General features: G+C 59.3%; 50 protein-coding genes (1 of these 50 running past the window's edge). 16 read left to right on the forward strand and 34 right to left on the reverse strand.

Going from position 1 to position 57,671, the window contains the following annotated elements; all coding sequences use genetic code 11:
• Positions 1-48: 48 nt before the first annotated feature.
• From F8N12_RS20000 to F8N12_RS20020, 5 genes are all read right to left on the reverse strand, one after another.
• Complete coding sequence (locus F8N12_RS20000) at positions 49-507, reverse strand: REP-associated tyrosine transposase (protein WP_150581922.1); 459 nt, start codon at positions 505-507, stop codon at positions 49-51.
• 85 nt (positions 508-592) lie between these two features.
• A complete protein-coding gene (locus F8N12_RS20005) occupies positions 593-1,678 on the reverse strand; it encodes a polyamine ABC transporter substrate-binding protein (protein WP_150581923.1) in 1,086 nt (361 codons plus the stop codon).
• Between the two features lie 63 nt (positions 1,679-1,741).
• Positions 1,742-2,083: a cupin domain-containing protein gene (locus tag F8N12_RS20010; RefSeq protein WP_150581924.1), complete on the reverse strand. Its 342-nt coding sequence runs from the start codon at positions 2,081-2,083 to the stop codon at positions 1,742-1,744.
• A gap of 41 nt (positions 2,084-2,124) precedes the next feature.
• Entirely contained in the window at positions 2,125-3,531 is a 1,407-nt protein-coding gene (locus tag F8N12_RS20015; RefSeq protein WP_150581925.1) for an NAD(P)/FAD-dependent oxidoreductase, read from the reverse strand.
• 50 nt (positions 3,532-3,581) lie between these two features.
• Positions 3,582-4,397: an AraC family transcriptional regulator gene (locus tag F8N12_RS20020; protein ID WP_150581926.1), complete on the reverse strand. Its 816-nt coding sequence runs from the start codon at positions 4,395-4,397 to the stop codon at positions 3,582-3,584.
• Positions 4,398-4,657: 260 nt separating this feature from the next.
• On the opposite strand from F8N12_RS20020, the gene F8N12_RS20025 reads away from it, so the two are divergent.
• Entirely contained in the window at positions 4,658-4,933 is a 276-nt protein-coding gene (locus tag F8N12_RS20025) for a DUF1652 domain-containing protein (protein ID WP_150581927.1), read from the forward strand.
• Between the two features lie 284 nt (positions 4,934-5,217).
• On the opposite strand, the gene F8N12_RS20030 is transcribed toward F8N12_RS20025, so the two are convergent.
• Positions 5,218-7,680, reverse strand: a complete 2,463-nt coding sequence (locus F8N12_RS20030; RefSeq protein WP_150581928.1) for a UvrD-helicase domain-containing protein — start codon at positions 7,678-7,680, stop codon at positions 5,218-5,220.
• A 235-nt stretch (positions 7,681-7,915) separates the two neighbouring features.
• Between F8N12_RS20030 and F8N12_RS20035 the strand changes: the two genes are divergently transcribed.
• Positions 7,916-8,611 (forward strand): pirin family protein, encoded by a 696-nt coding sequence (locus tag F8N12_RS20035; protein ID WP_150581929.1) that lies wholly within the window; start codon positions 7,916-7,918, stop codon positions 8,609-8,611.
• Positions 8,612-8,700: 89 nt separating this feature from the next.
• Here the strand turns inward: F8N12_RS20035 and pgm are convergent, their stop codons facing one another.
• From pgm to F8N12_RS20055, 4 genes are all read right to left on the reverse strand, one after another.
• The gene (gene pgm, locus F8N12_RS20040) at positions 8,701-10,347 is read right to left on the reverse strand and encodes a phosphoglucomutase (alpha-D-glucose-1,6-bisphosphate-dependent) (protein ID WP_150581930.1); all 1,647 of its coding nucleotides are present in this window, start codon (positions 10,345-10,347) and stop codon (positions 8,701-8,703) included.
• Positions 10,348-10,459: 112 nt separating this feature from the next.
• A complete protein-coding gene (locus F8N12_RS20045) occupies positions 10,460-11,860 on the reverse strand; it encodes a PLP-dependent aminotransferase family protein (protein ID WP_150581931.1) in 1,401 nt (466 codons plus the stop codon).
• Positions 11,857-13,335: a hypothetical protein gene (locus F8N12_RS20050; RefSeq protein WP_150581932.1), complete on the reverse strand. Its 1,479-nt coding sequence runs from the start codon at positions 13,333-13,335 to the stop codon at positions 11,857-11,859. The genes F8N12_RS20045 and F8N12_RS20050 overlap by 4 nt, the downstream gene beginning before the upstream one ends.
• Positions 13,336-13,894: 559 nt before the next feature.
• Positions 13,895-14,917 (reverse strand): zinc-dependent alcohol dehydrogenase family protein, encoded by a 1,023-nt coding sequence (locus F8N12_RS20055; protein ID WP_150581933.1) that lies wholly within the window; start codon positions 14,915-14,917, stop codon positions 13,895-13,897.
• A gap of 268 nt (positions 14,918-15,185) precedes the next feature.
• Between F8N12_RS20055 and F8N12_RS20060 the strand changes: the two genes are divergently transcribed.
• Positions 15,186-16,100 (forward strand): LysR family transcriptional regulator, encoded by a 915-nt coding sequence (locus F8N12_RS20060; RefSeq protein WP_028624585.1) that lies wholly within the window; start codon positions 15,186-15,188, stop codon positions 16,098-16,100.
• 101 nt (positions 16,101-16,201) lie between these two features.
• Here the strand turns inward: F8N12_RS20060 and F8N12_RS20065 are convergent, their stop codons facing one another.
• Complete coding sequence (locus tag F8N12_RS20065; protein ID WP_150581934.1) at positions 16,202-16,612, reverse strand: VOC family protein; 411 nt, start codon at positions 16,610-16,612, stop codon at positions 16,202-16,204.
• Between the two features lie 80 nt (positions 16,613-16,692).
• A complete protein-coding gene (locus F8N12_RS20070; RefSeq protein ID WP_150581935.1) occupies positions 16,693-17,433 on the reverse strand; it encodes an SDR family NAD(P)-dependent oxidoreductase in 741 nt (246 codons plus the stop codon).
• 153 nt (positions 17,434-17,586) lie between these two features.
• Between F8N12_RS20070 and F8N12_RS28320 the strand changes: the two genes are divergently transcribed.
• Positions 17,587-18,246 carry a TetR/AcrR family transcriptional regulator gene (locus F8N12_RS28320; RefSeq protein WP_150581936.1) on the forward strand — a complete coding sequence of 220 codons (660 nt, stop codon included), beginning with the start codon at positions 17,587-17,589 and terminating at the stop codon, positions 18,244-18,246.
• Between the two features lie 108 nt (positions 18,247-18,354).
• Here F8N12_RS28320 and F8N12_RS20085 read toward each other — a convergent pair whose 3' ends face one another.
• Complete coding sequence (locus F8N12_RS20085; protein WP_150581937.1) at positions 18,355-19,104, reverse strand: glucose 1-dehydrogenase; 750 nt, start codon at positions 19,102-19,104, stop codon at positions 18,355-18,357.
• A 189-nt stretch (positions 19,105-19,293) separates the two neighbouring features.
• On the opposite strand from F8N12_RS20085, the gene F8N12_RS20090 reads away from it, so the two are divergent.
• Positions 19,294-20,187, forward strand: a complete 894-nt coding sequence (locus F8N12_RS20090; protein WP_150581938.1) for an AraC family transcriptional regulator — start codon at positions 19,294-19,296, stop codon at positions 20,185-20,187.
• Positions 20,188-20,203: 16 nt separating this feature from the next.
• Here the strand turns inward: F8N12_RS20090 and F8N12_RS20095 are convergent, their stop codons facing one another.
• Genes F8N12_RS20095 through F8N12_RS20105 form a run of 3 tightly spaced genes read right to left on the reverse strand, consistent with a single transcriptional unit; the run spans position 20,204 to position 22,338 of the window.
• Positions 20,204-21,178 (reverse strand): saccharopine dehydrogenase family protein, encoded by a 975-nt coding sequence (locus tag F8N12_RS20095; protein WP_150581939.1) that lies wholly within the window; start codon positions 21,176-21,178, stop codon positions 20,204-20,206.
• The gene (locus F8N12_RS20100; RefSeq protein WP_150581940.1) at positions 21,175-21,576 is read right to left on the reverse strand and encodes a VOC family protein; all 402 of its coding nucleotides are present in this window, start codon (positions 21,574-21,576) and stop codon (positions 21,175-21,177) included. Before F8N12_RS20100 ends, F8N12_RS20095 begins: the two co-directional genes overlap by 4 nt.
• 18 nt (positions 21,577-21,594) lie before the next feature.
• Positions 21,595-22,338 (reverse strand): SDR family NAD(P)-dependent oxidoreductase, encoded by a 744-nt coding sequence (locus tag F8N12_RS20105; protein WP_150581941.1) that lies wholly within the window; start codon positions 22,336-22,338, stop codon positions 21,595-21,597.
• Between the two features lie 138 nt (positions 22,339-22,476).
• Here F8N12_RS20105 and F8N12_RS20110 point away from each other — a divergent pair, with 138 nt between their 5' ends.
• Positions 22,477-23,361, forward strand: coding sequence for an AraC family transcriptional regulator (locus F8N12_RS20110; RefSeq protein ID WP_150581942.1), 885 nt, complete (start codon positions 22,477-22,479; stop codon positions 23,359-23,361).
• 73 nt (positions 23,362-23,434) lie between these two features.
• On the opposite strand, the gene F8N12_RS20115 is transcribed toward F8N12_RS20110, so the two are convergent.
• From F8N12_RS20115 to F8N12_RS20130, 4 genes are all read right to left on the reverse strand, one after another.
• A complete protein-coding gene (locus F8N12_RS20115) occupies positions 23,435-24,925 on the reverse strand; it encodes an aldehyde dehydrogenase (RefSeq protein WP_150581943.1) in 1,491 nt (496 codons plus the stop codon).
• A gap of 29 nt (positions 24,926-24,954) precedes the next feature.
• Positions 24,955-26,334 (reverse strand): APC family permease, encoded by a 1,380-nt coding sequence (locus F8N12_RS20120; protein WP_150581944.1) that lies wholly within the window; start codon positions 26,332-26,334, stop codon positions 24,955-24,957.
• Positions 26,335-26,486: 152 nt separating this feature from the next.
• Positions 26,487-27,869: an aspartate aminotransferase family protein gene (locus F8N12_RS20125; RefSeq protein WP_150581945.1), complete on the reverse strand. Its 1,383-nt coding sequence runs from the start codon at positions 27,867-27,869 to the stop codon at positions 26,487-26,489.
• 31 nt (positions 27,870-27,900) lie between these two features.
• Positions 27,901-28,698 (reverse strand): response regulator transcription factor, encoded by a 798-nt coding sequence (locus tag F8N12_RS20130; protein ID WP_150581946.1) that lies wholly within the window; start codon positions 28,696-28,698, stop codon positions 27,901-27,903.
• 195 nt (positions 28,699-28,893) lie between these two features.
• Here F8N12_RS20130 and F8N12_RS20135 point away from each other — a divergent pair, with 195 nt between their 5' ends.
• From F8N12_RS20135 to argE, 4 genes are read left to right on the forward strand one after another with little or no spacing between them, the layout of a single operon-like run.
• A complete protein-coding gene (locus tag F8N12_RS20135; RefSeq protein WP_191623191.1) occupies positions 28,894-30,225 on the forward strand; it encodes a flavin-containing monooxygenase in 1,332 nt (443 codons plus the stop codon).
• A gap of 23 nt (positions 30,226-30,248) precedes the next feature.
• Positions 30,249-30,659: a RidA family protein gene (locus F8N12_RS20140; protein ID WP_150581948.1), complete on the forward strand. Its 411-nt coding sequence runs from the start codon at positions 30,249-30,251 to the stop codon at positions 30,657-30,659.
• 10 nt (positions 30,660-30,669) lie between these two features.
• On the forward strand, positions 30,670-31,347 hold the full coding sequence (locus F8N12_RS20145; RefSeq protein ID WP_150581949.1) for a DUF1028 domain-containing protein: 678 nt from the start codon (positions 30,670-30,672) through the stop codon (positions 31,345-31,347).
• Positions 31,344-32,489: an acetylornithine deacetylase gene (gene argE, locus F8N12_RS20150; RefSeq protein ID WP_150581950.1), complete on the forward strand. Its 1,146-nt coding sequence runs from the start codon at positions 31,344-31,346 to the stop codon at positions 32,487-32,489. Before F8N12_RS20145 ends, argE begins: the two co-directional genes overlap by 4 nt.
• 160 nt (positions 32,490-32,649) lie before the next feature.
• Here the strand turns inward: argE and F8N12_RS20155 are convergent, their stop codons facing one another.
• Positions 32,650-33,561 carry a LysR family transcriptional regulator gene (locus F8N12_RS20155; RefSeq protein ID WP_150581951.1) on the reverse strand — a complete coding sequence of 304 codons (912 nt, stop codon included), beginning with the start codon at positions 33,559-33,561 and terminating at the stop codon, positions 32,650-32,652.
• A gap of 250 nt (positions 33,562-33,811) precedes the next feature.
• Here F8N12_RS20155 and F8N12_RS20160 point away from each other — a divergent pair, with 250 nt between their 5' ends.
• On the forward strand, positions 33,812-35,227 hold the full coding sequence (locus tag F8N12_RS20160; RefSeq protein ID WP_150581952.1) for a purine-cytosine permease family protein: 1,416 nt from the start codon (positions 33,812-33,814) through the stop codon (positions 35,225-35,227).
• A gap of 131 nt (positions 35,228-35,358) precedes the next feature.
• Here the strand turns inward: F8N12_RS20160 and F8N12_RS20165 are convergent, their stop codons facing one another.
• Both F8N12_RS20165 and F8N12_RS20170 read right to left on the reverse strand, forming a co-directional pair.
• The gene (locus tag F8N12_RS20165; RefSeq protein ID WP_150581953.1) at positions 35,359-36,618 is read right to left on the reverse strand and encodes a type II toxin-antitoxin system HipA family toxin; all 1,260 of its coding nucleotides are present in this window, start codon (positions 36,616-36,618) and stop codon (positions 35,359-35,361) included.
• Positions 36,611-36,928: a helix-turn-helix domain-containing protein gene (locus F8N12_RS20170; RefSeq protein ID WP_150581954.1), complete on the reverse strand. Its 318-nt coding sequence runs from the start codon at positions 36,926-36,928 to the stop codon at positions 36,611-36,613. Before F8N12_RS20170 ends, F8N12_RS20165 begins: the two co-directional genes overlap by 8 nt.
• Positions 36,929-37,254: 326 nt before the next feature.
• On the opposite strand from F8N12_RS20170, the gene mexE reads away from it, so the two are divergent.
• Genes mexE through F8N12_RS20185 form a run of 3 tightly spaced genes read left to right on the forward strand, consistent with a single transcriptional unit; the run spans position 37,255 to position 43,136 of the window.
• Complete coding sequence (mexE, locus tag F8N12_RS20175) at positions 37,255-38,508, forward strand: multidrug efflux RND transporter periplasmic adaptor subunit MexE (RefSeq protein WP_150581955.1); 1,254 nt, start codon at positions 37,255-37,257, stop codon at positions 38,506-38,508.
• A gap of 15 nt (positions 38,509-38,523) precedes the next feature.
• On the forward strand, positions 38,524-41,715 hold the full coding sequence (locus F8N12_RS20180; RefSeq protein WP_150581956.1) for an efflux RND transporter permease subunit: 3,192 nt from the start codon (positions 38,524-38,526) through the stop codon (positions 41,713-41,715).
• Positions 41,715-43,136 (forward strand): efflux transporter outer membrane subunit, encoded by a 1,422-nt coding sequence (locus tag F8N12_RS20185; RefSeq protein WP_150581957.1) that lies wholly within the window; start codon positions 41,715-41,717, stop codon positions 43,134-43,136. Before F8N12_RS20180 ends, F8N12_RS20185 begins: the two co-directional genes overlap by 1 nt.
• 111 nt (positions 43,137-43,247) lie before the next feature.
• On the opposite strand, the gene F8N12_RS20190 is transcribed toward F8N12_RS20185, so the two are convergent.
• Positions 43,248-44,357: a PilT/PilU family type 4a pilus ATPase gene (locus F8N12_RS20190; RefSeq protein ID WP_150581958.1), complete on the reverse strand. Its 1,110-nt coding sequence runs from the start codon at positions 44,355-44,357 to the stop codon at positions 43,248-43,250.
• A 115-nt stretch (positions 44,358-44,472) separates the two neighbouring features.
• On the opposite strand from F8N12_RS20190, the gene F8N12_RS20195 reads away from it, so the two are divergent.
• Positions 44,473-47,010, forward strand: coding sequence for a PAS domain-containing protein (locus tag F8N12_RS20195; RefSeq protein ID WP_150581959.1), 2,538 nt, complete (start codon positions 44,473-44,475; stop codon positions 47,008-47,010).
• A gap of 54 nt (positions 47,011-47,064) precedes the next feature.
• Positions 47,065-47,340, forward strand: a complete 276-nt coding sequence (locus tag F8N12_RS20200; protein WP_150581960.1) for a peptidylprolyl isomerase — start codon at positions 47,065-47,067, stop codon at positions 47,338-47,340.
• Positions 47,341-47,501: 161 nt separating this feature from the next.
• Here F8N12_RS20200 and F8N12_RS20205 read toward each other — a convergent pair whose 3' ends face one another.
• The 10 genes from F8N12_RS20205 to F8N12_RS20250 all read right to left on the reverse strand — a co-directional run.
• Complete coding sequence (locus tag F8N12_RS20205; protein ID WP_150581961.1) at positions 47,502-48,419, reverse strand: sugar kinase; 918 nt, start codon at positions 48,417-48,419, stop codon at positions 47,502-47,504.
• Positions 48,420-48,547: 128 nt separating this feature from the next.
• Positions 48,548-49,765, reverse strand: a complete 1,218-nt coding sequence (locus F8N12_RS20210) for an amino acid deaminase (protein ID WP_150581962.1) — start codon at positions 49,763-49,765, stop codon at positions 48,548-48,550.
• Between the two features lie 39 nt (positions 49,766-49,804).
• Positions 49,805-50,569, reverse strand: a complete 765-nt coding sequence (locus tag F8N12_RS20215) for an IclR family transcriptional regulator (RefSeq protein WP_150581963.1) — start codon at positions 50,567-50,569, stop codon at positions 49,805-49,807.
• Positions 50,570-50,714: 145 nt separating this feature from the next.
• Positions 50,715-51,104: a RidA family protein gene (locus F8N12_RS20220; protein ID WP_150581964.1), complete on the reverse strand. Its 390-nt coding sequence runs from the start codon at positions 51,102-51,104 to the stop codon at positions 50,715-50,717.
• 39 nt (positions 51,105-51,143) lie between these two features.
• On the reverse strand, positions 51,144-51,935 hold the full coding sequence (locus tag F8N12_RS20225) for an amino acid ABC transporter ATP-binding protein (protein ID WP_150581965.1): 792 nt from the start codon (positions 51,933-51,935) through the stop codon (positions 51,144-51,146).
• Positions 51,932-52,594 carry an amino acid ABC transporter permease gene (locus F8N12_RS20230; RefSeq protein WP_150581966.1) on the reverse strand — a complete coding sequence of 221 codons (663 nt, stop codon included), beginning with the start codon at positions 52,592-52,594 and terminating at the stop codon, positions 51,932-51,934. Before F8N12_RS20230 ends, F8N12_RS20225 begins: the two co-directional genes overlap by 4 nt.
• 9 nt (positions 52,595-52,603) lie before the next feature.
• Positions 52,604-53,266 carry an amino acid ABC transporter permease gene (locus F8N12_RS20235; RefSeq protein WP_150581967.1) on the reverse strand — a complete coding sequence of 221 codons (663 nt, stop codon included), beginning with the start codon at positions 53,264-53,266 and terminating at the stop codon, positions 52,604-52,606.
• Between the two features lie 52 nt (positions 53,267-53,318).
• A complete protein-coding gene (locus F8N12_RS20240) occupies positions 53,319-54,167 on the reverse strand; it encodes a transporter substrate-binding domain-containing protein (RefSeq protein ID WP_150581968.1) in 849 nt (282 codons plus the stop codon).
• A gap of 859 nt (positions 54,168-55,026) precedes the next feature.
• Entirely contained in the window at positions 55,027-56,586 is a 1,560-nt protein-coding gene (locus F8N12_RS20245) for a TerC family protein (RefSeq protein WP_150581969.1), read from the reverse strand.
• A gap of 379 nt (positions 56,587-56,965) precedes the next feature.
• On the reverse strand, positions 56,966-57,671 hold the 3' portion of the coding sequence (locus F8N12_RS20250) for a LysR family transcriptional regulator (protein WP_150581970.1). Its footprint extends 164 nt past the window's final position; 706 of the gene's 870 nt are visible here — the last part of the coding sequence; its start codon lies off the right edge, out of view — the gene reads right to left on this strand; it ends in the stop codon at positions 56,966-56,968.

The following is a 57,671-nucleotide window of genomic DNA, read 5'->3' on the forward strand; positions in this document are numbered from 1 at the left end:
GCCGGGCGCAGCCGGGCGCAGCCGGGCGCAGACCCAGTCGTCAAGTTTTCATAACCAGCAAGCATCCCACAAAGGATAGTCGTGAACGCGAGTCACCAAGCCGGCACGGATAGGGTTGGCGACTACGTATCTTGCAAGATCCTTTACATCCTGCTCACGTCGAACAGCGCGATCATGATAGCCCTTTTGCCATAAACGCCCTCGCCGTCCCAATGCCTGATTGACTGCCAGGCTACTGCGGGATTTGATCCGGCACATGAGTTGCGCCATGGATTTATAGCGCAGCTCCACCAAACAGTGCATGTGATCCGGCATCACAACCCACGCCAGAAAATTCGCCCACCCCTCCTCCTGTGCTGCACGAAATTCCCGAACAACCAAACTCCCCAACCGCCAATCAGCAAAAAACGGCTGCCGTTGATCAACGATAGCCGTTAACAGATAAATCCTCCCAGCCTCTGAAATACGCCCGATCCTCAGACGTCCCGCCTTTGAAATCACCTGCATTCCTTTGCCTCCGGTCCATTCCCGAGGCAAGAATCTACAGCGATACCAAACGCTCCGCAGGCAGCCAATCCTTACAAGATATGCCTCAACTCCCCGTGCGAATCTTGTTCCACAACCGCGTCCGGATGCGGTCAATGTTCAGCGGCATGGCCTCCAGCGCAAACAGCTTGCCCATCATTTCCGGGCTCGGGTACACCTTGGTGTCATGCTTGATCGCCGGATCGATGAGGCTGTCCGCCTGCTCGTTGCCATTGGCGTAGTGCACGTGGTTGGTGATGCTGGCGGTCACCTCAGGACGTAGCAGGTAGTTCATGAAGGCGTAGCCAGCCTTCTCATCCGGCGCGTCAACCGGCATGGCGACCATATCAAACCAGATCGGTGCACCTTCTTTGGGTATCGCATAACCGATCTCAACACCGTTCCTGGCTTCCTTGGCGCGGCTGTCCGCTTGCAGGATGTCGCCGGAGAAGCCCACCGCAACGCAGATGTCACCATTGGCCAGGTCGCTGGTGTACTTGGACGAGTGAAAATAGCTGACGTATGGGCGGACCTTCATCAGCAACGCTTCAGCTTTCTTGTAGTCTTCCGGGTTTTTGCTGTGGTGCGGCAACCCCAGATAGTTCAGGGCTGCGGGCAACATCTCCGGGCCATTATCGAGAATCGCAACGCCGCACTTCTGCAGCTTTTCCATGTACTCGGGCTTGAAGATCAGATCCCAGGAGTCCACCGGCGCATTGTCGCCCAACACCTCTTTGACCTTGGCGACGTTGTAGCCGATGCCGGTGCTGCCCCAGAGGTACGGGAAACCGTGCTCGTTGCCCGGATCATTGGTCTGCAACGCCTTGAGCAATACAGGATTGAGGTTTTTCCAGTTCGGCAGCTGGCTCTTGTCGAGTTTCTTCAGCGCTGCGCCTTGAATCTGTCGAGCCATGAAATGGTTGGACGGGAACACCACGTCATAACCGGATTTTCCGGTCATCAACTTGCCGTCCAGGGTTTCGTTGCTGTCGTAGACGTCGTAGCTGAAGCCGATACCGGTCTCTTGCTGGAAATTCTTCGTGGTGTCTGGTGCGATGTAGTCCGACCAGTTGTAGATTTTGACCGTCTCGGCCGCATGACCGAGGGTCGCGACCAGTGCCAGTGGGGCCAGTGTCAGTGTCTTGCGATTCATGAGTCGATTCCTGTAGGGACTTTTGTCTTTTTTAGGGCTGGCAGGCAATCAAAGGATCAAGGTTTAAAAAATCAAAACGTAGCTCTTGCGCACGGTTTCCTGGATGTCCCAGATGCCGAGGCTATTGGCTGGCAACATCAGTGCATCGCCGGCTTCTATGTGCAGGGTTTCGCCATCGTCCGGGGTGAAGGTGCAGCGCCCCTGAATGAAATGGCAGAACTCCTGGGCAATGATCTGCCGCCGCCAGCGGCCCGGCGTGCATTCCCACACGCCGGTCTCGACGCCATCGTCGCGTTCAACGCTGGTGGTCGACGCCACCGCGACCGGGGTGCCCAGGGGCACGGCCACCGGGTTCGACTCTTGCAGTTCAAGGGTGGCGGTGTTTTTGAATTGGGTGATGCTCATAGGGTTACCTCGATGAAACCTTTGGATGAAACGCCTGGTGATTACTGCATGAAACCTTCCATGAAGCCGGCCACGCGGGTGGACAGCGTGCGCCGCCACGGCGGGCTCGCCGGGTTGGCCAGTGTCTGGTCCTCGTGGACAAAGCTGCGGATGATCGCGTTGTAACCAAGCCAGCGGCAGGGTTCCGGTTCCCAGGCCTTGAGCGCCTGAAGGCCGCCCTGAGTGATCACCCAAGGCTGAGTAACCAGTTCGCTGTCGCGCTGCAGAATCAGATCCGCCAGGGTCCGACCGGCCAGGTTGCTGGCCCCCACGCCTTCGCCACCGTAACCGCCGGCAAGGGCAATACCATTCGCCTGGTCGCAGAGCATGTGCGGCTTGAACCGCCGCGACATCCCCAGGTTGCCACCCCAGGCATGCGTAATGCGCACATCCTTGAGTTGCGGAAACAGTTCGCAGAAGAGATAGCGGCGCAGTTCGACTTCACTGGTAGTCAGGTCAAAGTCATGACGCAATTTGCCGGCGAACTGATAGCCGCCGCGGGCACCGAATACCAGACGGTTGTCGGCGGTGCGTTGTCCATAAGTGACTTGACGGCTGCTTTCGCTGAACGCCTGACCGTGACTCAGACCGATAGCGTCCCAGATCGCCGCAGGAAGGGGCTCGGTCGCCACCATCAGACTCTGCACCGGCAACTGATAGCGACCCAGCGGTGGCAATGTCGTGGCGTAGCCTTCAACGGCGGGCACCACCCAGCGGGCGCGAACCTGAGCCTTGGCGGTGCGCAAACCGCCCGAACGCCAATGGGTGACCGCACTGTTTTCGTAGATCCTGACGCCCAAACGCTCGACCGTCCGGGCCAGCCCGCGCACCAGCTTCGCCGGATTCAACGTGGCAACGTGCGGCGCGTAGATGCCGCCGTAGGGTTTGGCCACCCGGACCTGCTGCGCCAGTTGCTCACGGTCGAGCCAGCGATAATCGTGCTCGGTAAGACCTTGGCTGTAGAGTTTGTCGAGGTACTGGCGCAGGCTGGTTTCCTGCTCGGGATAGCGCGCAGCGCAATACAACGCTCCCCCTTTACGATAATCGCAGGCGATGCCTTCGCGCTCGAGCACCACTTCCACTTCATCCGGAATGCTGTGCAACAGGTCGTAGGAAGCACGTCGCTGCGGCGGCAACAAATCGGCGAGCAAACGGTCTTCGCCGAGGATATTGCCCATCAACCATCCACCGTTGCGGCCCGACGCACCGAAACCAGCGGTCTGCGCTTCGATGATGGCGATGTTCAGCCCGGGCGCCAGACGTTTGAGGTAGTAAGCAGTCCAGAGCCCGGTATAGCCGGCGCCGATGATCGCGACGTCAACATCCAGATCCTGCTCCAGCGTCGGACGCGCTTGGAGCGGATCGTCGATCTGGTCCATCCATAAGCTGATGTTGCGCCACGCCGACATGCCAGACTCCATCAATCAAACTTCGATGGCGTCGATCCTAGTGGGTGGTCTCAGGGATTGTCTTGCGCGCGTGCACGCAAAGAAATTTGTTTGACGTAAGCCTTGGGTGACTGGCCGGTGTGCTGGCGAAAACAGCTGTAGAACGACGACAGGGAATTAAAGCCTGCGGCGAAGGCCAGGTCGTCGATGCGCAGCGGTGGCGTGGCCGTTTCCAGCGTCGCGAGCAAGTGCTGCAAGCGAGCCTGGTTGACGTAGCGATAGAAGCTCTGCCCGAGCACCTGGTTGAGCAGATAGGAAATCTGATTGCGGCTGTACCCACTCTCCCTGGCCACCCGTTGCAGATCGAGCGCAGGGTCGAGATAGGGCCGTTGGCGCTGGAAGTATTGCTGCAGATCATCCGCCATGAAACTCAATTGACGCGGCGACAACCCAAGGCGACTAACCGCTGGCCGCTTTGTTGCGGTGCTCGCACGGCCGCCCTGTTCATGCACAAGGGATGCGTACTCATTGATTCGCCAGATCAGGCCGTCGCGTACGGTGATCGCCTCGCTCGCCCGAAATGACACCAGCCCTTCACCGCCCCGCAGAGTGATGCGGTATTGAATGAACGCCGTGTTGCCGTCCAGGCGAATTCGGTCCGAATGCTCAAGGGCTTCGTCAGGATCCCGCGGCATGCTGCTGCGTACGTACTCGCGCAATTGATCCAGGCCCATGACCCGACCCTGGAAGAAATCGTTGTATTGAACCTCAGGGTGATACAGCGCCATCACCCCGTCCAGGTCCCGGTGTTTCCAGCGCAAGTGATAGCGCATGACGGTTTCGCGCGTGACCTCGGTGTGCAGCGGACCATCATTATCGAGGTGCATAGACGGCTCTGTGGAGAAAATCCGAGCTTGCCGAAATTCAGCGGCCGGTTCAACGAGCAATCGATAGTGGCTTTTTGATAAATATCTCGACACCGTGACCGGGATCAAAAAAAACTGAACCAATCGCCAAACGGCCTGAAAAATCCACATTATTTTCACATGCGGATGCTACTTTTAATGGGTCACCGGTTGAGCCAATGAAGGCTCTTCCCTCCTAACATGAGCTAACGGAAGCGCTCGATGATGCAGGTGGGCCACACATGAACAAAAGTTTCAGCAACAAAGTCACCTTTCCAAACGCCTGCCAGCTAATGCGCTGGCATTTTCACCCTATGGGTTTCGAGGCGAGCATGGATGCGCCGGGCAGCATGATCGCCCGTTTGTTTGATCGTGCCAGTGGCGAGACCATGATCGCCATTGCCGGCATTCCGTGTGCGACGGTGATGAATGCGGCGGATGTTGAGCGAATAATCGAAGCCGTGGAGGATGAGCTGGAGGCGTTCGTGCCTTCTGCTGCTTTGCGCAGTTTTGCGTGAAGGTTGGGACTCACGCGGCTGCCTTATCACGAAATCCTGTAGCAACTGGCGCAACCTGCGTCCGGTTGCAAAGCGACCAAATCCTGTAGCAGCTGGCGCAGCCTGCGTCCGGTTGCAAAGCGACCGCAAGAAACCCTCTCATAGGTTCGTATGACCAATGACGTCGCCTCATCTTACGGTTGCTTCGCAACCGGACGCAGGCTGCGCCAGCTGCTACGAAGTTATGACGTTATGAAGTTATGACGTTATGAAGTTATGACGTTATGTTCAGCGGCACATAGCGCTTAAAGGCCGCGGTGGTCGATAAAGAACGGCTTGCTCCTGTCGACTCGATCGGAAGCCTTGGGCATATTCGCCGCTTGAGTGTCCGAAGCGTCGACGTACCAGTAGCAATGGCTCACCGCCCGGGTGATGCCAACATAAGCCAATCGCAAGGTCTCATCCTTCTGCGCATTATCGTAGGCTTCGTTATCCCCGGTCTTGCCCAGCCCCGCCATACGGTACACCTGATTCTTGTACGGCGAACTGGTCATATGCTGGCAGTCCCCCAGCAGGAAAACGGCATCCGCTTGCAGACCCTTGGCACTGTGGTAGGTCAGTTGCTTTAACCTGCGCGATTCGAAGGGCAATCTACAATCAACATTAACTACCGCCTGAATATTTTGCTCAATCAAGAGCTTATCGCTACTTTTTCGATAAAGCATCAGGATTGAGTCACCTTTTTCATAGTGATCCATGAGCCGCTTGGCCAGCCCCTGATCATCGCGTCCCAGCACCTGAACCGGCAACAATGTCTTCGCCTCGCCACTGGCCCTGGCCTTCTTCCCGGCAATCGCAGGCGCCGCACGGACGATGTGTTCCGCAGCATCAATGATGTGCTGATGACTGCGATAGTTTTCGCTGAGCATGACTTTGGTGGTGCTCGGCGACGGGAATTCCTTGTTGAACTCCATGAAATAAGTCGGCGAGCTGCCCCGCCATCCATAGATCGACTGCCAGTCATCACCGACACACAGCAGCGAGGACCGCTGCGCACCACGACCGACATGCATAGCCGGGCCGCGACTGCGAATTTCCGCAAGACTTGCGCGGATCCACGAAACGATCTGTGGTGAGACGTCCTGAAATTCGTCGATCATCAGGTGCGACATCGGGCGCAGCAGCTCATCGCTCAGCAGCTTGAGATTTTCCGGCGAGTGCTCGCTGAACAGGGCAAACATGCGGTTGTAGGTCATCACTGGCGGTTTCTGGTCCAGCAGGTGATCTTCCAGCGCACGCCAGAACAGGCTCAACGCCTCGAAGAAAAACCGGTCCGGATCGTCTTTGCCGAAACTCATCTGGCTGACAGCGTGGGGAACATCCAGCCCGAGATTTTCGATGAAGCCGGCGGCAGCGACAAAACAGTCCAGCAGTGGCGCGGCACCCAACTCTCCTTTGACCTTGTATTCAAAACCCGGACCCGCACTCGCATCGCCAGCCAACGACGCCAAAACGCGTTTAGACATTTCGTAGCTATCGATCCAGATCAGAGGCTTACGACAGAATGCTTGAAACAAGGTGCGCTTTACCGCCCATTCCGCGCGGACCGACAATTTTGCGCCGGGCCGAGTGACCTGGGGGCTTTCGCGAGGATCGAAGCCCAGGACTACCCAAGCGTCCAGGCTGGGAATGTAGCCATGACTATGGAAATCGGAACCGTTGATATCGAACGTCTGACGCTTTGGCTCGATGCCTTTGATCGGCCAGGCACCGGCGCCAAACCACAAGTCCTCAATCAGATCACAGAGCTCTTCGTCGCGCTTGGCCGCTAACTCGGTCACGGCCACACGCTTGTGCACGTCAGGGTGGTCGCGTTCCAGCTCCTTGAGCTGCAAGGCATGCCGGGAAAGCGGTTTGATCAGCTCGCGGAATCGCTCGTCGCGGGTGTACAGCTGGTGATAACAGGCATTGAGCTGCTGACGCTGCGCGTCGTTGATGCGCAGGTCGAATGGATTGCTGTCGACATCCTCATCCTGACCCGCTGCGCGATGGTTGAGGTTTTCGAACGCCTGCAGACGCTCGAAACCCGGCAGGCTGCGGACCATCGGCAATATGCGCGAATGGAAAGTGCGCACCAGGTCCCGCGCCTCAACGCCGCTGATCACCCGCCCCCACAGCGCAAACATTTCGCTCAATTTGTTGATGAAGTCCTTGCGCGATTCGCGGGTAAACGTCACCACGGTCATCGAGCAGAGTTCAAAGCCCAGGTAATGGCTGAGCAGCAAAATCCGCAGGACCAATGTCGTCGATTTGCCCGCGCCTGCTCCCGCAATCACCGAGGTGGATGGCGTATCGCTAAAGATCATTTTCCATTGCGCGGCGCTGGGCTGGGCGTGGGGAGCCAGCAATCGGGCAACGTCAGCCTTCATGCGCTTCTTCAACTCTGCTGTTAACGGCAGACGCCAGTCATCGAACAGATTGTCATCGATGTTCGGCGGACGATGCTCGGTGCACCGCGAATCGCGGATCAGCAATACCTGCCGACCTTCCTCCAGTCCCTCAAGCTTGCCCTCTCTAAAGCCGTAATCCACGCCGGCGCTGTGCCCGCTGCGGAAACCATCCGCCTGCCCGTGCAACCAGGACGCCCTGTGCTGAGCGCGCAGGCGAGTCAGACCATGCCCGAAAAATCGCGCAGCCAGACGTTTGATCAGCGGCATCTCGGCCAAGGGACGTAATTCAGGAGGAAGTTCGGGGGTGTGTTGCGGCACGCGGTCTGACTCCAGGGTGTGAGGCTGTTGAAGCTATGGTGTGCGCATTCGCTTTTGAATTCTAGTGAAATGCTTACAGGTCATTGGCTTAAGCGATGAAGTGAAGGTGGTCTGACAGTCTGTGCACCCGGCAAATGATCAAGTTAACCGATCATAGCGCAGCAGTTTTTACGCTTTTTATCGATTCGTACCTGATTGATGATGCTCGCCATTACCCCCTATCCAGGAGACGGACATGCTCGAACTCAGACCTTTCAATCGACTGGGCGGCGCCCACCACGGCTGGCTGGATGCCCATCACCATTTTTCGTTCGCCGAGTATTACGACCCTGACCGTATGAACTGGGGCAACCTGCGCGTGTGGAACGACGACATCATCGCCGCCGGCACGGGCTTCCCGAAGCACCCCCACCGCGACATGGAAATCATCACCTACGTGCGCGAAGGGGCCATTACCCACGAGGATAATCTGGGAAACAAGGGCCGCACGGAAGCGGGCGACGTGCAGGTCATGAGTGCTGGCACCGGCATCGCTCACAGTGAGTACAACCTGGAATCGAGTGAAGCCAAAATCTTCCAGATCTGGATCTTACCGAACGAAGTCGGTTCAGCACCGTCCTGGGGCGCCAAGCCGTTTCCCAAAGGTCAGCGCGAAGGCTTTGTGACACTGGCCAGTGGCAAGTCCGGCGACGATCAGAGCTTGCGCATCCGTGCCGATGCGCGTTTGGTAGCGGCCAACCTGAAAGCTGGCGAGTCGGCTGAATATCGCCTGGACAATGGTCGTCGCGCCTATCTGGTTCCGGCCACGGGCATTATTGAAGTCAACGGCTTGCGTGCACAAGCTCGAGACGGTATTGCGGTGGTTGATGAGCAGGTGTTGCGGGTGACGGCGGTTGAAGACAGTGAAATAGTGTTGGTCGATCTGGCTTAATTGGCTGAATGCCGGGCAAAAAAAGGGGCGACCATGCAGGTCGCCCCTTTTTGTTTCCGACCGCGACCATCAGCGCAGCGGCGGGTGCTTCACTTCGCAGAAATCGCGCCATCCACCAGCGTCTGCGCCTCGGCCACCAGTTGCTTCAAATGCTCGTCGCTGATGAAGCTCTCCGCGTAAATCTTGTAAATATCCTCGGTCCCGGAAGGTCGCGCTGCAAACCAGCCGTTCTCGGTCATCACTTTAAGGCCGCCAATCGCCTGGTCGTTGCCCGGTGCATGGCTGAGGATGCTTTGAATCGCTTCACCGGCCAACTGCGTGGACGTGACCTGGTCCGGTGACAACTTGCTCAACAGTGCTTTCTGCTCCGGATTGGCCTTGGCATCGACGCGCACCGAGAACGGTTCGCCCAGTTCTTCGGTCAATGCGCGGTAAGCCTGGCTGGGATCGCGACCGGTGCGCGCGGTCATTTCTGCCGCCAACAGCGCTGGAATCAAACCATCCTTGTCCGTGCTCCACACGCCGCCATCTTTACGCAGGAAGGACGCACCGGCACTTTCTTCGCCGCCGAAGCCCAACGAGCCATCGAACAGGCCGTCCGCAAACCATTTGAAACCGACCGGCACTTCATACAAGCGACGGCCCAGGCGCCTGGCGACACGGTCAATCATGCCGCTGCTGACGACGGTTTTACCAATGGCGGCATCAGCGCGCCATAGCGGACGATTCTGAAACAGGTAGTCGATACTGACGGCCAGATAGTTGTTGGGAGCCAGCAAACCACCCGACGGCGTAACGATGCCGTGGCGATCGTGATCCGGATCGCAGCCGAACGCCACGTCAAAGCGGTCCTTCAAGCCGATCAAACCTTGCATGGCATGGCTGGACGAGGGGTCCATGCGGATCTGGCCATCCCAATCGACAGTCATAAAGCGAAACGTCGAATCGACCTGTTGGTTGACCACTTCCAGATCGAGACGGTAGTGCTCGGCAATCGCCGACCAGTAACGCACCCCTGCTCCGCCCAATGGGTCGACACCCATATGCAGCTTGGCGTCGCGAATGGCGTCAAAGTCGATCACGTTGATCAAGTCGGCAACATAAGTGTTGAGGTAGTCATGGCGATGGGTCGTGCTGGCCTTTAGCGCCTGCTCGTAGCTGATGCGTTTGACGCCGGCAAGCTTGTTGCCCAGCAGTTCGTTGGCCTTGGCCTCGATCCACTTGGTGATGTGTGTATCGGCTGGGCCACCGTTGGTGGGGTTGTACTTGTAACCACCACTTTGCGGCGGATTGTGCGACGGCGTGATCACGATGCCATCCGCCAGGCCCGACGTGCGGCCGCGGTTGTAGCAAAGGATCGCATGGGAAATGGCCGGCGTAGGCGTGTACTCGTCACCTTCAGCGATCATCACCGTCACGCCATTGGCCGCCAACACTTCCAGGGCGCTGGCGCCAGCCGGGGTCGAGAGCGCGTGGGTATCAATGCCGACGAATAGCGGACCGTCGATGCCCTGGGCTTCGCGATACAGACAAATGGCCTGACTGATAGCAAGAACGTGCCATTCGTTGAAACTCAGGTCGAACGAGCTGCCCCTGTGGCCGGAGGTGCCAAATGCCACGCGCTGGGTGGAAATGTTCGCATCGGGCTGACCGGTGTAATAAGCCGTCACCAGTCGCGGGATGTCTACCAACAGTTCTGCCGGTGCCGGTTTGCCCGCAAAAGGACTGAGTGTCATGCAAAAACCTCTGAAAGAGAGTGGTTCAGGAAGTAGAAGGGAGTTTACTGGCAGTTTGACCGCAACGCGACGGGATCGATCCACAGCGCCTCCACAGGCCTCAGCGTGCGCCTCAATCCAGCGATTCCAGGCGCAAGGCATCGCCCAGCAAACTCAGTGCGCTGGCCAGATCGTGATCACCACCAAACGTATGGCTCAGGCGAAAATGCTGGGCATTCAGACCTTGCAGGCTGAACAGCTCGCCAGGCGCAATAACCACGTGGTGGGTGAGCAGCCGTCGAAACACCCGCCGCGTATCCACCGGGCGCAGCGAACGCACCCAAACCGTCGCGCCTCCTTGCGGCTCAACGAACTGCACCGCATCGCCCAGGCGCTCGTGCAACAGCTGCGTCATGAGCCCTCTACGCTCATTGAGCAAGCGCCGTAACACCTGCAGATGCTGATCGATTCGACCGTTGCTGAAGAGCCTGGCGATAGCCTTTTGGCGAATCGGCGACAAGCGAAACGAGCGCAGCAGAAAATGTCGCTGGAAAGCTTCGCTGAAATGCCGCGACAGCACGTAACCATAGGGCGCCTCCGAGCCGAGGATTTTTTCCAGGGTAGAAAACACGATCAACCGCTCGGGGTTGAGCCAATCGCGAAAACGCCGCCCGCGCACTTCGAATTCCAGCTCACCTTGACAATCATTCTCCACCACCCAGCTGCCATGCCTTGCCAACAACTGCGCCACCGCTTGCCTGTTGTCGTCGGGTACCCGACTGCCGCGCGGCATGCTCACGGCGGATGAAACCATGACCAGGCGCACCGGCCGGGTTTCAAGCAGCTCGGTGAGTTGATCGATATCGATACTGCCGTCGGCTTGCAGCGGCAATTCCACCACGTTGATCCCGGCCGCTTGAAACAGACGCAGAATCACCCAGTCACAAGGCGACTCCAGCAACACGGTCTGGTCTTTCAGGTTCAGCACTGCAATCAGTATCTCCAGAACGCCACGCAGGTCCGCGCCGATGTACACGTCATGGGCGTGCCAGCAGCGCAGGGGCGAAGTGGTATAGCGAGCGGCCAGTGCAGTGCGTAATTGCAGTTCACCCCAAGGGGGCAAAATGGTCTGCGATTCTCGGGGGTACTGGCGCAGCAATTCCCTTTCCAGCAGCAGCAAAGGACTGTCCAGTGGCTGCAGCGATGCAGGCTCATCGGCACTCAATACCAGCGTGGCAGGGCGTCGAGCGCTCGCATAGACTGTTTCAAGCAAGTCAGGGCCGCTGTCCAACGGATCGAACAAGGAAACCGGCAAGGCGAAGTAACCGGATTTGGCGACTGAAAAAACCCGCCCTTCCTTCTCCAGCAACGAATAAGCGTACTGAATGGTCGAGATGGAAACATTCAGACGGTCCGCGAGTTGCCGCAGCGACGGCAACCGGACCTGCACGTCGTTGCCCGGTTCGTCGATCAAGTGAGTCAGGTATCGATACACTGCCTGATAAGCAAATTCGTTCTCGCGCGGTCCTTTCAACGTTTTGCTGACCGTTCACCGGCCGGCGTCGTGTCGGCACGCTCTGCGGGGGTAAGCCTTTGCGCAGTTGTCATTGTCGCCCGTGGTTCATGGAGCTCGGGGGTAGGCCCCATGTGATAGAGCTTGCCGATCAGACTCACCGATAAACCGCTGACATCGACCATCCATTGCAGAATCTGATCAGGCACTGAATAGCCCTGCATGGCCCGGTGCAAATCAGGCATTGCCACCAGCATGCCAGGATGGCACTGGCGCAGAAAACGCTCGAGTGAAGCGCCCCTGTCATTAAAGGGAGCGAACAGCAGACACACCAGTTGCGCCTCGCTCAGGCCCAGGCTCTTTTGCGCATCCACTGCCGCCTGTGTGCGGCGTTCCGCGGCCTTAACCGGGTTGCCGAACATTTCCCGCGCTTGATCGCACAACCGTTCGGACACCTGCCTGCGACGCATCAACACCAGCGAGCGCTGCAGATATTCTGATACCCCTGATTCGTAACTTCGCCCCAGCACATAGCACGCATGCAAACCGCGCACGTGGGCCGCAATCGACGGACTGACGCATTCATTATCGCCCAAATGGATCCAGAGTTCGTCGGCTTGAAAACCGAGGAATTCGGTAAGCAGCGGCCAGCGCTCGTCGAGATTGCTGACCAGTAATTCCTGAATGTCGACGAACGACGTGCGGCGGCATTCTTCGAACTCTTCCACCGGGCGCCATGGTGCCTGCCCCTGGCTGGTATAAAGCGCGCGATAGCAATCGTTGCCAAGTTCATCCAGCACGTCAAAAAGCCGTTCGAAGCCCTCGCTCCCAGCGCTGCGAATTTGCACCCCTACCTTGGCGGCTGCGCGTTTCAAACCATCGATGTAGAGCTTTTGCTGGCGCAGATTTTCGTTGCATACGAAAGCATCGACACCGCCCCGCCAGCGCGCGACCTGCCCATAAAATTCACCGGTAGCGAGATAGTAACCGTCCCATATATTGATTGGCTGGTCGCGCAACCGACGATGGCCGACCATCAGCATGTTGACGCGGCTGGATTCGCGCGCGGCGTCTGAAATCGTGGCTTGGGGGTCGAAGGGCAACACCCGGCGATCGTCGACTGTCAACACTTCAACGCGAGGATCATCGTGTAAAAACAACGCGCTGTAGCTGCGCTGGGTATTTTCCCGAGCCGCCGGGCTGATGCCGTTCAGACGCAAGGACGCTACCCGCAGTTGAAACGTGACCGGCGCGCGACCGGCAATGCTCAACTGAGCCGCCCGCAGCAGCGCCAGGGTGTAGCAACTGTCACGGGTGCCGTTCGCAACGGTCAGCACCTTGTATTCGCCGATACGTTCCATTCCCCCGGCGGCGAGCACCAACCGCTGAATGACCAGTTGCAGTGCCGTGCGCTCGGCACGAGAAAAAAAACTCAGCAGGCGCTGGAGCACTTGCTGATAAACATAGTTCATCGCCTGATCGTGAATACTGGTCATCTTTTTTACCTGATGCTTGTAAGTTATATATTACGCAACCAAAGAAATGCACTGCGCGGCCATAGCCGGCCATCAACAAGTACAGATCATGAAAGTGAAATGCTAACACTTAACTTCGGGACTAATACTCCAGGGTGGCGCAACGTCACGCAGCTCCGCCAACGCTTGGACTGCCTGAAACCCCCATTGCGCAGGGCCTCGACCCGACGAAACAGCGTCCTAGGAAATATCCCACAGCGTCCCACAGACAATTAGCACAAGAAATAAGGAAAGATATAGCGAAGGATTTTCTGCCCAGAGCAGAACCTTGTACGACTGTTCGCACAGGCATTAACGTCACGCGGTGAAAAGTATCCCAATGATACTCAGCCATGACTCATTCCTTGAGATGAAAGTAATCATTCAATTATCAAGGCTTGAATATTGATTAGAAGATACAGATGGCGAGCAAAAACCGGTTCAGTTGCTGAATGGGTTAAGCTGCCGCCCCTTGGCGTACCGCAGGAAGCTTTTTGACAGAAAAAAAAGTCCGTGCTGGCACGGACTCTTCAGGGCTGTTTTACGCAGGTTCGATCTGCAGTGCGACGCGCTCGCGGCAAGGGCACTCGTCCATATAGCGATGGGCTTCAACGAACTCGGCAAACGGAAAGACCCGGGTTTTCAGCGGCAGCAGCACGCGGTCTGCGGTCAGCTGGTTGATGTCACGCAAGGCGCGTTGCAGGGCCACCTGATCCTGGATGATGCCCAATTCCGGTTTGCCGGTGAAATTGCCAATGCAGTGCACGAAAAACTGAATGTTCTTCTGGAACGCTGCACACGCCGGAAACGGTGTCTGATTACCGCCTTGCAGGCCGTACAGCACCAGACTGCCGCGAGGTGCCAATACATCACCCAGCAGCGACATCTGCGGGCCGCCCAGACCGTCGAACACCACATCAACGCCGCGATTGTCGGTGATCTTGTTGATCCGCAGCAGCAGATCCTCTTCCTCGGTGACGATGACTTTCTCAGCACCCAGCGACAGCAGGTATTCGCGCTCATCGGCGGTCTTGGTGGCAGCAATCACTCGTACGCCCAAGGCTTTGCCCAACTGCACGAACGAGGGTCCCGCGCAATGACTGGCGTCGGTCACCAGAGCGAATTGCCCGGGCTTGACCCGTGCCAGGTCCGCATAACCAAAGTAGGCGATCAACAGCGGCGTGTAATGCACGCTGGCCTGAATCGGGCTGAGCACATCCGGGTAACGGGTCAGCGCGGTGCGCGGCAGCACGATCTGCTCGCCATAGACCGGATAATCATTTGGGCTCTCGGCCGGAAAACTGGCGACCTTGTCACCGACTTCCAGATCATCTACACCCTCGCCCAGCGCCGTGACGACGCCGGCCATTTCATGGCCAAGACCGGCAGGCAATCGAGCATGGGACGACGCCAGGTTCTGACGCCAAAGCGTGTCATACCAGCTGATGCCAATCGCTTCGACGCGCACCTGCACTTCGCCCGGTGCAGGCTGAGCGGCCGCATGCTCTTCGCATTTGAGCACCTCGGCTGGACCAAACTTGTGAAAACGAATCGTGCGTGACATCGCAAACCTCGTCAAAGAAACCTCTAATGCCCTGAACTCTATATGGGCTTTGAACCCAAGACTATCAGCGGCTATTAATAGTCGACATGCCTGTCATTGATTCGCAACATCGGCGGCATCGTCAAATTAGTGCAGGAAACCGGAGCGACCATCGTGGGAAATCTGAATTTACTCGGTGCAGAGTACCAGCCTTTGCCCGTAATATTCATGCCGGCCATTGTTCTCATATGACCGCCCTCGTCAAGCTTTGGCTCTGCCAGGACACCAGATGAATCGTAATGACCTACGTCGTGTCGACCTGAACCTGTTGATCGTATTCGAAACATTGATGCATGAACGCAGTGTGACCCGTGCTGCGGAGAAGCTGTTCCTTGGGCAACCGGCCATCAGCGCGGCGCTTTCACGCCTGCGCGGGCTGTTCGACGATCCGCTGTTTGTGCGCACCGGCCGCAGCATGGAGCCGTCGGCCCGCGCCGTGGAGATTTTCGCCCTGCTCTCGCCCGCCCTGGATTCGATTTCCACGGCCGTCAGCCGCGCTGCCGAGTTCGATCCGGCAACAAGCACCGCAGTGTTTCGCATCGGTTTGTCGGACGACGTCGAGTTCGCCCTGCTGCCGATGCTGCTCAAGCGTCTGCGTGCAGAGTCCCCGGGGATTGTGCTGGTGGTGCGTCGCGCCAATTACATTCTGATGCCCAGTCTGCTGGCCTCGGGTGAAATCTCGATCGGTGTGAGCTATACGCAGGACTTGCCGGCCAATGCCAAGCGCAAGGTGCTGCGACGCAGCCTGCCGAAACTGCTGCGCGCCGATACCGTACCGGGGCCGCTGAGCCTGGACGATTTCTGTGCGCGGCCGCATGCGCTGGTGTCGTTCGCCGGCGACCTGAGCGGCTTTATCGATGAAGAACTGGAAAAGCTGGGACGCAAGAGGCATGTCGTGCTGGCGGTTCCGCAGTTCAACGGCTTGAGTACACTGCTCAGTGGCACTGACATTGTCGCGACCGTGCCCGATTACACGGCCGAAGCGCTGACGGCGGCGGGCGGCGTGCGCGCGGAGGATCCGCCGTTGCCGGTGCAGACTTTCGAATTGCACATGGCCTGGCGCGGGTCGCAGGATAACGATCCGGGGGAGCGCTGGTTGCGTTCGCGGATTCAGATGTTCTTTGGGGATCCTGACAGTCTATAGGCGGCGTCGGGCAGGCCGATAAGATGCGCACTCTGCTCGGGTCCGTGAGCAGAGTGCGCTCCAGGCTGTTCCTCGATTGGAGCGGATATGAACCTGAAGGATCAAGAGGACGTCTGGCAAACGGCTTCCAAATTCACCCCGTCAGGCGCCAGCACATAAGCGGCGTAGTAATCGGCGTGGTAATGCGATCTGATGCCCGGGGCTCCATTGTCTCGTCCGCCGGCAGCGATGCCGGCCGCGTGGAACGCGTCAACCGACTCGCGGCTCGGGGCGATCAGTGCTATGTGCGCCCCGTAGCTGGCGACGGACGCCTCATGCAACCAGAAGAAAGGCTTTCCTCCAGAACCAAACCCCAGGCGCCGAGGCTTCAGCCCTGGAGGATCCGCCTCGATGCTCATCACCAGAGTGATCCCTAGCGGCCTTAGCACCGGTTCGTAGAAGGCTTGGGAGGACAAGATATCCGAGACACCGATGCCTACATGATCGATTGCCGAACCCGTAAAGTCGCTCATTGAGTAACTCCATAATTGTCGATTCATCGGCAGTGAGTGGGGCCTTGTAACGATAGGCGGAAGGATTTCTGCGCCTGCGCCTAGACCTGAGATGCGCCACCGTCTGCGAACAGCTCGGCGCCATTGACGTAGCTTGACGCATCGCTTGCGAGGAACAGCGCGGCCTGGCCGATCTCGTCTGCCTGACCGATCCGACCAAGCGTGCTCTTCTCGCTGAGAACGTCGATGATCTGCTGCGCGTTCTCTCCCAGTACATCGCGCAGAGACTGGGTGTTGACCGGGCCTGGGCTGAGCACGTTGATGCGGACACCAGAGCCCTTGATATCCACAATCCAGCTGCGCACCAGTGCCCTTATCGCTGCCTTGGTAGCGCCGTAGACACCCAGCCCGGGGCCAGGATTGATTGACGCAGTCGAACCAATGATGACGATACTGCTCCCCTTCCCCATTAAAGGCAGAGCACCCTGTACCGTGAAAGTCGTACCCTTGACATTGGTTGTAAACAGCTCGTCGAAGCCTGCGACGGTGATTGCTCCCAACGGTTCGATTGCCCCTGTTCCAGCGTTGGCAATCAGCACATCGATGCGCCCATGGACCGCCTGTATGTGAGCGAATAGCGCGTCCAGGTCGGCGGGCCGCGAAATGTCTGCGCATACGCTGGACGCCTGGACTCCGAGACGGCTTACGGCATCGTCGAGCTGGGCCTGTCGACGTCCGGTTATGATCAACGTGGCACCCTGGCTGGCGAACGCTTCTGCAATCGCGAAGCCAAGGCCCGAAGATCCACCGGTTACCAGAACGACTTTTTTGTTGAACAACATGGGCAATACCTCCAGAGATTTATATAGCGAACACTATATAGATTCAGGTTCGCCCACAAGCTTTTTAGCGACCACTAAATAAAACGCCCGGCGTTGCGATTGATATCCTTTGTAGCGGTCGCTACAGTGCTGTTTCAACTCCGCGAGATCACCATGAACGAAAAAAACCGGCTGCGCCGTCCCGCCTTCGATCGCGAGCAAGGGATAGCCATCGCTCAGGCACTGTTTCATCAGTATGGTTTTGACGCGGTGAGTCTGTCCGATCTGACCAGCGCCATGAACATCAAGCCCCCTAGTTTCTATGCTGCTTACGGCAGCAAGGCGCAACTCTTCGAGCGCGCGATGCATCGTTACGCGTGTGAGAGCGCGCTGCCGCTGGACCGACTTCTGGCGGCGGATCGCCCTCCTGCTCAAGCCCTGACTGCTCTATTGGTAAACGCTGCGACACAATACGGACGAGATAATGCCTTGCGTGGATGTCTGATCACCGAGGGTATGCGAGCGGATGACCCGATTGCTCGAAACATGGCAGAGAAATTGGGTGATGCCGCCATTCAGACGATACGCCGTTACCTTGACCAGGTGTGCCCGCAAGCCGCGCAGACGCTTGCGGACTATGTGCTGGTTACCCTCCGGGGCCTGTCCGCTGCGGCTTGCAGTGGCCTGTCTCGAAAGCGCCTGATGGAAGTGGCGCAAGTGGCCGGCAAAGCAATTTCCCTGGAGTTGGCAGAACACGAGCCACCACAGACGTCAGAGCCACTCAGTACTGCGCATCTCCCAAAAAGCCCCGACTCAGACCCTGCGCCGTCTTGAACGCAACACTATGCTGGCCCGACGGGTTATCCCTTCTCCGTGGAGCCGACAAGATTGCCAACGCCGCGCTGTTGCTCGGGGCGTGCATCTTCGGCTGGTTCAGTGGTGTCAGTAGCCCACACCGCGAACACCACCCGAAGCCCGGATGGATTCGCCTGTCACCCAGTGCGAATCCTGCGATGCCAGAAACACGGCCAATGGGGCGATATCTTCCGGCTCACCGAAACGACCCAGCGGAGTTCCCGCTATGAGCTTTTCACCAAATTCACCGGCAAAATTTCCGTCAGTCGCCGGCGTGTTCGTGTGCCCTGGCAGGATCGAGTTCACCCGGATGCCACGCGCTCCCAGCTCCCTGGCCAGTGCAAAGGTCAAGGTATCGACCGCGCCCTTGGTCGCCGAGTAAACACTCGAAGCCAGGTAAGGATCGGTGCTGAGGATCGAGCTGATATTGATAATGCTGCCAGTCGGCCCCAGCAGTTTGACGGCCTCGCGTACTGCCAGGAGGTAGCCCAATACGTTCAGATTGAACTGCTTGTGGAAAGCGTCTTCGGTCAGGTCATCGATCATCTGGAACACCGCGACGCCGGCATTGTTAACCAGCACGTCCAGGGTACCGTACTCGACCCGGATCGTTTCAAACAGCCGCACTACATCTGCAGCCAGGCTCATGTCTGCCTGGACAGCAAAGGCGCAACCGCCGTGCTCTGCGATCTGCGCAACGACCGCATCCGCGTCCGACTTGCTGGAGGCGTAGTTGACGATGACTGTCGCGCCCTCTGCGGCCAGAGCCTTGGCAATTCCAGCGCCTATGCCCTTGGACGCGCCTGTGACAACCGCTATTTTTCCTTCGAGTTTCATGAGATCACCTTTGAAATGACGTGATAAGAGGCTTGCTTGCAGGGGGCCTGTAGGGCCGCTCGTGCAATGAGCCGCGTGCCATCCATCTTCAGCGATCGCCTGATCAAACGTTTGCCGGTTCTTCGCGGATCCTTGCCTATTCTTCTCAGCTGCCTTGCGATGCACGCGGATTTAGCTCACGGTGCAGGTATGGAAAAATCACTGGCAGAATTGCGCAGCATCGTAATGCGCGCGCAGGACAAGTGGACCGAAACCGGACTGCCTCGTGTGGCCATGGTCCGGGCAGAGGTCTGTGCGGATCAGGTCTATCAGCCGATGTTGCATCTGGTGCTTCAAGGCACCAAGACCCTGTCGATCGGCGCGGATGTTTCCAGGTACACCGAGGGCACCTATTTTCTGGTGCCCGTCGATGTGCCCGCGACCGGCCAGGTACACGCCGATTCCCTGGATAAGCCTTATCTTGCCGTCAGCCTGACCCTGGATCCTGCGGTAATCGCTATGTTGCTGATGGACGAGGGCGCGGCGCCGGGAGCGTGGCAAAACGCGTGTTTTGAGGGCGTGCAGGCGCCGGCCGAAATGATGGATGCATGGTTACGCATGATGCGGCTCATGGATCGCCCGCATGAGGTAGCGATACTGGCACCTATGATCGAGCGTGAAATTTTGTTGCGCGCGCTACAAGGCCCGCTGGGCGGTATTCTCCGTGACGTTGCACGACCCGATGGCCGAATGACGCAGATTCGCCGGGTGACCCAGTGGATCCGTGAGCATTACGCCGAGCCTTTTCGCGTCGAACCACTGGCGCACATGGCAGGCATGAGCGTCGCCGCCTTCTATCGGCACTTCAAATCCGTAACCGCCATGACACCGATTCAGTACCAGAAGCGCCTGCGCCTGCTGAGGGCGCGCTGGCTGTTGCTGTTCGATACGCTGGACGCGACGTCCATCGCTTACACCGTAGGCTACGAAAGCGCCTCGCAATTCAACCGGGAGTACGCACGGCTGTTCGGTCTGCCTCCGGCACGGGACGCGGCCAGATTCAGGACGCCGCCCCCAGCCGAAAGATTTATTACAGCCTGTTGAACGACCAGCACCCATGTCAGAAGTCGGTGATCACCGTCCCGGCAATACTCTCGGCAAACCCGTCACCAAACACCTTGGTCGGCGTTGCAAAACCCGGCTGCCGTTCTCCATTGAGTACCCGTCGCGCAGCTTCTACTGCCGCCAGCGGCGTGAAGGAATAGCCGTTCACGGTTTCAATCATCGAACATACGATTGTGCCCTCTGTCCCGGTGACCTCAACCACTGCGCGCGCTCGATGTGCGGCCCTTTGCTCTGGAGTGGGACCCTCAGGCAATTGCGCCAGATCTCCTTCGGGAAACGCATCACCGGTGATATGCACGAACATCGCAATGTTGGGGATGCCGGTCGAATGCCAGCCCGTTACGAGGTCGCCGAAAGACAACGGTGCACAGAGGACCGGCCCTTGGCCGAAATCAAAGTGGCGTGGTGCTGCATCCGGCGTCGCAACAAGTTCGCCATCGACTCTGGCGAGCACGCCCGCACCGATGATTTCGCTGACGCTCATCGCAGACCCGCGAGACATCGACCCCGGGACCTGCAGCGCGATGCCCAGCGCAACCGGTGTTACTGCACGCTTGGCGACATGCACCGCCAGCGAATCGGTGGGAACGACATCCCAGCCCACCCCCGGCAACAGCATGACGTGGTTCACAGCCGCTTCAGCGCCCAGACGCTCGGCCATGCGGTAAGTATTGATCTCGGCAGTGATGTCCAGATAGTGCACGCCGGCCTTGATACAGGCGTGCATCAACGGCTCGGCTGTGTGTGCGAAGGGCCCGGCGACGTTCAGCAAGACTGAGATGCCTGACAAGGAGCCTTCGGCATCGTCGGTATCAAACACCCGATAAGGTACGTCCAGTTTCGCTGCGAGCGATTCGATTCGCTGGCTGTTACGCCCGGCAATTTCGAAATCCAGACCAAGCTCTTTTGCCCGCTCGGCAGCCAGCCGCCCGGTATAGCCCGCAGCACCATATATCAGAAGCATACTCATGGGATGTGCTGCCATTTCTTATAAACGAATTCGAGGCTGTACCCATCCGGGTCGAGCACATTGCCGGCGTAGTAATCCGGGTCGTAATGCAAGCGTGCCCCAGGCGGGCCGTTGCCGACCGCACCCTGATGCAGGGCAGCGGCATAAGCGGCATCAACCTCAGCCTTGCTGCCTGCGACAAAACCAACATGTACCGCGCGGGCCTCCACTGTGCCCGCACGCAACCAGAAAAACATCCGGCCGTCGGCACCGAAGCCTTTCAGGTCCGGATGACCCTGTGGGCCGTTTTTGCCGTCGTAGTCCAGGCGCGCGCAGATACCCAGCGGGGTCAAGGCAGCTTCGTAGAAACGGATAGACCGTGCGATATCGCTCACGGACAAAAAAACGTGATCCAGCATGGCAAAGTCCTCATGCGTTCAGATGTTGTAGCCGCCGGAGACTTCGAGGGTCTGGGCATTGATCCAGCCGCCCTCCTCGGACAGCAACATGGCGATAACGCGCGCGACGTCTTCCGGTTCGCCGACCCGGCCGAGTGCCGTTTGCGCCGCCAGCTTCGCCTCGAACTCGGCGTTCAGCCCGCCGCCCAATTCGGTACGAATGGCGCCGGGTGATACAGCATTGGCGCGTATTCGCCGCTCGCCGAACTCTTTGGCCATGTAACGGGTGAGCACCTCGAGCCCGCCCTTGAAGGCAGCATAGGGCGCCACGCCCGCGGTGGCGACGCGGGTGGTGGCACTGGTCAGATTGACGATACTGGCGTTGTCCGAAAACAGTGGAAGTAGGGTTTGGGTGAGGAAAAAAGGCCCTTTGAGGTGCACATTGAACAGGCCATCGAACTGCGCCTGGGTAACCGTTGCCAAGGGATTGAATAGACCGTAGCCGGCATTGTTGACCAGGCCACTCAGCGTGGTGGCATTCCAGGTGTCCCGTAAGGTCAGTACCACTGACTGCCGAAACGCCTCGAAGCTACCCACATCAGATACGTCGAGCTTGAGAGCGACAGCCTTGCCACCGCCTCGCTCGATGCGCTCCACGACTGTGGCGGCGGCCTGGGGATCAGTGTTGTAGGTCAGGATGACCCCCAGACCGCGCCGAGCAATGTGCTCGGCGGTACTGGCACCGATTCCACGGCTGCCACCGGTAATGACGATGACGCTCATTTGATGTTCCTCTGCGGTTTGTGTGTGGCTCCACAGTACCCATCACGATCGCCAGGGTCGTACCCGTTCCTACTCGAAACCTGCCTGTTTCTGCTTTTCACTTGCAGGATGCCCAGTCGTGCCTTCAGCATGTGCGGCATGGACAACAAACTGAAAGAACTCAGATCGCTCGCGGCGAAGGCTGAAAATCGCCGTACCGAAACGGGCATCCCGCGCGTAGCCATGGTTCAGGGAAAAATACCCGAACACATGCTGGCGGCGGTCTATGACCCGATGATCAATGTGATCCTGCAAGGCAGTAAAAGCATGAGCGTGGGGGACCGGACGCTTCGGTATGACCCGGCGACCTATTTCGTCATGTCCATTGATTTACCCGCGGTGGGGGCTGTGCATCCAGGCCTATCGGGAGAGCCTTACCTGGCAGTCAGTCTGACGCTTGACCCGACAGTGCTGGCGACGCTGTTTGCAGACCTGCCCAAACCTGCCAGCCGCGTCGAAGACAGTCTTGGGTTCTCCGTAGCGCCGGTCACAACGGATCTGATGGATGCCTGGGTGCGAATGTTGCGATTAATGGGCGATCCGGACGCCATTGCAGCCCTGGCCCCGGTTTATGAACGGGAAATCATCTTCCGTGTGCTCCAGGGCCCCCATGGCTGGATGCTGCGGGAGATCGCGGCACCGGATACGGCCATGGCCCGAGTCAACATGGCGATTCAGTGGATCCGCCGTGACTTCGCGCAGCCACTCGGGGTGGAACGCCTGGCCGAACGAGCATCAATGAGCGTCTCGGCATTTCACCGCCACTTCAAGGCGGTCACCAGCCTGAGCCCTTTGCAGTATCAAAAGCGCATTCGCCTGCTCCAGGCCAGGACACTGATGGTTGCCCATGCCAGGAGCGTCATGGCTGCGGCCTTCGAGGTCGGTTATGAAAGCGCGACGCAATTCAGCAGGGATTATTCACGGGTGTTTGGACTTCCTCCAGGACAAGATGCCGGGCGGATCCTCAGTAACACGAGCGCCTGAGACGCTAATCGGCAGGAGGCTTGCCTGACGGGCTGACAGTTACGCCCGGATGTCCCGGGCGTGGCACGCAATTTCAGCGCAGTTGAAACCAGGTGGTTTTCAGTTGCGTGTACTTGTCAAAAGAATGCAGCGACAGATCGCGACCAAATCCCGACTGCTTGCCACCACCAAATGGCACGGTGACGTCCAGGGCGTCGATGGTGTTGACCGAGACTGTACCGGCATTCAAGGCCTGCGCTACCCGATGGGCACGGTTGAGGTCATCGCTCCATACCGACGCCGCAAGACCGTAAATGCTGGCGTTGGCTTGCTGCACGGCCTCCTCTTCAGAGTCAAAGGCGCTCACCGCCAGGACCGGACCAAACACTTCATCCCGCGAAATACTCATGTGGCTTTTCACGCTGCCGAAAATGGTTGGCTGAATGAAGTTCGAGGAACCATTGATGCTCAACTGCTCACCACCGCACACCAGCGTGGCGCCGTCAGCACGCGCCTGACTGATTGCTTTCATGATGCGGGTGGTTTGCTCACGATCGACGATCGCGCCTGCAGCGCTCCCAGGGTTGAGAGGATCCCCGGGCATCCATGCGCGCGACTTGCTGATCAGGCGCTCCATGAATTCGTCGTGGATGGTGCGTTGCACGTACAGGCGGGAGTTGGCCGAGCACACTTCACCCTGATTGAAGAAGATGCCGAAGGCAGCCTTTTCCGCTGCCAGGTCCAGGTCCTGGCAGTCATCAAAGACCAGGTTCGGGCTCTTGCCGCCGCACTCCAGCCAGACCTGCTTGAGGTTGGACTGAGCGGAATACTGCATGAAATACTTACCGACCTGAGTGGAGCCGGTGAACACCAGACAATCGACGTCCGGATGCAGCCCCAAGGCCTTGCCGGCGTTCTCGCCAAGGCCCGGAACCACGTTCAGCACGCCTTCCGGCATGCCTGCCTGCAGGGCAAGTTGGGCCAGGCGCAGGGCGGAAAACGGTGACTGCTCGGCAGGTTTGAGCACCACACTGTTGCCCGCGGCCAAAGCAGGCGCCAGTTTCCACGCGGCCATGTCCAGCGGGAAATTCCACGGCACCACGGCAGCAATAACCCCCAATGCTTCGCGGGTGATGGTGGCCAGCGCATTGCGGGCAGTGGGTGCAACCTGATCGTAGACCTTGTCGAGCGCCTCGCCGTACCAGGCGAAGACATGTGCGGCGCCGGGCACATCGACGTTGTAGGCGTCCATCACCGGCTTGCCCATGTTCAGCGAATCGAGCAGCGCCAGTTCTTCGCGGTGGGCCATAAGCAGTTCGGACAGCCTGATCAGGATTTTCTTGCGCTCCCCTGGGGACATCCGCCGCCAAGGGCCCGTCTCAAAGGCACGCCGGGCAGAACGCACGGCCAGGTCGACCTCCTCGGGACCACAAGCCGCCACACGCGCCAGCAGCTGATTGGTCGCTGGGTTGATGGCGTCGAAGGTCGCCCCGGATAACGCGCCCACTTGCTGGCCGTCAATCAGCGCGCTGTCGATGAAAGTTTGGCGGGCAACTCGCTGCTGCCAGTAGTCAAGATCGAACATGGTGTACTTCCCGAGTGATGACAATTTTGTTATTCCGCCATTTGCAGTTCAGGCATCTTCACCCGGAACCCGCGCGTGATACCCAGCAAGCAAATGAGCCCCAGGCCCATCCAGCACAGACCAATGGTGAAAGACATGCTGGACAGGCTCGTCCATAGCCAGAGGGTGCTGAGAAAGCCGAGTCCCGGCAGCGCCCAATACAGAAAACAGTTTCGGGTACCGCGCAACTGCTGGTCGATCAGGTAGTGCTTGATCACCGCCAGGTTCACCGCTGAAAACGCGAAGAGCGCACCGAAGCTGATCATGTTGGCCACGGTGTCCAGAGTGATGAACAGCGCAATCAGCGAGAACAGGCTGACCAGCATGATCGCGGTGGCCGGCACGCGTTTTTTCGAGACCAGCTTGCCGAACACTCGCGGCAGTGCGCCGTCTCGACCCATGGCAAACAGCACGCGCGACACACTGGCCTGGGAAACCATTGCCGAGGCGAAACAGCCGGCCACATAGGTCGCGGTGAACGCAGTCACCAGCAGTTCGCCGCCGACGCGACGCATCACGTCCACCGACGCGGAATCCGGGTCGGCAAAGCTGTTCCATTCGGGGAAAACCATTTGCGCGAAGTAAGAAACGACGAGAAACAGCAGCCCCCCGAACAACGACACCACCATGATCGCCAGCGGAATTGTCTGTCGTGGGTTGGGCGTCTCTTCGGCCATGGTCGACACGGCATCGAAGCCGAGAAAAGACAGGCAGAGCACTGCTGCGCCGGTCATGATCAAGGGCACGCTGAAGCCTTCGTGGTGGAAGGGTGCTAGCAGCGAAACCGGTTCGGATTGCTCACTCAGGTTGTGCACCGACAAGGCGACGAACACCACGATGAAGACCAGCTGGGCCACCACCAGTATCCAGTTGACCCGGGTAATCGACTCGATCCCGACGAGGTTAAGCATTGTCACGAGGGCTATCGAGCCCAGCACCCACACGGCAACAGGAACGCCAGGGAAGTATTCGGACATGTAGATTCCGATGAGCAGGTAGCTGAGCAGCGGCAGGAAAATGTAGTCGAGCAGCAAGGTCCACCCGGCGATGAAGCCAAAACAGGCACCAAACGCCTTGCGCGTGTAGGTGTAGACCGATCCTGAGTAGGGATGCGCCTGAACCATGCGCCCGTAGCTGTAAGCGGTCAGGAGCATGGCGGCGAGGGTCAACAGGTAGGCGGTGGGCAAGTGGCCCCTGGTCATCTGGGTGACCAGGCCATAGGTGGTAAATACGGCCAGCGGCACCATGTAAGCCAGGCCGAAGAGCACCAGGCCGACAAGCCCCAAAGGTTGTCGAAAGCGGCGAGATGACGTCACTTTGGATGCCGCATGATGGGAGGGAGTGTCGGCCACGTTTGTTATTGTATTCATTGCTGACTCCTGGAAATTTGAATGCAGGTCGCCGCGGCATCCGATGAAATCGATACCGTTTGTGATTCATTTACTTAAAGTTGTCTGGCGCGTTGCCCGCGGGGCGAACGATGTCGCTCGCCATCCCATGCAGGGGTGGCGAGCCAGTCAGCTCACAGCTTGCCCGCGATTCGTGCGGTGCGGTCTACCGCGATAAGGGTTTTTTCGACCAGCTCATCCAGTTCCGCGCGCGTGGCCACCAGTGCCGGCGCCATGATCATGCGGCCCAATGTCGAACGGATGATCACGCCCTCTTCAAAGCCAAAGGTGCGGCATTGCCAGGCCAGGTCGTTTTCATTGTCGAAGCGTTTGCGCGTACGCTTGTCCTCGGCGAACTGCAAGGCTGCAAGCAGACCCGCACCCTGGATCTCGCCGATCATCGGGTGGTTGCCGAATACATCCCGCAGGATCTGTTGCAAGTACGGCCCCGTGTCCTCCTTCACGGTGCGCACGATGCCTTCATCACGTAGCGCCTTGAGGTTCGCCAGTGCCACTGCCGCCGCGACCGGGTGCCCGGAATAGGTCAAGCCGTGGGCAAACACGCCGCCCCGCTCCACCAACGCATCCGCTATGCGCTTGCCCAGTACCAGGCCGCCCATGGGTACATAGCCGGAGGTCAGCCCCTTGGCAATCGAAAGGGTGTCCGGCTCGAAACCAAAGTACTCGTGGGCAAACCATTCGCCTGTGCGACCGAAGCCACCGATCACCTCGTCCGCGCACAACAGCACATCGTACTGGCGGCAGATCCGCTGGATTTCCGGCCAGTAGCTTTCCGGTGGGAAGATCATGCCGCCGGCGCCCTGGAAAGGCTCGGCGATAAAGCCCGCGACATTTTCAGCGCCCAGCTCCAGAATTTTTTCTTCCAGCTGCAGGGCACAGCGCCGACCGAATTCAGCCGGGGTCAGCTCGCCACCCTGGGCGTACCAGTAAGGCTCATCAATGTGCGCGACATCCGGAATCAAGCCACCCATCTCGTGCATGAATTTCATGCCGCCCAGCGCCGAAGCCGCCAGCGTGGAGCCGTGATAGCCGTTCCAGCGCCCGATCATGATCTTTTTCTGCGGCTGGCCGACCACTTGCCAGTAACGGCGCACGGTGCGGATCAACACCTCGTTGGCTTCGGAGCCGGAGTTGGTGTAAATCACGTGGCTATAGTGGCCTGGCAACAGGCTGAAGAGCAGCTCGGACAGCTCGATCACCGCCGGATGGGTGGTGTGAAAAAACATGTTGTAGTAGGCCAGCTGGTCCATCTGCGCGGCAGCCGCAGCGGTCAAATCCTTGCGGCCATACCCTAGCTGGGTGCACCACAGGCCGGACATACCGTCCAGGTAGCGCTTGCCTTCGCTGTCCCACAGATAGAGGCCTTCACCGCGGACAATGACCCGGGGACCTTCGGCATTCAGCGCCTTCTGATCGAGAAACGCATGAATATGGTGGGCGGCGTCGGACTTCTGATAATCCTGGGTCTGGCGTTTCGGTTCGAATGGCAGGTTCATTTTTTTCTCTCTCTTGTCATGAGTGTTCCGCTCAGCGGATCTTGTTCATGTAGCTTTCAAGCGGATCTTTACTCAGCACGCCCTGGGCTTCGGCCAACGAGTCGATGAACAGGGAAAACAGTTCCGATTGCGCGCCTATATCGAGCTTGCTGTAGATGTGTTTGCGATGAGACTTGATGGTGTCTTCCGAGAGGCCAAGGCGCTCGGCCAGCGAGCGAGTGGAGTGGCCGCGCAGGATCAACTGAGCGATCCGGCATTCGCGCTCAGTGAGAATCGACGAACCAAAATTATTGAGCGCCGCGTGGATGCGCTGCTCCAGCTGGCTTTCGAAGCGCGAACCCTGCGCATCCAGGCCGACAAAATGTTTGCCCAGCACGGCCAGCACCCATGGCGCTATACGCTTGAATTGTTGTGTCGTGGCTTTGTCCAGCTTCTGCGTAAAAGCCAGTGACACCGCCAGGCTCGAGCCGTTGCTCAACTGCAGGATGTAGTTGAGTTCATCCTCCAGGTGCGAATGCCGGTAAAAAGACTGGAAATACTCGCTGAGTTCGAAATGGTCGGGGGCGACTTCAGCCAGTTCATAACACCCGGAGCTGACCCGCTCCACACACGCCCCGTAAAACGGATCCAGCAAGTAAAAACCGGACAGGTACTGGCGCACGTTGCCTTGTGGCAACCACGGTCCTTCCAGCTCGAACAACGCGCTGGGCATGCCGCCGTGCGGATACAAATACAGCGTCGTGGCCTGAATCGGCCAGATACAGCCAAGGGCTTCGAACAAAGCAGCCGGGAAGCCCGCCTGCCCGATGCTCTCGGTGACATGAGCCATGTGCTCGAACCATTGCGCAGAACAAAGCCGGTCGTTTTCCACTTCAAACACTCACTGAATGAATGGAAAGGATGGTCCCACACCCGACAATTCATCGAAATCACCCGATAGGGTGAGCTTGCATCCGATATTTATGCTCACTTGCCAGCTTAATAATATTTTATTAATGCCCCCCTCCCCCCTAGCCTTGAAGTCATGCAAGACCTGAATCCAACTGCATTACGCAAGGACAGAGACATGACTGAAGCGATAACAAAAACAGACACCCTGGTGGTGGGAGCCGGTCAGGCTGGCGTGGCCATGAGTGAGCACTTGAGCAAGCAAGGCGTGCCGCATCTGGTGCTGGAGCGCAGCCGCATCGCCGAGCGCTGGCGCACCGGTCGCTGGGATTCGCTGGTTGCCAACGGCCCGGCCTGGCACGACCGTTTTCCTGGCCTGGAATTCGATGACGTCGCTGCCGATGGCTTTGCCCCAAAAGAGCGGGTTGCGGATTACTTTGAAGCGTACGCCCGTAAATTCAACGCGCCGATTCGTACTGGCGTGGACGTGATCTCGGTGGTACGCAATGAAGGCCGCCCTGGTTTCACCGTGCAGACCAGCGAAGGCGTGATCGAAGCCAACCGCGTGGTGGCCGCGACCGGGCCGTTCCAGAAACCGGTGATTCCGGCGATTGCACCAAAGGACACACCTTTGCACCAGATTCACTCGGCCGACTACCGCAACCCCGCACAACTGCCTGCCGGGGCCGTGCTGGTGGTGGGGGCAGGCTCCTCCGGGGTGCAGATCGCGGATGAATTGCAGCGCTCCGGTCGCCAGGTGTACCTGTCCGTTGGCGCCCACGACCGCCCGCCTCGCGCCTATCGCAACCGCGATTTCTGCTGGTGGCTGGGCGTGCTGGGCGAATGGGACCAGGCGGCGATGAAACCTGGCCGCGAGCACGTGACCATCGCCGTCAGTGGCGCTCAGGGCGGCAAGACCATCGACTTCCGTGAACTGGCCCAGCAAGGCATGACCCTGGTCGGCTTGACGCAAGCCTTTAATGGCAACGTCGCGACGTTCCAGGCCAACCTCGTGGAGAACCTCGCGCGTGGCGATGAGAACTACCTGGCCCTGCTGGATGCAGCGGACGCCTATGTCGAACGCAATGGCCTCAACCTGCCGCTGGAACCCGAAGCCCGTCAGGTGTTCCCCGATGCGGATTGCATCAAGCAGCAGATCCTGCAGCTGGACCTGGCCGAGGCCGGCATCACTTCGATCATATGGGCCACCGGTTTTGCCGTGGATTACAGCTGGTTGAAAGTCGATGCGTTTGACGCCGCCGGCAAGCCGCAGCACCAGCGCGGTGTATCCAGCGAATCCGGGATTTATTTTCTCGGGTTGCCGTGGCAGTCGCGGCGTGGCTCGTCGTTCATCTGGGGCGTTTGGCACGATGCCAAATACGTCGCCGACCATATCGCCATCCAGCGTCAATACCTTGAATACCGCGAAGCGGCGCCCGCCGCTCGCCATTCCCCTGTCAACGCCTGACTATCTTCTGCCGGAGTTTTTAGATGCCTACTCACACTCGCATCCGCATGTTCAACACCAAGGAAACCTACCCGAACCAAAGCCTGGACAACGATCTGTGCCAGGCCGTACGCGCCGGCAACACCGTGTACGTGCGCGGCCAGGTCGGCACCGATTTCGAGGGCAATCTCGTCGGCCTGGGTGACCCGCGTGCGCAGACAGAGCAAGCCATGCGCAACGTCAAGCAATTGCTGGAAGAAGCCGGCAGCGACCTGAGCCATATCGTCAAGACCACGACCTACCTGATCGATCCCCGCTACCGCGAGCCGGTGTATCAGGAAGTCGGCAAGTGGCTCAAGGGGGTCTTCCCGATCTCCACCGGGCTGGTGGTGACCGCCCTGGGTCAGCCGCAATGGTTGATGGAAATCGATGTGATCGCGGTGATCCCGGAATAAGGAGTTACCCATGACCTTTTCAATTGTCGCCCGTTGCGCGGACACCGGCCAGATGGGCATCGCCATCAGCTCATCGAGCATCGCTGTGGGTGCTCGCTGCCCCTGGCTGCGTCCAGGTGTCGGCGCGGTGTCGACCCAGAACATCACGCTGCCAGCCTTGGGGCCGGACGTGCTCGACCTGCTGGAACAAGGCCTGGCCCCTGCCGACGCCCTCGATAAAGCACTGACGAGTAACGGCTACAGCCAGTACCGGCAAATCACGGCCATTGATCACCTGGGCCGCACCGTGCATTTCAGCGGCAGCGAAACCCTGGGTACCCACCATGCGGTGTCGGGTGAACAGTGTGTGGCAGCAGGCAATATGCTTGCTGACCGCGCGGTGATCGAGGCAATGGTCGAAGCGTTCGAGTCAGGCGAAGGCCAACTGGCCGATAGACTCCTGGCCGCCATGCACGCCGCCATCGCCGCCGGTGGTGAGGCCGGGCCGGTGCACTCCGCTGCGCTGGTGGTAGTGGGCGAGCTGACCTGGCCGATCATCAACTTGCGGGTGGACTGGGCCGATACCCACCCCATCAGCCAACTGCAAACCCTGTGGGACGCCTATCGTCCGCAAGTGCAGGACTACATCGACCGCGCCCTCGCCCCCGATCGCTCCCCAGGCTACGGCGTGGCCGGAGACGATCGATGAGCACCAGTCGCGAGTTGCTGCAGACGCTGGTGGGGTTCGATACCACCAGCCGCGAATCCAACCTGCAGTTGATCGGGTTTGTGCGCGATTACCTGGCCGGTTGTGGTGTGGTCAGCGAGCTGGTCTACAACGAGGAGCGCAGCAAGGCCAATCTGTTTGCCAGCATCGGCCCGGTGGAGTTGCCGGGCATTGTCTTGTCGGGGCATACCGACGTGGTGCCGGTGGATGGACAGCCCTGGACGCTGCCGCCGTTCGAGCTGACCGAGCGTGACGGCAAGTTGTTCGGCCGTGGCACGGCGGATATGAAGGGTTATATCGCTTGCGTGCTCGCGCTCGTGCCGGCGTTGCTCAAGGCACCCTTGCGCCTGCCGGTGCACATCGCCCTGTCTTACGACGAGGAAGTCGGTTGTCTGGGCGTCCGTTCGCTGCTCGCCGTACTGCAGGAACGCCCGGTGAAACCCATGCTGTGCATCATCGGCGAACCCACCGAACTCAAGCCGGTGTTGGGCCACAAGGGCAAGCTGGCGATGCGCTGCGACGTACATGGCCAGGCGTGCCATTCAGCCTATGCGCCTTACGGCGTGAACGCCATCGAGCATGCCGCCGAGCTGATTGGCGAGCTCGGGCGTATCGGGCAACGGCTGCGGGATACGCAGGACGCGCGGTTTGATCCGCCGTTCAGCACAGTGCAGACGGGCGTGATCAACGGCGGCAAGGTGCTGAATATCGTGCCGGCTGATTGCCGGTTTGATTTTGAAGTCCGCGCCCTGCCGTCAATGGACCCGGCTGAAGTGGCTGCGCAGCTGCAGGCATACGCAATGCAACAGGTCTTGCCGCGTATGCAGGCAGTCAGCGAGCACAGTGCAATACGGTTCACGAAGCTGTCGGCTTATCCCGGACTGGTCACCGATGAGCGCAGCCAGGCGGCAGAGTTGATCGCGGCGTTTTCCGGTTCCCGGGAGTTCGGGACGGTGGCGTTTGGCACCGAAGGTGGATTGTTCGATGCGGCCGGCATTCCCACGGTCGTGTGCGGGCCGGGAAGCATGGACCAGGGGCATAAGCCAGATGAGTTTGTCAGTGTGGCGCAGCTGGCCGGGTGTGACGCGATGCTGTTGCGGATGCTGGAGTCGATACGCGGCTGAGCCATACGCCAAGTTATCTGATTACACAAATCCACTGTGGGAGCGGGCTTGCCCGCGAACGCGGTGTGTCAGTCACCGCTGGCTGACTGGCCCGCCGCATTCGCGAGCAAGCCCGGCTCCTACAGGTGATCTCTGGTGTCTGTCAGATTGCAATCCAGGTTCAGCCGAGGATTCGCGCCAGTTCTTCGCGGCAATAGTCGACAAACAACTGCACCGGTTTGGTCAACGGCGCACGCCGCAGCCACACGGCAGACAGGCCGGAGCCGGTAACCGTTTCGGCCAAAGGTACGCAAACGAGTTTTTGCCCATCGTAGGAGTACTCCGTGAACGGTTTGGTCACCAGAATCGAGAAACCAAACCCGCGCCCGACCATCCCCCGCACCATTTCGATCGAAGGCGAGCTGAACACTATGTTCGGCGTCAAACCTCGCTCCTCAAAGATGCTCACGAAGTACGTTCGACTGGGCAGCACGTCGAGCAAAATCATCGGTTCCAGCACCAGGTCCGCCAGGGACACCCTGGCCTGTTGCGCGAAACGGTGATCGGCCGGCAACAATGCGTACGGTTGCTGCGGCGGCATCAACGGCGTGGTCTCGATGGTGCCGCCCAGGTCATGTTCGAACAGCATCGCGACATCGATACTGCCAGCCGTCAGCGCCTGCACCAGCTCCTGCTGCTCACCGTCGCGCAGGCGAATTTCCACTCCCGGCCAACGCGCCTTGAAGCCTGCAATCAAACGCGGCAAGTACAGCGGCGCAACCGTTTCGAAGCAACCAATATCGATCTGCCCAGCCACTACATCATTGTCCGCCAGGGCGTTTTGCTCGAACTCATGGGCTACTCGCAACAACTCCAGCGCTTTGCGGTAGAACCGTGCGCCACTGGGTGTCAGCGACACACCCTGGGCGTGATGGCGGATAAACAGCTGCACGCCAAAGCTGTCCTCCAGCTGCTTGATCGCGGTAGAAACCGACGGCTGGGCGATATACAGCTTGCGCGACGCTTCCGCGACGCTGCCGCACTCGGCTGTGGTAACAAAATATCTGAGTTGGCGCAGGTTGTAGGCAGCCATCGGGACCTCGGTAAACGTGGGTTTTCGCCCCAAACAAGTGCAAGAAAAGCCTGTTTTCTTCAGCACTCACAGCGGTTGCAACATACCGGAGCGAAGAAGCTGGCGAGATACTTTTTTTAAGGTCTATAGCAACAAACTTACTAATTTACCTCCCTGCCGTCATTGCAGATGATCGTTCCAACAACAAAGCGTCGCACAGGCGACGCCCTGCGAAGTACGTCCACGTACTCACCTTGCCTTGGAGCTCGTCATGGTTACCACTGCAACATCCTCCGCCCCGCTTATCGAAAAACACACGATTGGATACGTGCCCCCGGAAGATCGCCATGGAAAGGTCAGAGATCTGTTCACCCTGTGGTTCGGTGGCAACATCGCCCCGCTGCCGATCGTGACCGGCGCACTGGGTGTGCAACTGTTCCATCTGAACCTGCTCTGGGGCATTGTTGCCATCCTCGTCGGTCACCTGATCGGCGGCGTGGTGATGGCGCTGCACTCGGCCCAGGGCCCGCAAATGGGCATCCCGCAGATGATTCAGAGTCGCGCTCAGTTCGGTTCCCTCGGCGCCTTGCTCGTGGTAGTGATCGCCGGCGTCATGTACATCGGCTTCTTTGCCTCCAACATCGTGCTGGCGGGCAAATCCCTGCATGGCGTGGTCGACAGCGTGCCCGTGCCCGTCGGCATCGTCATCGGCGCCATCGGTTCCGGGATCATCGGCATCATCGGCTACCGTTTTATCCACGTTCTCAACCGCATAGGCACCTGGGTGCTGGGCGCCGGCATCGTGCTCGGTTTCGGCTATATCTTGACCCACGTACAGACCACGGACTTCCTGACGCGCGGGGATTTCAACATTTCCGGCTGGCTCGCCACTGTTTCCCTGGCAGCCCTGTGGCAGATCGCTTTTGCCCCTTACGTTTCAGACTACTCCCGTTATCTTCCGGCTGACGTACCCGTGGCCTCCACCTTCTGGACCACCTACCTGGGCTCGGCGCTGGGCTCCAGCCTGTCCTTCATTTTCGGTGCCGTCGCTGTCCTCGCCACCCCGACGGGCATGGACACCATGGAAGCCGTCAAACTCGCCACCGGCTCCATTGGACCGTTGATGCTGGTGCTGTTCCTGCTCAGCGTGATCAGCCACAACGCGCTCAATCTGTACGGCGCGGTGCTGTCGATCATCACGCTCGTGCAGACCTTTGCCTACCGCTGGATTCCAACGGCCAAAAGCCGAGCGGTGATCTCCCTCATCGTGTTGGCAGCCTGTGCGATTGCAGCCGTATTTGCTTCGAAAGATTTTATCGGCCACTTCGTCGACATGGTGTTGGTGTTGTTGGTGGTACTGGTGCCGTGGACGGCCATCAACCTGATCGACTTCTACGCGATCCACAAGGGCAAGTACGATATTGCCTCGATCTTCCGCGTGGATGGCGGGATTTACGGTCGCTACAATCCGCACGCTCTGCTGGCGTACGCGGTAGGTATCGCGGTGCAGATTCCCTTCATGAACACACCGCTGTATGTAGGCCCGATTTCGCAACACATCAACGGTGCCGATTTGTCCTGGGTGGTGGGGCTGTTGGTGACTTCGCCGCTGTACTTCTGGTTGGCGAGTCGGGACAGTGCGTACAAGCGCCGACTGAATGAGGAGAAATGGGTTGCAAATGTCTGAAGGTCTATCGATAAGCGTCCACCTGGAATGAACACTCGGGGACGCTAATTGCAAGGTCAGCGCCTGGTTCTGGATCACTCGTTTCACCAAGAGTGACCAGGTCAGGCGTTGGCTGTGGTCAGACAGGCTTTCTACCGAAGCAAGCGAATGTTCTCGTTGATTCGCTGTTGAACGCGCTGCAGGGTGTCTGCAGTAATCATGTGCGGGAACAGGCTCTGCGCCAACGCTGCAAACTGGCTGGCCGAATCGCACATTCTGCTGATGACGTCTGCTGCCCTATCCACTGAAACCTCAGCTTCCTCGGCGAGCCTTAACATCGCGCCGCGACCCACTTCCAAAGCTTCTCCCAGCACATCCATCTGGTGGTAGCCGCCCGGGCCTTCGCAAAACGTCACATCGTAGGCCGGTGCCAAATGCCATGTGCCGGCACGCGACATAATGTAAGCGAAGTTTTTCGGGTGATCGTCTCTATTATTGAACGCCACATTGAACACCGCACGCTCGAAGGCGAGCGCTTTCTCTCGCACATCGTTGGTGCACATCTGAGTCGCACGCAGGAAGTTCACGTAATCCAGCGATCCCGGTGATTTGTAGTCGGCTCCGGTAAAGGCGGCGAGGCTTTGCATGGGGACGCGCTGACCGTCTACGCGATCAAAGCGTTTACTCGCGAAAGCTGCCAGCCCATTGGGCAGATTGAAGTGTTGCGTGTCCGGGGTCTCGATGCCGCACCTGCGCAGACATTCGGCGTAGACCATTTCAATTGCGCAGACTTCAGGGTGTTCGTCTTTCGCCGGAAACTTGATCAGCCAGGCTTCAAAGCCCGGTGTGGCGGCGGTCGTAAAGGCGCCATCTTCAGGGTCGCGGAAGACTAACGCCTTTGGCCTAGCACCTTGAGGCGAGCCCCCCACCAGCAGCAGCGTCTGCAGAAACTGACCGCCCTCGCCGTTGAGTACTTCCTGAACCTCAGCCGCGAGCGATGCTACAGGGATGTGCGTCTGCGAAACCTCTCCTTCAGGTGCGACGGGCTCGAACGACAGCGCTCCCATGGCATTTTTGCCGATGTACGCTAACCGCTCCAAGGCACCGATCCGTGCTGCATTGAGATTGCGGCGCCTGAACAACCGATCCATCAGCAGCATGCCCCAACCGTCAGGCAACGAGTCATAGACCGGTCCCGGGAGGCCGAACTGATGGTTTGGAAAGCTTCGACGTAAAGGAACGCCCTCCAGCGGCAGCGTATAGGCTGACAGTTCCAGGCCCTTACTCTTCGCTTCACTGCTGTACTCAAACAGGATCTGCGGACGGCCGGTGATTGCAGTCGTAGACACCAGTGTGCCCCACAACCAGCGTTCACCCCAGCCAACGTAGAAAACCTCGACATGTTCAAGCATCGGTGATCCTCCGTTTGATACGCTGGCGCTTGACACTGGTTTCGTACCGGCGAATGTCCTCAAGGCTGTTGAGCTTTGGCATGAACAGCTCTTCGAGCTCCTTGGTACGTCCAAGAACCATCGCTACACGGACCACATTTTCGAACCCGACATTGCGCCCTGCCTCCAGGTTCGACACGGTATTGGTGCCAATGCCGGCGCGTCCGGCGACATCGGCTTGCGTCAATTGCAGCGCCAAGCGTTCTTTACGCAGGCGATCGCACAAGCGCTTGACCAGTTCGCTCGGCTTGACGAAATCTAACTCCAGCATACTGTGTCTTCCATTGCTAATTACGGCTTAACACACAGGATAATGGAGTTAGTATAGTTTAATTAAATCAGCTTCTCTGTGTTCTCCATGCGTATATCGGTCAATCGCCTCAACCCGCCGAAGCGTGGCGTTGATTCTTGCGACGCACGCAACACAGTATTACCCTCAAACCAATTGATAGCCGCCTAACGAAAGGTGCATGCTAGAGAGCTTGATTAGGGTTCGTATCATTCCGAATGATAGTTACCTTCGCCCCATTCGATTCGTGTGATACACCCCTCGCCGAGCATCATCCGCCCATTCTCAATACATTGGCGGATGCATCCATGGAACAATCACTTAAACATTTGCGCTTCCCGTTGGCCTTGTTGGCCGTACTGGTGATGAGCGCCTGTGGGAAGACGCCGGACACGGCCGCCGCTCCGCCGGCCACCAAGGTCAGCGTGGCCAAAGTGCTGGAGCAGCCCGTCAACGAGTGGGACGAATTCACCGGGCGGCTTGAGGCACCGGAAACCGTGCAGATCCGGCCACGGGTCTCCGGGCAGATTGATGATGTGGCCTTTACCGAAGGCGCGCTGGTCAAGAAAGGCGACCTGCTGTTCCAGATTGACCCGCGCCCTTTCCAGGCTGAGGTCCGCCGCCTCGAAGCTTTGGTATCTCAGGCTCGCGCTACCGCCACCCGCAGTGAAAACGAAGCACAACGCGGTGAGCGCCTGCGCACCAGCAACGCCATATCCGCCGAACTCGCCGACTCGCGCACCAGCGCTTCGCAAGAAGCGCGCGCCGCCGTCGGAGCGCTGCAAGCGCAACTGGATCTGGCCAAACTGAACCTGAGCTTCACCCGCGTGACCGCGCCGATCAGTGGCCGCGTCAGCCGTGCGGAAATCACCGCGGGCAACCTGGTGACCGCCGACACCACCGCGCTGACCAGTGTCGTTTCCACCGACAAGGTCTACGCCTACTTCGACGCCGATGAGCGTGTCTTCCTCAAGTACACCGCCCTCGCCCGCCAAGGCAAGCGCGGCGCCACCACCCCGGTTTATCTGGGCCTGTCGAATGAGGAAGGCAACCCGCACCAGGGCGTCATGAACTTCGTCGACAACCAGGTCAACCCGCAGACCGGCACTATCCGCGGCCGCGCCGTCTTCGACAATGCCGATGGCAATTACACCCCGGGGCTCTACGCGCGTTTGAAACTGGTCGGCAGCGGCACTTACTCCGCGGTGTTGATCAATGACGAAGCGGTCGGTACCGACCTTGGCAAGAAGTTCGTGCTGGTGCTCGATGGCGAGAACAAAACCGCGTACCGCTCCGTTGAACTGGGTCCGAAAATCGAAGGCTTGCGCATCGTGCGCAGTGGCCTGAGCAAAGAGGACACGGTCATCGTCAAGGGCCTGCAACGCGTACGCCCCGGTTCGCCGGTCACCCCTGAAACGATCCCGATGGCCAGCGAGCAGACCCTCGCCGCGCTCGCTCAACAACGACAAGCGCTGGAAGCCAGCAACCTGCCCCAAGTCGCGCCTGCCAAAGCCGCGCCGGGATCGGTTGTGAAAGTGGCTGCCGCGACCCCACGCGGTTAAGGGACGACAAAGCAGATGAATTTTTCTCAATTCTTCATTTCCCGGCCGATCTTCGCAGCGGTGCTGTCGCTGCTGATCCTGATCGCCGGTGCCATCTCGCTGTTCCAGTTGCCGATCAGCGAATACCCGGAAGTCGTGCCGCCCACCGTCGTGGTCCGCGCCAACTTCCCCGGTGCCAACCCGAAAGTCATCGGTGAAACCGTGGCCGCTCCGCTGGAGCAAGCCATCACCGGCGTCGAGAACATGCTCTACATGTCCTCGCAGTCGACCGCCGACGGCAAGATCACCCTGACCATCACCTTCGCCCTGGGCACCGACCTGGACAACGCGCAGGTGCAGGTGCAGAACCGTGTGACCCGGACCGAGCCGAAACTTCCCGAAGAAGTGACGCGCATCGGTATCACCGTCGACAAGGCATCGCCCGACCTGACCATGGTTGTGCACTTGACCTCGCCGGACAAACGCTACGACATGCTCTACCTGTCCAACTACGCCCTGCTCAACATCAAGGATGAGCTGGCGCGGCTGGGCGGTGTCGGCGATGTGCAATTGTTCGGCATGGGCGACTACTCGCTGCGCGTGTGGCTCGATCCGAACAAGACGGCTTCGCGCAACCTGACCGCCACCGATGTGGTGACGGCGATTCGCGAGCAGAACCGTCAAGTGGCGGCCGGTGCACTGGGCGCTCCGCCTGCGCCGAATGCCACCGCGTTCCAGCTGTCGGTCAACACTCAGGGGCGTCTGGTCTCCGAGGAAGAGTTCGAGAACATCATCATTCGCTCCGGCGACAACGGCGAAATCACTCGTCTGAAAGACATTGCACGCATCGAACTCGGTTCCAGCCAGTACGCCTTGCGTTCGCTGCTGAACAACCAACCGGCGGTGGCGATTCCGATCTTCCAGCGTCCCGGCTCTAACGCGATCGACATCTCCAACGACGTGCGCGGCAAGATGGCCGAGCTGAAGAAGAACTTCCCGGAAGGCATGGACTTCAGCATCGTCTACGACCCGACGATCTTCGTGCGCGGCTCTATCGAGGCGGTAGTTCACACGCTGTTCGAAGCACTGATTCTCGTGGTTCTGGTGGTGATCCTGTTCCTGCAGACCTGGCGCGCTTCGATCATTCCGCTGGTGGCAGTGCCGGTCTCGCTGATCGGTACGTTTGCCGTGATGCATCTGTTTGGCTTCTCGCTGAATGCCTTGTCATTGTTCGGACTGGTGTTGGCCATCGGTATCGTGGTCGATGACGCCATTGTGGTGGTGGAGAACGTCGAGCGGCACATCGAGCTCGGGGAGACGCCCGTAGAAGCCACCAAGAAAGCCATGCGCGAGGTGACCGGGCCGATCATCGCGACGGCACTGGTGCTATGTGCGGTGTTTATCCCGGCGGCGTTTATTTCCGGACTCACCGGACAGTTCTACAAACAGTTCGCCCTGACCATTGCCATCTCGACCGTGATCTCCGCGTTCAACTCGCTGACACTGTCGCCTGCCCTGGCCGCCGTACTGCTCAAGAGCCACGACGCACCGAAAGACCGCTTTACCAGAGTGCTCGACAAACTGTTGGGCGGCTGGCTGTTCCGTCCGTTCAATCGCTTCTTCGAACGCGCCAGCCATGGCTATGTGGGAACGGTAGGCCGGGTCATCCGCAGCAGCGGCATTGCCATGATCGTCTACGCCGGTTTGATGGTGCTGACCTTCTTCGGCTTCTCCAGCACACCGACGGGTTTTGTCCCCGGCCAGGACAAGCAATACCTGGTGGCCTTCGCGCAACTGCCGGATGCCGCGAGCCTGGACCGTACCGAAGACGTGATCAAACGCATGTCCGACCTCGCGCTGAAACAGCCGGGTGTGGAAAGTGCGGTGGCCTTCCCCGGCCTGTCGATCAACGGCTTCACCAACAGTCCGAATGCCGGCATCGTGTTCGTCACCCTCAAACCGTTCAACGAGCGCAAGGACGCCAGCATGTCCGCCGGTGCGATTGCCGGTGCCTTGAACGGCCAGTTCGCCGGGATTCAGGAAGCCTATATGGCGATCTTCCCGCCGCCACCGGTTCAAGGTCTGGGCACCATTGGCGGTTTCCGCCTGCAGATCGAAGACCGTGGCAACCTCGGTTACGACGAGCTGTACAAAGAAACCATGAACATCATCAACAAGAGCCACAACGTGCCGGAACTGGCCGCACTGTTCACCAGCTACACAGTGAACGTGCCGCAGGTCGATGCCGCCATCGACCGGGAAAAAGCCAAGACCCACGGCGTAGCCGTCAGCGACATCTTCGACACCCTGCAGATCTACCTGGGTTCGCTGTATGCCAACGACTTCAACCGCTTCGGTCGTACCTATCAGGTCAATGTTCAGGCCGAGCAGCAGTTCCGCCTGGAGCCAGACCAGATCGGTCAGTTGAAAGTGCGCAACAACAAAGGCGAGATGATCCCGTTGGCGACCTTCATCAAGGTCAGCGACACCTCGGGCCCGGATCGCGTGATGCACTACAACGGCTTCATCACCGCTGAAATCAACGGTGCAGCCGCCCCGGGCTACAGCTCTGGCCAGGCCGAAAAAGCCATCGAGAAGCTGCTCGCCGAAGAACTGCCGAACGGCATGACCTACGAATGGACCGACCTGACCTACCAGCAGATCCTGTCCGGCAACACCGCGCTGTTCGTGTTCCCGCTCTGCGTTTTGCTGGCGTTCCTGGTGCTCGCCGCGCAGTACGAAAGCTGGAGCCTGCCACTGGCGGTGATCCTGATCGTTCCGATGACTTTGCTGTCGGCCATCGTGGGTGTGATTGCTTCGGGAGGCGACAACAACATCTTCACTCAGATCGGATTGATCGTACTGGTGGGGCTTGCCTGTAAGAATGCGATTCTGATTGTCGAATTCGCCAAGGATAAACAGCAGGACGAAGGCATGAGCCCGCTGGCAGCGGTGCTCGAAGCATGTCGCCTGCGTCTGCGGCCGATCCTGATGACCTCCTTCGCGTTCATCATGGGTGTGGTGCCACTGGTGTTCTCCAGCGGTGCCGGTGCCGAAATGCGTCATGCCATGGGTGTGGCGGTGTTCTCCGGGATGCTCGGGGTGACCTTCTTCGGTCTGTTGCTGACGCCAGTGTTCTACGTGCTGATCCGAAACTTCGTGGAGCGCGGTGAAAAGCGCAAAGCAGCCAAGGCGCTGAAATCGAACAAGCCACTGGAGGCGCATTGATGAGCCTGAAAGTTTTCCTGCCGAGCTTGCTGGTACTGGCCTTGAGCGCTTGCGCCGTCGGCCCGGACTATCAGACGCCGGCCACTGAGCGGGCCAACATTACCAGCGCCACTGACGGCGCGGCCGGTCAAAAGAATTACGACCGCGCACGTTTCGAAGGCATCTGGTGGCAGCAATTCGAAGACCCGACCCTCAACCGTCTGGTCACCCAGTCGCTGCAAGGCAACCGCGATTTGCGTGTTGCTTTCGCACGCTGGAAAGCCGCTCGGGCGATTCGTGATGACGCCAGCAACGATGCCATGCCGACCATCACCAGCCGCGCCAGCAGTGAAGTGGGCAAAGGCCAGATTCCCGGCCAGACCACGCAGCGGGTCAACGCCGAACGCTACGACCTGGGGCTGGACATGGCCTGGGAACTGGACTTGTTCGGACGTATCCAGCGCAATCTGGAATCCAGCGATGCCGAACAGCAAGCCGCTGAAGCGGATCTGTACCAACTGCAAGTCAGCATGATTGCCGAACTGGTGGACGCCTACGGGCAACTGCGCGGTGCACAGCTGCGCGAGAAGATCGCCCTGGCTAACCTGAACAACCAGCAGGAGTCGCGCAAGATCACTGAAAGCCTGCGCGATGCCGGCGTGGGCGATCAGCTCGATGTGGTTCGTGCCGATGCCCGCCTGGCTTCGGTCGAAGCCAGCGTGCCGCAACTGCAAGCCGAACAGGTTCGCCAGAAAAACCGCATTGCCACCCTGCTGGGTGAGCGTCCGGACAAGCTGAGCGTTGACCTCAGCCCGAAAGACTTGCCAGCGATTGCCAAGGCATTGCCGATTGGTGACCCGGGCGAACTGCTGCAACGTCGTCCGGATGTGCGCAGTGCCGAACGCCAGTTGGCCGCAGCCACCGCGCGCATCGGCGTGGCCAAGGCTGACTTGTTCCCGCGAGTGAGCTTGAGCGGTTTCCTCGGCTTCACCGCCGGGCGCGGTTCGCAGATCGGTTCTTCGGCGGCCAACGCCTGGGCACTCGGCCCGAGTATCACCTGGGCAGCGTTCGATCTGGGCAGCGTGCGTGCGCGTCTGCGCGGCGCCGATGCCGAAGCTGAAGGGGCTTTGGCAACGTACGAGCAGCAGGTGTTGCTGGCACTGGAAGAATCGGAAAACGCCTTCAGCGATTACGGTAAACGCCAGCAGCGCCTGATCTCCCTGATACGCCAGAGCGAGTCAAGCCGCGCTGCCGCCGATCTGGCGCAGATTCGTTACCGCGAAGGCACTGACGATTTCCTCGTGCTGCTCGACGCGCAACGTGAGCGCCTCGCCGCAGAGGATTCTCAGGCCCAGGCCGAAGTTGATTTGTACCGTGGCATTGTCGCGATCTACAAAGCACTCGGCGGTGGCTGGCAACCGGAGACGGTCGCCGCCCAATAGGATTCAAACGAGCTCCTTTGGTTGGCCGCAACCAACCAATTTTTTAGCCCCGCGCCTTCATTCGGTCGCGGGGTTTTTTTTGGTCCCGCAAATCGTGGCAGACGAACGTCGCTAGTCCATCAGTCCCCATTCACCGGGCGCTGTCTGAGCGCCGGGCGACGATTCGGCATGCAACTTGAGGCGCAGACGCAGGTTATTGACCGAGTCGGCATGCTTGAGTGCTTCTTCCTCCGTGATCGCGCCCTCTATAACGAGAGCAAACAACGCTCCGTCGTAAGTCTGCATGCCTGACTCGGCGGATTTCTCCATGATCCCTTTGAGCTCATCAAGGGCATTGCGACGGATCAGATCGCCCACGGTCGGCGTACCCAGCATCACCTCCACCGCAGCCCGGCGCTGTCCGTCACGGGTGCGCACCAGCCGCTGGGAAACGAACGCCTTGAGATTGTTTCCCAGGTCATGCAACAGCTGCGTATGCCGTTCTTCCGGGAAGAAATTGATGATGCGATCCAGCGCCTGATGGGCGTTGTGTGCGTGCAAAGTAGAGATCACCAAGTGACCGGTATCGGCAAATGCCAAGGCATGTTCCATGGTTTCGCGGTCACGGATTTCGCCAATCAGCACAACGTCCGGGGCCTGGCGCAGGGTGTTTTTCAAGGCCGCATGAAAGCTGCGGGTGTCGACGCCGACTTCCCGCTGGTTGATGATCGATTTCTTGTGCCGATGGATGAACTCGATCGGGTCTTCGATGGTGATGATGTGGCCGCTGCCATGCCGGTTGCGGTAATCGATCAGCGCCGCCAGTGAGGTGGATTTGCCCGAGCCGGTGGCGCCTACGAACAACATCAGCCCTTGTTTGAGCATGACTGTTTCCAATAGCACCGGCGGCAGATGCAATTCTTCGTAGCGCGGGATATCCAGCTTGATGTTGCGTGCCACGATCGACACATCGTTGCGCTGCTTGAAAATGTTCACCCGGAAACGCCCGACGCCCGGTAGCGACATCGCCAGGTTCATCTCCAGTTCCCGATCGAACTCCACGCGCTGTTCGGCGTCCATGATGGACGCTGCTATCGCAGCGATCTCGCCCGGCCTGAAGGGCTGTTCCGAGAGGATTTTCAATACCCCGTCGAAGCGTGCGCTGGGTGGCGCGCCGGTAGACAGGAAAAGATCAGAGCCATTTCGCGTGGCCAGGGTACGTAACAGGGCATCGATTTCCATGGCAAAAAGCATCCGCAAACATTCAATGAATAAAAAATGACCGAAAAAATTCGTCCCGCGTCTACCAACATAGGATAGTAGACGCCGCCACACGACAGACGTGCAGGAAATCTTGATGAACGCATCACCTATCGGCAGCGATGCCCAGGCCTTGATTGCCAGAATCGACTGGGCAGCCACGCCGCTCGGTGCAGCCAGCACCTGGCCACAAAGCCTGCGTACCGCGGTGGACATCGTCATTCACTCACCGATGCCGATGCTGTTGCTTTGGGGGCCGCAGCTCACCCAAATCTACAACGACGGTTTCGCGCTCCTTGCGGGCAACAAGCACCCTGACGCCTTCGGGCAGCCGACGCATCAGGTCTGGCCGGAACTCGAAGACTTCACCTCGCCGATTTACCAAGCGGTCCTGCAAGGGCAGGTGCGCAGCTATAGCGAGCAGCGCTTCACCCTGCAGCGCAACGATGGTAACTCAGATTTCTGGCTGGACCTGACCTACAGCCCTGTCTGCGATGAGAGTGCGCAAGTTGCCGGGATTCTGGTCACTGCTATTGAAACCAATGAGCGCCGGCGCATCGCACTGGAACTCGAACAGCGCTCCGCCGCCAGCCTCAAAGCGCAGCGCGAAACCGAGGAGCGACTGCAACTGGCGCTGGCTGCCACCGACGCGGTCGGCACTTGGGATTGGGACATCAGCGAAGATCGCTTCATCGCCGACGCGCACTTCGCTCAGCTGCACGGCGTCGACCCGCAGCGCGCCGGCCATTTACCGATCAGCGATTACCTGGAGGCAGTGCATCCGGAAGACCGCTCGATGGTGATGCGCAGCATCAAGCATTGCATCACCCACGCCACCGAATACGCCGAAGAATATCGCTTGCTGCAGGCCGACGGCCAGGTGCGCTGGGTGTTTGCCCGAGGGCGTTGCTACAAGGACCATCATGGCCGGCCGATTCGTTTCCTCGGCGCCGCGCTGGACCTCACCGAGCGCAAGCACACCGAGCAGGCCTTGCGCCAGAGTCAGACCGAGCTGCAACTGATCATCAACGCGATGCCGATCCTGATCAGTTACGTCGACCGCGATGAACGCTTCCGCCTGAACAACGCTGCGTACCTGGACTGGTACGGCCTGACACCCCAGGAACTCTATGGCAAGACGGTGCTTGAAGTGCTGGGGTCAGAGGCCTACGCCTTACGCGCCGATTACATTGCCCAGGCGCTTGCCGGTAAAACCTGCCGCTTCAGCATCAGCACGCCGCACCGTGATGGCAGCCTGCGCCAGGCCTTGATGAACTACTTGCCCCGTCATGGCGCCGATGGTGCGGTGAACGGTTTTTACATTTTTGTTATCGATGAAACCGAGCGCAAAAAGACTGAAGAAGCCCTGCGCAATCTCAATGAAACGCTGGAAGAAAGAGTAGCCGCGCGCACCCGTCAACTGGCCGAAGCCAATGAAAACCTGCTCAGTGAGATGTTCGAGCGCGAGCGCGCGGAAGATGCGTTACGCCATGCGCAAAAAATGGAAGCGGTTGGCCAGTTGACGGGGGGCATTGCCCATGACTTCAACAACATGCTCACCGGTATCATAGGCAGTCTCGATCTGGTGCAGCGTTATATCGCCGACGGCCGCGCTGCGGAAATCGGCCGCTTCACCGAGGCGGCTGTGTCATCCGCCAATCGTGCTGCCGCCCTTACTCACCGTCTGCTGGCGTTCTCGCGGCGTCAGTCGCTGGATCGCAAACCGCTCAACGTCAACGATCTGATCCACTCGCTGGAGGATCTGCTCACTCGCACCAAAGGCGATCACATCGAGCTGCAACTGCAACTCGCCACTGACATCTGGGCCGTCAACACTGACGTCAGCCAGCTGGAAAATGCCTTGCTCAACCTGGTGATCAACGCTCGCGATGCGATGCCGGACGGCGGCCGACTGCTGATCGCAACAGCCAATGTGCACCTTAACGGCAGTGCTGTGACGACCGCTGAAACGGCCAAGCCTGGCGATTATCTGATGATCGCTGTGAGCGACAACGGCACCGGTATGACGCCTTCGGTGCTGGCCAAGGTGTTCGACCCGTTTTTCACCACCAAACCCATCGGTCAGGGCACCGGCCTGGGATTGTCGATGATCTATGGTTTCGCCCAGCAATCCGGGGGTCACGTCGACATTGACAGTGTGCCGGGCCAAGGCACGTGCGTACGTTTGTATCTGCCCAGACTGCTACTGTCGGAAACTGAAGAGACGCTGTTACCGTTCACCAGCGAGGCGCCGGCGGCGATTGCCGGGGAGACGGTGGTGCTGGTCGAGGACGATCCGGCGGTACGCATGCTGGTACTCAATCTGCTCAACGAACTTGGCTATCACGCCCATGAAGCCAAGGATGCCCAGTCCGCCCTGCCCTTGCTTGAATCCGACCTGCGCGTGGATCTATTGGTAACCGACGTCGGACTGCCTGGCATGAACGGTCGCCAGTTGGCGGAAATTGCGCGTCAGCACCGGCCGCAGCTCAAGGTGCTGTTCATGACCGGTTATGCGGAAAAAGCGGCAGAGCGCCAGGGTTTTCTTGAGGACGGCATGGACATGGTCGCCAAACCTTTTTCGATCGATCTGTTGGCCAGCAAGATCCGCACGATGATCAACCATCCCGAGTGACTTGAGGCATAATCGCGCGCCCCGTTGTCACCACCGCTGCAAGGTATCGTCCTGATGAAAGCTCAAGCCCGTCACATTCTGGTGAAAACCTCGGAAGAAGCCGAGCAACTGAAACAACGCATCGCCAAAGGTGAGGCGTTCGATGTGCTGGCCAGGAAATATTCGACCTGCCCGTCGGGCAAACGTGGCGGCGACCTTGGTGAAGTGCGCCCGGGGCAAATGGTCGGGGTGATTGATGCGGTGATTTTCAAGAAACCGCTGCGGGTGGTGCACGGGCCGGTGAAGAGCAAGTTTGGCTATCACTTGGTCCAAGTGTTTTACCGGGATTGATGGCGCCGCGCAGAACCTCCACTCAGCCTGCCGACGGGCCACTAACCGCCACAGCCGCCGAGGCGGGCCTGATAGCCGACCTGGCTCGTTGTTTGATCGCATTCCACAATGTGGGAGCGAGCCCGCTCGCGAATAAACTGCGCAGCAGGCGGCCATTCCCATCACCGCGGAATCAACGCCCCCGGCACCTGAATAACCCGACTCGCCAAACGATGCCCCGCTTCAGCAGCTTGCACTGGACTGCCCCCTTTCAGCCGACAGGCCAGGTAAGCCGCACTGAATGAATCCCCAGCCGCCGTCGTGTCCACGACGTGCTCGACCTTCTGCGCGGGCACTTCTGATAATTCGCCATCACACCGAATCAAACACGCCTCCGCGCCGCGCTTAAGCACTACCTCCGACGTACCCATTTGCTCATACGCCGCGAACACCGCGTCGCAATCGGAAAAGTGGAACAGCGCCTGTTCGTCTTCGACGGTCAGCAGCGCCAGATCGACGTGGGGCAGAACGCTGCGATAAGCCGCTCGCGCATCTTCGACTGTCGCCCACAAACGTGGTCGATAGTTGTTGTCGAAGACGACTCGCGCACCCTGCATACGGGCTTCGATCAAGGCTTCCAGCAACTTTTCTCGCCCTTGGACGCCCAGCACTGCCAGGGTTATGCCGCTGAAATAAAGCACGTCGTACGTTGGCAATGCCGCCAGAATCGGGGCCGCCGCTGCGGTAGTGAAGCACTCGCGCACGGCGGCTTCGTTGCGCCAGTAGAGAAACCGTCGTTCGCCAGCCGCGTCAGTCTGGATGCAGTACAGACCCGGCAGGCGCCCCGGCAGTCGCTGGACCCTCGACAAACCGATGTTCTCCTGCGCCCAACTGCGACACATGGCATCGCTGAAGCTGTCGTCTCCCAGCGCCGTGACGTAGTCCACCGAGCCCTCGCTGCCCAGTTCGCGGGAAAGATAGACCGCCGTGTTCAAGGTGTCGCCACCGAAGCTTTGTTGCAACGAGCCGTCGGCGCGTTGCTGGAGCTCGATCATGCATTCGCCGATCAGCGCGATGCGTGGGGAGATTGGGGTATTCATTGGGATAAAGTCTCTGCAGTTGCGGTGTCGTCTTGAAGAACCTTTCGCGAGCAGGCTCGCTCCCACAGAGAACGCATTCCAGTGTGGGAGCGAGCCTGCTCGCGAAGGCCGCACCTCGGTCTAAAGCCTTAAAAACAGGTTTCCATGGTCTCGATGACGTTCAACTGCTCATCCACCAGGCAGGCGACCCGCCACTTGTCGAAAGTCAGACACGGGTGGGAAGTGCCGAAAGAAATGATATCGCCCACGCGCAACTCAACGCCCGGCGCCACGCTCATGAACGCGTGCTGATCCATGACTGCCGTCACTGTGCAGGCGCTGGCATCCTCGCCCGCCGCCGGTATCACGTCCGCCTTGTAACGCAGCAGTGGTACCGGCAAACCGGCGTCATAGGCCACATCGCGTTTGCCCAGTGCAATTACCGCAAATCCCGGTTCCGGCAACGATTGCACGTGCGCCCAGACCTCCAGCGCCGGACGCAGGCCCTCGTGCAGATCGCTGCGCCGGTCGAGCACGCAGCATTGCGCGTCCTTGTAAATGCCATGATCGTGCGCCACGTAACTGCCCGGGCGCAGCACGCTGAGGAAACGCCCGCCGGCATTCTGCGCCTCGAAAGATTCCGCGATCAGGTCATACCAGGCTGAACCCGAGGCGGTGATGATCGGCTTGGGGATGGCAAAGGCGCCGCTGTCCTGCAATTGCACGGCCAGACGCACCAGCGATGAGGCAAACTCGCGGATGCCGGTCTCTGCGTGATCACCGTGGATCACCCCTTCGTAACCTTCGATGCCAGTCAGCGCCAGGGCCGGTTGCGCCGCAATGGCTTTGGCCAGAGCGATCACTTCTTCCTCCGTGCGACAACCGCAACGACCACCGACCACGCCGTATTCGATCATGACGTTGAGGCGCACACCGCGCGAGGCGAAATAGGTGCCAAGGTCTGCGACGTTGTCCGGATGATCGACCATGCAGTGGAATTCGAATGCCGAATCGGCCAGCAGGTCGGCAATCAGTGCCATGTTCGGTGTGCCAACCAGTTGGTTGGCCATCAACACCCGGCGAACGCCATGGGCATAGGCCGCACGGGTTTGCGTGGCGCTGGCAAGGGTGATGCCCCAGGCGCCGGCGTCCAGCTGGCGGCGAAACAGCGCCGGGGTCATGCTGGTTTTACCGTGGGGCGCCAGTTGCGCCCCGCTGTTGCTGACGAAGGCCTGCATCCAGCGAATGTTGTGCTCCAGCGCCTCGCGGTGCAGGACCAGCGCGGGCAGGCTGACGTCGCGCACCAGGTTGGCGCCGTTGTGTGCAGCGCCTTTTTCCACGGCGGCTGAAGAGTGGGCAGAAGACATGTTCAAATTCCTCATGTACGCGGCCGTGAGCAGCCGCTGTTATTCGTTGATGCGACGCGCCAGACTGTTGGCGCTGTCGATCAGTACCTGGCGATAGTCGTTGTAGTTTTTCTTCGCATCGGCGCGCGGGGCGACGATGCACAGGGTCGCGATGGCCACACCGTCCGGGTCTTTGACCGGCGCGGCGAAACAATGCGTGAAGGTATCGGCGACACTGTCAAAGGAGAAAAATCCGTCGGCGTGCGCCTGACGGATCTGCGCCAGAAAATGCGCCAGCGGCAGACGCTCGCCATCGGGCAGAATGAAGTCGTCAGGGTCGATCAGGTCAGCGATGGCCTGGTCGCTCAAGTGCGCGAGCAACAATCGTCCGGAAGCCGTCCACGGGATTGGCGCGTTTTCACCGATGTCCGAAGAAATGCGAAAGTGCCGTTCGCCTTCCTTCATCAATGCCACGGTGTATTTGCGGCCGTTGAGCAGGCACATCTGCGCGGTTTCGCGGGTCCGGCTGACGATTTCCTGCAAGGCTTGATCGGCTTCGCGGGTCAGGTCGAAGTGGCGCAAGTGCGCCTGACCGAGAAAATACAGCTGCCGGCCGAGATAGACGTGACCGTCCTTGCCGACGGGTTCGAGGATGCGCCTTTCCAGCAACGAAGCGACCAGTTCGTAAACCGTGGATTTGGGGCTGCCGATCCCGCTGGCGATTTCATTCGGGCGCAGGGGTTGGCCGATCTCCTTGAGGAAATCGAGGATATCGAACGCCCGATCCAGGCCCCGGGCCCGGCGTTTGATGGTGTCTTCGGTCATTTCAGTGATTCCCATACAAAGTACCGGGAGTTTAACCAGGGTGCTGCGTCGACAGTCAGGCCGTCATCGCGAGCGGGCTCACTCCCACATAGGAATGCGTTCTCTTGTGGGAGCGAGCCTGTTCGCGAAGAATCCACCGCAGGGTTCAAGTCTTCTTCTTATAGGCGATGCAATCGATCTCGACCTTGCAATCCACCATCATGCTCGCCTGCACACACGCGCGCGCCGGGGCATGCTCACTTTTGAAGTACTCGGAAAAGACCTTGTTGAAACTGGTGAAATCTCGCGGGTCCTCCAACCACACGCCCGCACGCACTACGTCCTCCAGGCCATAACCGGCCTCTTCGAGAATCGCGATCAGGTTCTTCATGGCCTGGTGGGTCTGCTCGACGATGCCACCCGTAATGATCTCGCCGTCCACCGCCGGCACCTGTCCCGAAACGTGTAGCCAGCCATCGGCTTCAACGGCTCGGGCGAAAGGGCGAGGCTGACCGCCAGCGGCGGTGCTGCCAGTGCCGTAACGAGTAATGCTCATGAGTGTTTCTCCTGATGTAAAAATGAAATTTTGTGGCATTCAGAACCGCGTGTTTTTCAGAAACTCGGCCAGACGCGGCGACTGCGGGCGCTCGAACAGTTCCTTGGGCGGCCCCTGTTCCTCAATCCGGCCCTGATTCATGAATACGATCTTGTCCGAGACTTCGAAAGCGAAGCGCATTTCGTGAGTCACCAGCAGCATGGTCATGCCTTCATCGGCGAGGCCTTTGATCACGTTCAACACCTCCGCCACCAACTCCGGATCCAGCGCCGAGGTCACTTCGTCGAACAGCATCAAACTGGGGTTCATCGCAATCGCCCGGGCAATCGCCACGCGCTGCTGCTGACCGCCGGACAACTGCCCCGGAAAGTGATCGCGGCGCTCCAGCAAACCCACGCGTTCCAACCATTTCTCGGCCAGCGCAACCGCTTCGTCCTTGGGCATTTTTTTCACCTTCAGCAAGCCGAGGGTGACGTTCTGCAACGCGCTGAGGTGCGGGAACAGGTTGAATTGCTGGAACGCCATGCCGGTCATTGCGCGATGGCGGGCGATGACTTTTTCCGCATGCCGTACACGCTTGCCGCCGACTTCGTCATAGCCGATCGACTCGCCGTCCAGCAGGATCTGCCCGCCCTGGAACTCTTCGAGCATGTTCACGCACCGCAGCAATGTGGTCTTGCCCGAGCCGCTGGAGCCGATCAGCGTGACGACATTGCCGCGCTGCATGGTCAGGTCGACGCCCTTGAGCACTTCGAGTTGACCGTATTTTTTATGCAACCCGCGAATGTCCAGCAAGGGCTGAGCGCTGGCGATAGTGGTAGGTTGAGTCATGGCAAGGCCACCCGCTTTTCAATGTGCCGGCCGAGTAATTCGATGGCGTAGTTGATGACGAAAAAGAGCAATCCGGCGAACAGGTAAAACTCCAGGGTCATGAAGGTGCGGGCGATGATTTGCTGCGTACTCAGCAGCAATTCGGCCACGCCGATCACCGACAACAGCGTCGAGGCCTTGACGATCTCGGTCGACGAGTTGACCCAGGTCGGCAGAATCTGCCGCAGCGCCTGAGGCAACAACACGTAGCCGAGGGATTGATAAAATGTCAGGCCAATCGCCTTGCTCGCCTCCATCTGGCCACTGGGCAAGGCTTGCAGCGCACCGCGCACAATCTCGGCAACGTGCGAGCCGCAAAACAGCGTCAACCCCAGGGCCCCGGCCTGAAATGCGCTGATCTGCCAACCCAGTGCCGGCGCCATGTAAAAGCAGGCCAGCACCAGCACGAAGACTGGCGTGCCGCGAATGATGTCGACGTATAAACGGAACGGCGCACGCATCCAGAATGTGCCGTAGGTCAGCACCAGTCCGGTGACGATGCCGAGCATCGTACCGAGCAAAATCGCCAGCGCCGAGACCTGCACGCTGGTCAGAAAGCCTTGCCAGAGGACTTCCCGCGCCACCCATAACTCATGTAACCAACTGGGGGATTCGTACATGGTGGCCTCCTATCGGCGTATCGCCAGACGCTGCTCGAGGTAACGCAGCAGCATGGCAATGAGGTAACAGGCCGCAACATAGAGCGCGGTCGCCACCATCCAGGTTTCAATCACCCGGTAGCTTTCGACGTTGATCTTGCGCGCGTAATAGGTCAGCTCCGGCACGGCAATCGCCGCCGCCAGCGAGGTGTCCTTGAACAGCGAAATGAAGTTGTTGGATAACGCCGGCAGCACGTTTCGCAGCATCACCGGCACGGTGACGTACGCCTTGACCTGCCACTCGCCGAGACCGATCGCCAGGCCGGCTTCCCGCTGGCCCTTGGGAATGCTCAGCAAACCGCCGCGGAACACTTCGGTCAGATAAGCACCGGCGTACAGCGACAGGGTGATGATGAACGACGGAATCTTGTCCAGACGAATGCCCAGGCTCGGCAGCGCGAAGTAGATCAACAGAATCAACACCAGAATCGGCGTGTTCCGCACCACCGTGACATACACCGACGCCAGCACCCGCAACGCGCGATGCTTGGACAACAAGGCAAACGCCATCAGCAGGCCGATCACGCAGCCGATGGCGATCGACACCAGTGCCAGTTGCAAGCCCAGACCGAGCCCCACCAGCAAGGTGTCGAAATCGCGCCACACGGCGGCAAAATTCAACTGATAGTTCATGGTCAGCAGTACCTTGAACAGGGCGCATCAGCCGCGCCCTGCCCTCACGGGATCATTTGAATTCGGCAGGGAAGCCAATGGCCGGGGTCGGCAGATCGACGCCAAACCATTGTTTGAACGACGCCGAGTAGGTCGGGAATTCAACGCCGGTCATGGCCTCGTGCAGTGCCGTGTTGACGAAGTTCAGCCAGTCCTGATCGCCACGTTTGACCGCGCAGGCGTAAGTCTGCGGGCTCCAGGCATAAGCCGGGCTGCGATAACGACCCGGATTCTGCACCATCAGGTATTTCACCGACGACTGATCTGTCGCCGCTGCATCCGCGCGCCCCGAGTTCACCGCCTGATACATCAGGTCGACGCTGTCGTATTGATCGACCTTGGCCTTGGGCAGCGCCTGGTGCACCAGTTCTTCGGCGTACACGTTCTGCAGCACCGCCACGGTCACGCTGTCATCGCCAGCCTTGAGGTCTTCGATTTCCTTGTACTTGCTGTTCGCCGGCAGCAGCAGGCCAACGCCTTCGCGGTAGTACGGCAGCGTGAACGCCACCTGCTGCGCGCGACTGGCGGTCACCGTGATGAACTGGCAGCTCATGTCGACCTTGTCGGTCAGCAGATTGGGAATCCGCGCATCGGACGACTGCACCACGAATTCGACTTTTTCCGGGTCGTTGAACAACCCCTTCGCAACGATGCGGCCAATATCGATATCGAAGCCCTGCAACTTGCCATCCGCTCCCTGGAAGTGCCACGGCGCGTTGGTGCTGCCCGTGCCGACAATCAATTTCCCGCGGGCCAGAACGCTGTCGAGCTTGCTGTCTGCCGCTTGCGCGACACCTACAGCAGCCGCAGTGGTCGCGAATACAAGTACACACGCTTTTAACAAAGAAGGACGGCGATGCATGGCAAGTACTCCAGGGTCATGTTTATTCCGCTATACCGGACATTGGTATGTAACAACGGAATAGACAGCAGAAAGTGTGCCACAGGATGCGGCTGTCCTGAAGGAGAATTTGAAATGTGTTTTGAATCAGGGGGATGGGGAGAATTGCCGTTTTAGTCAACGGCAATTGAAATCATCAGACGCTACCGATGGCTACAGATGGCGGGTACCAGGTTCACATTTGGTGCGCAGTCCGGGTATTGCACCTGGGCGCGTACATCCACGCGGGCTGGCTGATACACCGAAACGCCTGCATCGCGGGCAAGCCACGCTCCCACAGGGGGTGATGTCGATCATCCAACCTATACATCCCCCTTAATCCACTGTGGGAGCGTGGCTTGCCCGCGATGGCATCAACGCGGTCTGGCTGATACACCGAAGCGCCTGCATCGCGGGCAAGCCACGCTCCCACAGGAGGTGATGTCGATTACCCAACCTATACATCGCCGCAGATCCACTGTGGGAGCGTGGCTTGCCCGCGATGGCATCAACGCGGTCTGACTGATACATCGAAACGCCTGCATCGCGGGCAAGCCACGCTCCCACAGGGGGGGATGTCGATCAACCAACCTATGCATCGCCGCAGATCCAGTGTGGGAGCGTGGCTTGCCCGCGATGGCATCAACGCGGTCTGGCTGATACATCGAAGCGCCTGCATCGCGGGCAAGCCACGCTCCCACAGGGGGGTGATGTCGATCAACCAACCTATGCATCGCCGCAGATCCACTGTGGGAGCTGTCGATCACACAACCTATGCATCACCCCGGATCCACTGTGGGAGCGTGGCTTGCCCGCGAAGAGCCTGGTGCAGCGGGCGAGATTATCCGCCGATCCGCGTCAGAAATACCCGCGTCACCCGCCGCTCCTCTACCGCCACCACGGTCAGCCGCCAGCCTTCCCATTCCGGACTGTCACCGATCATCGGCAAGCGATCCAGCAGGCTCACCACTAATCCAGCCAGGGTTTGGTAATCCTCGGTGGGCTGCGCCGCGAACCCGGTTCGCTGGCGCACGCGCATCAGGTTCAAAGCGCCGCTGACGATGAACCCGCCCTGCTCCTCGACGACGTCCGGGCCTTCGATTTCGCTGGCATCGGGCAACTCGCCGGCGATCGACTCAAGGATGTCGGTCATGGTCAGCACACCGACAAAGTCGCCGAATTCGTTGACCACGAATGCAATGTGCGTCGAGGCTTTGCGCATTTGCTCCAACGCATTGAGAATCGAATAGCTGTCCAGCAGATTGATGGCCTGACGCGCCAGATGCTCAAGGCTCGGCTCGTTACCCGCGAGGTACTCCTTCAACAGCTCCTTTTTATGCACGAAGCCCAGCGGCTCATCCACAGCACCGTTGCGAATCAATGGCAACCGCGAGTAGGACGAATGCATAAGCCGCGTACGAATGGTCTCGGCATCGTCAGCGAGGTCGATGAGATCGACGTCGGCGCGCACGGTCATCAGTGTGCGGATCGGACGCTCGGCCAGTTGCAGAACGCCGCTGATCATGACTCGCTCGCGACGGTCGAACAGCTCTTCGCTCGGCGTTTCACCGTTGTCCAGCAAGTCGGCAATTTCTTCGCCGACTTCTTCCGCCGCCACTTTGCGACCGCCCAGTAAACGCAACACGGCGTGGGCGGTCCGTTCGCGCATCGGGCGCAAGCCTTGCGCTGACTTCTTGCGCCGCGCCCGGGCAATCTGGTTGAAGACCTCGATCAGGATCGAGAAGCCGATGGCCGCGTACAAGTAACCTTTCGGAATGTGGAAGCCCAAACCCTCGGCGGTCAGCGCGAAGCCGATCATCATCAAAAAGCCCAGGCACAGCATGATCACCGTCGGGTGCGCATTGACGAAGCGGGTCAGCGGCTTACTGGCAACGATCATCAGACCAATGGAAATGATCACCGCGATCATCATGATCGCCAGTTCATCGACCATGCCCACGGCGGTAATCACCGCATCGAGCGAGAACACCGCGTCGAGCACGACGATCTGCGCAACGATCGGCCAGAACAACGCGTAGGTGGTGTTGGACGAGCGTTCGCCGACATGCCCTTCAAGCCGCTCATGCAGTTCCATGGTGGCCTTGAACAACAGGAACACTCCGCCGAACAACATGATCAGGTCTCGTCCGGAGAAGCTCTTGTCGAACACCTCGAACAGCGGCTGAGTCAACGTCACCAGCCAGGAAATACTGGCCAGCAGGCCCAGGCGCATCAGCAGCGCCAGCGACAGGCCGATCAAACGCGCCCGGTCACGCTGCTCGGGTGGCAGCTTGTCCGCAAGAATCGCGATGAACACCAGGTTATCGATGCCGAGCACCAGCTCCAGCACGATCAATGTCAGCAAGCCCAGCCACGCGGTGGGATCAGCAATCCATTCCATAAAAATATCTCGATCTCTTCAGTGAATTCAGAATGCCGGGCACGGCAAGGCGCGGCTCAAAGGCCGTGGAGTTGCAATGGCAGAACGATTCGGAAAGCGCAAGACCGGGTGTTTCGTGTGCGGTGAGGCAGCGCGTTTGTGCGGGAACAAAGAGAAACCGGGAGGTTCCAGGAGGGCGTTCATGCAAATCCAGAAAGGAAAAAGGCCTTGAAGAATACATTCAGCAGCGACTTTTCCTACAGCAGGAATTCATTACAAAATCTGTATAAACCCAGTCACACCTGATACAAAACGGTAGAAGCAAAGCTTGCTCGCGAATGCCACACCACCGTCCGAGGTCCGTTCACCGGCAGCTTGCTCCGCGTTGCCCGACGAAACTTCAAGACACCTGCCGCACCCGCTCGACATACCGCACCACCGCCGCCGACTTTTCAAACCGCCGATAGACCAGCGACAACCATGAACTCGCTTCACACCCCTTGATTGGCCGGTACACCACACCCGGCAACCCCACATGCCCGACCACCGATTCCGGCACCACCGCCACGCCCTGTCCCAGTGACACCAGGGCCAGCACCGCCACCAGTCCACCTGGTTGAGGGCCGAGCCTGGGCGAGAATCCACCCTCGGCAGCCACCTGCAGGGTGCCGCTGATCTGCTCCGGGAGGATGAACATCTCACCCTGCAAATGCTCGGGATTGATGTCTGGCAAACGGCATAGCCATGACTGCGCGGACAACGCGAGGACAAACCCTTCCGCGTCCAGGCGAATCGCATCGAGCCCATCGGGCAGGTTCATGGGCGAGCGCACGTAACCGATATCAAAACGGCCCTCCAGCACCAACGTCGGCAAACTGAGCATGGGGTTTTCACGCACGTTCAGGCTGACGTCCGGGCATTCGCGGCTGAACGCCTGCACCTGCTTTTGCAAAAGTCCAGAGTAAACCGCCGAGGCGACGTAGCCCAATTCGATGTGGCCAATGTCGCCGCGTCCTGCACGTTGCGCATTGCGTTGCGCCGACTCGAACTGGCGAACGGTGGCTTCAGCCTCGATCACCAGCGCAGCGCCCGCTTCGGTCAGGCTG

This window comes from Pseudomonas fluorescens (assembly GCF_902497625.1).
Lineage (GTDB): Bacteria > Pseudomonadota > Gammaproteobacteria > Pseudomonadales > Pseudomonadaceae > Aquipseudomonas > Aquipseudomonas fluorescens_BQ.

Coding starts and splice junctions, on each gene's coding strand:
- F8N12_RS20130 (WP_150581946.1), bottom strand. CDS start 28,698: ATGGCTCATGTCACCGAGAGCATCGGGCAGGCGGGCTTCCCGGCTGCT.
- F8N12_RS20170 (WP_150581954.1), bottom strand. CDS start 36,928: ATGCTGGAGTTAGATTTCGTCAAGCCGAGCGAACTGGTCAAGCGCTTG.
- F8N12_RS20145 (WP_150581949.1), top strand. CDS start 30,670: ATGACCTTTTCAATTGTCGCCCGTTGCGCGGACACCGGCCAGATGGGC.
- F8N12_RS20215 (WP_150581963.1), bottom strand. CDS start 50,569: ATGACCGAAGACACCATCAAACGCCGGGCCCGGGGCCTGGATCGGGCG.
- F8N12_RS20135 (WP_191623191.1), top strand. CDS start 28,894: ATGCAAGACCTGAATCCAACTGCATTACGCAAGGACAGAGACATGACT.
- F8N12_RS20000 (WP_150581922.1), bottom strand. CDS start 507: ATGCAGGTGATTTCAAAGGCGGGACGTCTGAGGATCGGGCGTATTTCA.
- F8N12_RS20100 (WP_150581940.1), bottom strand. CDS start 21,576: ATGCTGGATCACGTTTTTTTGTCCGTGAGCGATATCGCACGGTCTATC.
- F8N12_RS20245 (WP_150581969.1), bottom strand. CDS start 56,586: ATGGAATGGATTGCTGATCCCACCGCGTGGCTGGGCTTGCTGACATTG.
- F8N12_RS20115 (WP_150581943.1), bottom strand. CDS start 24,925: ATGTTCGATCTTGACTACTGGCAGCAGCGAGTTGCCCGCCAAACTTTC.
- F8N12_RS20070 (WP_150581935.1), bottom strand. CDS start 17,433: ATGTTGTTCAACAAAAAAGTCGTTCTGGTAACCGGTGGATCTTCGGGC.
- F8N12_RS20090 (WP_150581938.1), top strand. CDS start 19,294: ATGGAAAAATCACTGGCAGAATTGCGCAGCATCGTAATGCGCGCGCAG.
- F8N12_RS20050 (WP_150581932.1), bottom strand. CDS start 13,335: ATGACCAGTATTCACGATCAGGCGATGAACTATGTTTATCAGCAAGTG.
- F8N12_RS20020 (WP_150581926.1), bottom strand. CDS start 4,397: ATGCACCTCGATAATGATGGTCCGCTGCACACCGAGGTCACGCGCGAA.
- F8N12_RS20095 (WP_150581939.1), bottom strand. CDS start 21,178: ATGAGTATGCTTCTGATATATGGTGCTGCGGGCTATACCGGGCGGCTG.
- F8N12_RS20220 (WP_150581964.1), bottom strand. CDS start 51,104: ATGAGCATTACTCGTTACGGCACTGGCAGCACCGCCGCTGGCGGTCAG.
- F8N12_RS20065 (WP_150581934.1), bottom strand. CDS start 16,612: ATGAGCGACTTTACGGGTTCGGCAATCGATCATGTAGGCATCGGTGTC.
- F8N12_RS20060 (WP_028624585.1), top strand. CDS start 15,186: ATGAATCGTAATGACCTACGTCGTGTCGACCTGAACCTGTTGATCGTA.
- F8N12_RS20025 (WP_150581927.1), top strand. CDS start 4,658: ATGAACAAAAGTTTCAGCAACAAAGTCACCTTTCCAAACGCCTGCCAG.
- F8N12_RS20210 (WP_150581962.1), bottom strand. CDS start 49,765: ATGTCTTCTGCCCACTCTTCAGCCGCCGTGGAAAAAGGCGCTGCACAC.
- F8N12_RS20165 (WP_150581953.1), bottom strand. CDS start 36,618: ATGCTTGAACATGTCGAGGTTTTCTACGTTGGCTGGGGTGAACGCTGG.
- F8N12_RS20180 (WP_150581956.1), top strand. CDS start 38,524: ATGAATTTTTCTCAATTCTTCATTTCCCGGCCGATCTTCGCAGCGGTG.
- F8N12_RS20035 (WP_150581929.1), top strand. CDS start 7,916: ATGCTCGAACTCAGACCTTTCAATCGACTGGGCGGCGCCCACCACGGC.
- F8N12_RS20140 (WP_150581948.1), top strand. CDS start 30,249: ATGCCTACTCACACTCGCATCCGCATGTTCAACACCAAGGAAACCTAC.
- F8N12_RS20160 (WP_150581952.1), top strand. CDS start 33,812: ATGGTTACCACTGCAACATCCTCCGCCCCGCTTATCGAAAAACACACG.
- F8N12_RS28320 (WP_150581936.1), top strand. CDS start 17,587: ATGAACGAAAAAAACCGGCTGCGCCGTCCCGCCTTCGATCGCGAGCAA.
- F8N12_RS20200 (WP_150581960.1), top strand. CDS start 47,065: ATGAAAGCTCAAGCCCGTCACATTCTGGTGAAAACCTCGGAAGAAGCC.
- F8N12_RS20185 (WP_150581957.1), top strand. CDS start 41,715: ATGAGCCTGAAAGTTTTCCTGCCGAGCTTGCTGGTACTGGCCTTGAGC.
- F8N12_RS20205 (WP_150581961.1), bottom strand. CDS start 48,419: ATGAATACCCCAATCTCCCCACGCATCGCGCTGATCGGCGAATGCATG.
- F8N12_RS20110 (WP_150581942.1), top strand. CDS start 22,477: ATGGACAACAAACTGAAAGAACTCAGATCGCTCGCGGCGAAGGCTGAA.
- F8N12_RS20195 (WP_150581959.1), top strand. CDS start 44,473: ATGAACGCATCACCTATCGGCAGCGATGCCCAGGCCTTGATTGCCAGA.
- pgm (WP_150581930.1), bottom strand. CDS start 10,347: ATGACACTCAGTCCTTTTGCGGGCAAACCGGCACCGGCAGAACTGTTG.
- F8N12_RS20015 (WP_150581925.1), bottom strand. CDS start 3,531: ATGTCGGCGTGGCGCAACATCAGCTTATGGATGGACCAGATCGACGAT.
- F8N12_RS20120 (WP_150581944.1), bottom strand. CDS start 26,334: ATGAATACAATAACAAACGTGGCCGACACTCCCTCCCATCATGCGGCA.
- F8N12_RS20105 (WP_150581941.1), bottom strand. CDS start 22,338: ATGAGCGTCATCGTCATTACCGGTGGCAGCCGTGGAATCGGTGCCAGT.
- argE (WP_150581950.1), top strand. CDS start 31,344: ATGAGCACCAGTCGCGAGTTGCTGCAGACGCTGGTGGGGTTCGATACC.
- F8N12_RS20235 (WP_150581967.1), bottom strand. CDS start 53,266: ATGAACTATCAGTTGAATTTTGCCGCCGTGTGGCGCGATTTCGACACC.
- F8N12_RS20055 (WP_150581933.1), bottom strand. CDS start 14,917: ATGTCACGCACGATTCGTTTTCACAAGTTTGGTCCAGCCGAGGTGCTC.
- F8N12_RS20240 (WP_150581968.1), bottom strand. CDS start 54,167: ATGCATCGCCGTCCTTCTTTGTTAAAAGCGTGTGTACTTGTATTCGCG.
- F8N12_RS20155 (WP_150581951.1), bottom strand. CDS start 33,561: ATGGCTGCCTACAACCTGCGCCAACTCAGATATTTTGTTACCACAGCC.
- mexE (WP_150581955.1), top strand. CDS start 37,255: ATGGAACAATCACTTAAACATTTGCGCTTCCCGTTGGCCTTGTTGGCC.
- F8N12_RS20125 (WP_150581945.1), bottom strand. CDS start 27,869: ATGAACCTGCCATTCGAACCGAAACGCCAGACCCAGGATTATCAGAAG.
- F8N12_RS20010 (WP_150581924.1), bottom strand. CDS start 2,083: ATGAGCATCACCCAATTCAAAAACACCGCCACCCTTGAACTGCAAGAG.
- F8N12_RS20190 (WP_150581958.1), bottom strand. CDS start 44,357: ATGGAAATCGATGCCCTGTTACGTACCCTGGCCACGCGAAATGGCTCT.
- F8N12_RS20225 (WP_150581965.1), bottom strand. CDS start 51,935: ATGACTCAACCTACCACTATCGCCAGCGCTCAGCCCTTGCTGGACATT.
- F8N12_RS20230 (WP_150581966.1), bottom strand. CDS start 52,594: ATGTACGAATCCCCCAGTTGGTTACATGAGTTATGGGTGGCGCGGGAA.
- F8N12_RS20005 (WP_150581923.1), bottom strand. CDS start 1,678: ATGAATCGCAAGACACTGACACTGGCCCCACTGGCACTGGTCGCGACC.
- F8N12_RS20085 (WP_150581937.1), bottom strand. CDS start 19,104: ATGAAACTCGAAGGAAAAATAGCGGTTGTCACAGGCGCGTCCAAGGGC.